A 57,265-nucleotide genomic window follows, 5' to 3' on the forward strand; every position below is an offset into this window, starting at 1 on the left:
TGCCGTCACCGACGGAGAGAACCTGGCCGACTTCGGTGACCGAAGCTTCCGAGCCGAAATTCGAGATCTGAGCCTTCAGGATGGCGGAGATTTCAGCGGGGCGGATGTCCATCAGCCGACCTCTTTCATGGCAAGACGAATTGAATTGAGCTTGGTTTTCAGCGAGGCGTCGACCATGCGGGAGCCCATCTTGACGATGAGCCCGCCGATCAGCGCCGGATCGACCTTGACCGAAAGGTCAACATCCTTGCCGGCAACGCCGACGAGCGCCGCGCGGATTTCTTCGAGCCGCTTGGGCGAAGGCTCCTCGGCGACGGTGACCTCCGCCGAGACGATGCCCTTGGCTTCCGCGACGAGGCGCTTATAGCCCCGGATCATGCCCGGCAGCGCGAACAGGCGGCGCTTGCTGGCAACGAGACCGATGAAATTGGCGGCGATGCCGGTGATGCCAGCCTTGGCGAGAATCGCGTTGATGGCGCCGACCTGCTCTTCGGCCGTGAAAGCCGGGCTCTCGATCAGGCGGGCAAGATCGGCGCTTTCGCCGACCATGCCGTTGAAGGCGTCGAGCGAGGCGGCAACCGCGTCGAGCGCGCCGTTTTCCTGAGCCAGCTCGAATAGCGCGGTGGCATAGCGGTGCGCTACGCCCGACACCGATGTCCCCTTCGATCCGCCTTCAGCCACGCGTCCTGTCTCTCGTTTCAAGGGACCGCACCGGCGACCTTCAAGGAAGGTGGAGTGCATCGTCCCGACACTGCGAGTATCTCAACGGCCTAAGCCGAGAAGACGACTTCGCGACCGAATTGTGGCGGTGCACTAGCATGCGCCTTGGGGAGGCGCAACCCGAACCGCCGGACAGCTTTGGGGATTTCGTGCGGTGATTTCGCGGACGGGCCGCTCAGCCTTTTCTGCGGCCGAAGCCCTGCACCGGGGCTGACGGCAGGCGATGCGCATGTCCCGGGCTGCCCGATTCCGCAGGCTGCTTTGCAAGATACCGCGCGATCATCGCCTTGGCATCAGCCTCCCCGTCCGCTGCCAGCGGCCGCTGGGAGATGCGCGGGATCGGAGGTTCGCCGGGCGGCCGGCTTCTGACCACGCCGAGAAGCTTGAAGACGAAGGCGATGGCGAATACCAGCCCGACCGCGCCGAGCCCGATGATGGCAGGCACCAGGCCCGATTCCGTAGCATGCTGCCACCAGCTTCCGGGGTGACCGGGGCCGGACGGCTCGACGAAGTCGAGAAGGCTAAAGGCGAGCTGGACGCAATAGGCCACCGGCGTCAATGCACTGAGCAGGCCCAGGATTCTTAGGAATTTCATCGCCTATCAGCCCGTTCTGGCGGCGTAACCTAAAGCGGGCTCGTCACCGAAGCCTGAAGAGCGTCCCGAAAAGAGTTGGCATTGGCCCCGAGGCCGCCCGCAGTCTCAAAGGAAGCTTTGCGGATCGACGTCGACCGCGACCCTGACCGAGCCCTTCGGCTTGGGGCCGCGCTTCAGCCAGGCGCGCAGATAGTCCTGCAGGTTGGTCTCGCGCGCCGTCTTGACGATCAGCCGCATGCGGTGGCGCCCGCGCAGCACCGCGAGCGGCGCCTCCGCCGGCCCCAGCACGACGATGTCGCCGCCAGCCTCCGCGCAGCGCGCCAGCGCCCGTGCATGGGTCTCGGCCTCAGCCTGCGAACTCGCCGAGACGATCAGCGCCGCCAACCTGCCGAAGGGAGGCAGACCGGCGGCCTCCCGCGAGGCTTCCTCTGCGGCATAAAACCGCTCCGGGTCCCCCGAGACCAGGGCCTTCAGCACGGGATGATCCGGATCGTGGGTCTGGAGCAGCGCGCGGCCGGGTCTCTCGCCCCGCCCGGCGCGGCCCGTGACCTGCCGCAACGCCTGGAAGGTGCGCTCGGCCGCACGCGGATCCCCCGAGATCAGCCCGAGATCGGCATCGACCACGCCGACCAATGTCATGCCGGGAAAGTTATGGCCCTTGGCGACCAGCTGCGTCCCGATGACGATGTCGAACTCGCCCTCAGCCACCGCCATCAGCTCCTGCTTCAGCCGCTCGGTCCCGCCCGGAAAATCGCTGGAGAGCACGATCGACCGCGCCTGTGGAAAAAGCGTCGCGACCTCTTCGGCCAGCCGCTCGACGCCCGGTCCGCAGGCGACCAGGCTCTCGGGCTTGTGGCAGGCCGGGCATTCCTGCGGACGGCGCTCGACATGGCCGCAATGATGGCAGACCAGCGCGCGCCGGAAGCGATGATCGACCAGCCAAGCCGTGCAGTTCGGGCATTGGAAACGATGCCCGCAATCCCTGCACAAGGTCAGCGGCGCATAGCCGCGCCGGTTCAAAAACAGCAGCGACTGCTCCTTCGCCTCGATATTGGTCTCGATCGCCTTGACCAGCGCGCCGGAAAGCCAGCGCCCACGCTCCGGCTTGTCGCGGCGCAGGTCGACCAGCCCGAGCTTCGGAAGCTCCCGCCCGCCGAAACGCTCCGGCAGCTTGAGATGGGCGTAACGCCCGCGCTCGGCATTGACGCGGGTCTCCAGAGAGGGCGTCGCCGAAGCCAGCACCACCGGCGCATTCTCGATGCGTCCGCGCACCACCGCCATGTCGCGGGCATGGTAGGACACGCCGTCCTCCTGCTTGTAGGCGGCCTCGTGTTCCTCATCGACGACGATCAGCCCGAGCGCGCGATAGGGCAGGAACAGCGCCGAGCGCGCGCCGGCCACCACCTTTGCCTCGCCGCTGGCGATCGCCGCCTGCAGCCGCTCGCGCCTGCGCCCGGTCACCGCCGAGTGCCATAGCCCCGGCCTGACGCCGAAACGCGCCTCGAACCGGTCGATGAACTGCGCCGTCAGCGCAATCTCCGGCATCAGGATCAGGCTCTGGCGACCAAGTCGAATCGCCTCCGCCACCGCCTCGAAATAAACCTCGGTCTTGCCCGAACCCGTGACGCCTTCCAGCAGCGAAACGCCATAGGCCTTGGCCTGCACGGCCGCCACCAGCGCCTGCGCCACCTCCGCCTGCCCCTCCGAAAGCGCGGGCCTGGCATGGTCGGGGTCCGGCACCGCTGTGATCGCTTCGCGCGGCAAGGGCTCGACCGTGAAGGTCCCGGCGTCGACCAGCGCGTCGATCACCGCCGAACTGACCGAGGCCGCCTCCGCCAGCGCCGACTTCGCCAGCAACAGCCCGCCTTCTGCCGCCGCGATGGCGCGCGCCCGGGCCGGCGTCATGCGGGCTGGTGGCGCCCCGACCAGCCTGACGCCGAGCCTGGGCCGTTCCGGCTTGTCGTCATGCTGCCGGCGCAAGGCGAGCGCCAGCACCGAGCCTTTTGCGGCCAGCGTGTACCAGGCCACCCAGTCGACGAGTTTCATCAGCGCCGGATCGAGCGGCGGCATGTCGACCTTGGCCGAAACCTTTTTGAGGTTGCCGCCGCGTCCGCCGCCGGTTTCCCAGACGACGCCGACCGTCTCGCGTGGCCCCAGCGGCACCTGGACGATGTCGCCGACCGCCAGCACGAGGCCGTCAGGGACGGCATAACTATAGGCCTGGTCGAGCCCGAGCGGGATCAGCACCTCGACCGTGCCGCCCTGCTGCATGTCCGCGTCGTCGTCCATCGCGCCCGTGTCTAGCATCGATTCGCGACCTGTTAAGGCGGGAGCGTCATGGTCGTCATATAGCGCCCTCGGTCATGCTCGCCCTTGTGGCGAGCATCCACGTCTTGAACACCGACCTCGATCAACCCAGACGTGGATGGTCGGGACAAGCCCGACCATGACGGAACGCATGCGAATGACTGACCTCGACGCCTTCCGCAGCGACTGGCTGCAGCACCTCTCCGGGGAGCGCCGCCTCTCGCCGAAGACGCTGGAGGCCTATGCCCGCGACCTCGGCCAGTTCACGGCCTTCCTGACCGAGCATCTCGACGGCTCGCCCTCGCTGTCCGATATCGCGGCATTGAAACCGGTCGATCTGCGCGCCTTCCTTGGCCGCAGGCGTCGCGACGGCGTCGGCAACCGCACGCTGATGCGCCAGCTCGCGGCTCTGCGCTCCTTCGCGCGCTTCGGCGAGCGCAGCGGCACGCTGACAGCCGCCGCCTTCACCGCCACGCGGGGCCCGCGCCTGCCGAAATCCTTGCCCCGCCCGCTCGAGCCGAGCGCCGCCCGCGCCGTCACCCGGGCCGATAGCCGGGCCGGCGAGGAGCGCGACCCGTGGATCCTCGCCCGCGACGCCGCCGTGCTCGGCCTGCTTTACGGCAGCGGCCTGCGCATCTCGGAAGCCCTCTCCTTGTCGCGTGCTCAGGCCCCGAAGAGTGCCGGCGAGACGCTGACCGTCCTCGGAAAGGGCAGCAAGACCCGCATGGTCCCGGTCCTGCCGGTCGTCGTCACGGCGATCGGCGAGTACCTGACGCTTTGCCCGTGGCGCCTGCCGCCGGAAGGGCCGCTCTTCGTCGGCGCGAAGGGCGGGCCGCTTTCGCCGCGCATCATCCAGCTCGCGGTCGAGGGCCTGCGCGGCGCGCTCGGCCTTCCCTCATCGGCGACGCCGCATGCGCTGCGCCACTCCTTCGCAACGCATCTCTTGGGGCGCGGCGGCGACCTCCGCGCGATCCAGGAACTGCTCGGCCACGCCTCGCTTTCGACAACGCAGATCTACACCCGCGTCGACTCCGCCCGGCTGATGGCGGCCTATGACGCAGCTCATCCGCGCGCCCGGGGCGTCTGATCGATCCCTCTTGATGCCGCAACGGAAGCGCCGCAGGAAGATGGCGGTTTCGCAAGAGGTGATTCGATGTCCGAAGGTCTCGAAATTCCGGAGGGCGGCAGCAAGAAGATCGCGCGGCTGATCGCAATCCTGGCTCTGATGCTCGCTCTGTCCGAAATCGGCGGCAAGCAGGCTGAGAACGAATCCGTCTCCAGGAATATCGAATCCTCGAACCTCTGGGCCTTTTTCCAGGCCAAGACGATTCGCGGCACGGTCGTGCGCACCGCGGTGGAAGGCCTCGAACTCGACCTTGCCGATGCGACCGACCCCGCGATCCGCGACCGGATGCAGAAACGCATCGACGCCTGGAAAGCGACCGCGACCCGCTACGACACCGAGCCGGAAACCAATGAGGGCCGCAAGGAGCTGGCGGCCCGGGCCAAGGCGGCCGAGCACGAGCGCGACGACTACAAAGCCCGCAACGAGAATTACGAGATCGCCTCGGGCCTGCTTCAGATCGGCATCGTCGTCGCCTCAGCCTCGATCATCACCGGCGTGGACGCGCTCGCTGTCGTCGGCGGCGGATTGGGAGCCTTCGCGCTCGCCTTTATGGGGCTGGCGCTCTTCGCCCCGCATCTGCTGTTCTGAAGGCGTCTGCCCTCAATAATGGATCGCGCCACGGATGCCGCCGCCGGCCGCGACGGCGTCGCCATTGATCGCGACGCTGCGCGGCGAGGCCAGGAAGGCGACGATATCCGCGATTTCGGTGGCATCGACCAACCGGCCGATCGTGATGTTTCCGGCCATGCCGGCTTCGACCTCCGACACGCTCTTGCCACCGGCCGCTGCCTTGGCGGCGACAAGACCGGCTGTCTTCTCTGTCCGCGTCAGGCCGGGATGCACGACGGTGACGTTGATGCCCTGCGAACCCAGCTCGTCGGCGAGGTTCTTGGTCAGCGCGGACACCGCGACATTGCGCATCGAGCCGATCGTCGAGCCTGTCGAGCGCGCGGCCAGACCGCTGATGTTGATGATCCGGCCCCAGCCCTGCGCCGCCATATGCGGCGCAACCTCGCGCGCCATCCGCAGATAGCCCATCACCTTGACGTTGACGTCGTCGAAGAACAGTGCGTCGGTGATCTCGGCCAGCTTCGGAGGCGGCGCCTGCCCGCCGGGCTTGCCGGCCGCGTTGACCAGAATGTCGAGCCCGCCCAGCGCCCTCACCGCCTCGGCGACCAGTTGCCGAACCGACTCATCCTTCGCGGTGTCGACCGTCAGACCAATGACCTTGCGGCCGGTCTCGGTAGCGAGCCCAGCGGCAGCCGCATCGAGTTCAGCCTGATTCCGGGCCGCGATGACGAGATCGGCGCCCTCCCGCGCCAATTGCCGGGCGATCGCCAGCCCGATGCCCTTGCTGCCGCCGGTCACCAGCGCACGCTTGCCTTCGAGATGCAGATCCATGGCCGTTCCTTTTGTTCGTCAGCGACTGCGCCGCAGCTTCGGATCGAGCGCATCGCGCAGGCCGTCGCCGAGCAGGTTGAAGCCGAGCACGGCGAGCGCGATCGCGGCACCCGGAAAAATCGCAAGCCAGGGCTGCGTCGCCATGAAGGTCTGCGCTTCGTTCAGCATCCGCCCCCAGGAGGGGTTCGGCGGCTGCGTCCCCAGGCCGAGATAGGACAGCCCGGCTTCCGCCAGCACCGCCAGCGCGAACTGGATCGTCGCCTGCACCACGAGAATGCCGGCGATATTCGGCAAAATATGGGCGCGCGTGATCTGCAAATTGCTGAGCCCGTTGGCGCGGGCCGCCTGGATATAGTCCTGCTGCCAGATTTGAAGCGCCGCGCCACGCGCCAGCCGGGCGAAATAGGGCAGGTTCAGCACACCGATGGCAACGACGGCGTTGAGCATGCCGGGGCCCGCGATGGCGGTCATCATGATCGCGGTCAGAACGGCCGGGAAGGCATGGGTAAAATCGGCCGTGCGCATAATGAGATGGTCGAGCAGTCCGTCGCGCCTGAACGAGGCCATCAACCCCAGCACCGTGCCCAGCACCATGCCGATGCCGACCGCGCCCAAGCCCACCGCCAATGAATTGCGCGCGCCGACCATGATCATCGAGAACACGTCCCGCCCGAACGGATCGGTGCCGAACCAATGCGCAATGGAAGGCCCTTGCAGACGCTGGAGGATCGCCATCTGCGTCGGCGGATAGGGCGTCCAGCCATAGGAGACCAGCGCCGCCAGAACGATCGACGCGCTCAAGACCGCGCCGATGATCAGCGAGGGCGAGAGCCAGCCTCGCTGCCGGCCGGGCGCGGTTTGGTCGATGGCACTCATGCCGGCCTCAGACGCGGGTCGATCACCCCGTAAAGCAGTTCAACCGCGAAATTGATCAGGATCGCCAGCCCCGCGAACAGCATCACGAGGTCTTTCACCACGATCAGATCATGCTGCGCGATGGCCTGGAAGACCAGCCGCCCCAGCCCCGGCAGGGCAAAGACGTTCTCGACGATGATCGCACCCGCAATCAGAACCGAAAACTGGAGCCCCAGAATCGTCACCACCGGGATCAGCGCGTTGCGCAACGCGTGCCGGCGCATCGTCGTGCCCTCGCTCAAGCCCTTGGCGCGGGCGGTACGCACGAAATCCTCCTGCAGCGTGTCGAGCATCGCCGAGCGCGTCACGCGCGCAATGATCGCGGCCTGCGGCAGGGCGAGCGCCAGCGCCGGCATGATCAGCGATTTCAACGCGGTGCCGATGCCAGCTTGCCAACCGGGAAAACCATTCGCCGGCAGCCAGCCGAGCCCGACCGCGAAGACGAGAACCAGCAGCAGCCCGAACCAGAAATTCGGGATCGCTAGACCGGCTTGGGCGAAGGCCATGACGCCTGCATCGGCCGCCTCTCCGTGGCGCGAGGCCGCGACGACGCCGAGCGGCATGCCGATACCGATGGCAAGCCCGATCGCCAAAACGGCGAGCGGTAGAGTCACCGCCATGCGCTCGCCGATGAGCTGCGCCACCGGCACGCGATAGGTATAGCTTTCGCCGAGATTGCCGCTCGCCATCCCCTCGAGCCAGATCAGGAAGCGCGACAGTGCCGGCTTGTCGAGCCCCATCTCGGCATGCAGCGCCGCCAGCGCCTCCGGCGAGGCGTTCAAACCCAACGTCACCGCCGCCGGATCGCCGGGAAGCACCTCGAGCACGAGGAAGATGACGAGCGCCGCCGCCAGCAGCGTCGCGACGAGCACGAAGAGGCGCCGCAGGATGTAGCCGATCACGTGAAGCGGCTCACCGCCAGCGCAGCTCCGCCAGCGGCGTCACCGGCAGCGGCCAATCCGTCCACATGCCCTCCAGATTGGCCTTGGCGACCGTGATCTTGGGAAGGATGAACAGGAAGCCGTTGACCGCGTCACGCGCCAGCATCTGCTGCGCCTGCTTGTAAAGCGCGTTGCGGGCGCCCTCGTCCAGCGTGCCGGAAATCTTGGCGATCAGCGCCTTGAACTCGGGATTGCGGTACTGGAAATAATAGTCGTCCCGCGCGTAGATATCGATATCGAGCGGCTCGGTATGGGCGATGATGCTGAGATCGTAATCCTTGTTGCGGAAGACCCGCTCCAGCCATTGCGGGAATTCCAGCGGCTCGATCGAGACGGTGATGCCGACCTGGCCCAGCAGCGCCGCGACGATCTCGCCGGCGCGCCGCGCATAGGAGGGCGGCGGCAGCTTGAGCGTACAGGAGAAACCGTTCGGGAAGCCAGCCTCCGCCAGGAGCGCCTTGGCCTTGGCGGGATCGTAAGGATAGGTGCCGGTCAGGTCGATATAGGCCGGGTGCAGCGGCGAGAAATGGCTGCCGATCAGGGTGACGTCGAAGCCGTAGACGCCGAGCGCGATGCTCTTGCGGTCGAGCGCATGGGCGATCGCCTGACGCACCTTGAGCTTGTCGAAGGGCGCCTTGGCATTGTTGGTGCCGAGCACTGTCTCCCCTTCGGTCTTGCCGATGGTGACGGTGAGTTTGAGGTCGGATTTGAGCTGCGCCACCGCCTCCGGCGCCGAGAGATTGGTGTTGGCGTCGACATCGCCGGCCTGCAAAGCCGCAACTTGCGCCTGCGGATCTGACAGGAAGCGAAAAATCGCCTTGGCTAGCGCCGGCTTCTCGCCCCAATAACGGTCATTGCGGGCGAGTTCGAGCCGGTCGCCGCGGTTCCAGCGCACGAATTTGAACGGGCCGGTGCCGACCGGGTTGGTCTTGTTGTTCGTGGCGGTCGCCGGCGCGACGATCACCGCATCGCCCCAGCTTAAGCCGTAGAGGAAGTTCGCGGTGGGCTGCTTCAGCTTGATCACCACCGTGGCCGGATCGGGCGTGGCGATCTCGGCGATCGGCGCAAAAAGCTGCTTTTGCGCATTGGTCGAATCCGCCGCGACCGCGCGCTCGAACGAGAACTTCACCTGTTCGGAGGTGAAGGGCGTGCCGTCGTGGAAGGTCACACCCGTGCGCAACTTGAAGGTGTGGGTGATGGTGTCGGGCGCGATGTCCCAGCTCTGTGCGAGACAGGGCTGGATCTTGCCGGTCCGGTCCATCCTGACCAGGCCTTCGAAGATGTTCTGCAGCGTGACTTCGCGGATCGCCTGCGCGGCGCCGGAGGTCGGGTCCAGCGTCGGGGGCTCCAGCGTCATCGAGATGGTAACAGTGTCCTTGGCCTGGGCCAGCGCCGCGACCGGCAGCTGCGTCGCGAGCGCCGCAAGACCGGCCCCCGCCAGAAGATCGCGCCGCGTCGTCATCGTTTCTGCTCCGTCCCGTTGCAGGTGCGAGATGAACCGGGATTTCGGCCCGGCGCAAGCCCGTCCTTCGCAGCCCTGGAAACCCGCAAGCCGTCATACTGAGGAGCCGTCGGACGCGGCGTCTGGCGAAGCGCTCCGCAGGACGAGGGCTCCCTCGAACATTCCAAGCGAACTTCTCAGTCTGGCGCACTAGTATACCAGGGAATTGACCCCTGCCCGGCACAGGCCTAAAAACCGGCAGCCCGACGGGAGATGCCCATGCTGCTCAACGACGATCGCCTTTTTCCTGCCGATCCTGTGACGCGCGGCATCGCGCGCCGGCTTTTCGCGACGGTCCGCGACCTGCCGATCATTTCGCCGCATGGCCATACCGATCCGCGCTGGTACGCCGAGAACGAGGCCTTCCCCGATCCGGCGACGCTGTTTGTGAAGCCGGACCACTACATCTTCCGCATGCTCTATTCGCAGGGCATCCGGCTGGAACAGCTCGGCATCGGCAGGAAGGATGGCGGCCCGGTCGAGACCGACCCGCGCGCGATCTGGAAGCTGTTCGCCAGCCACTGGCACCTGTTCCGGGGCACGCCGACGCGGCTCTGGTTCGAGCATGCTGCCTCGACCATTTTCGGCGTCAACGAGCGTCTCTCAGCCGAATCCGCCGACCGCATCTACGACAAGATCGCCTCGAAACTGGAAGAGCCGGAGCTCAGGCCCCGCGCGCTGTTCGAGCGCTTCAACATCGAGGCGATCAGCACGACCGAAGGCGCGCTTGACGATCTGCGCTACCACGACATGGTTCGCGACTCCGGCTGGACCGGCAAGGTCGTCACCGCCTATCGGCCGGACGGCGTCGTCGATCCGGAGTTCGAGGGCTTCTCCGATAACCTCGACAAGCTCGGCGAGCTGACCGGCGAGGATATCGGTTCCTGGACCGGCTATCTCGAGGCGCACCGCAAGCGCCGGGCCTATTTCAAGCAGCGCGGCGCAACCTCCTCCGACCACGGCCACGCCACCGCCCGCACCGCCAACCTCTCCGACGCCGAGGCCGAAAAGCTTTACGCCCGGATCCTGAAGGGCAAGGTCTCGCCCAAGGATGCCGACCTGTTCCGCGGCCAGATGCTGACCGAGATGGCCAAGATGAGCCTGGATGACGGGCTCGTGCTCCAGATCCACCCCGGCTCCTACCGCAACCACAATCCCGTGCTGTTCGAGCAGTTCGGCCGCGACATGGGCGCGGATATTCCAACCGAGACGAGCTATGTCGAGGCGCTGAAGCCCCTGCTCGACGCGGTCGGCAACGAACCGAACCTCACCGTCATCGCCTTCACGCTGGACGAGACCAGCTATTCGCGCGAGCTCGCCCCGCTCGCCGGGCATTACCCGGCGCTGAAGCTTGGGCCAGGCTGGTGGTTCCTCGACGCGCCGGAAGCCATGCTGCGCTACCGCGAACTGACGACCGAGACGGCCGGCTTCTACAACACCGTCGGCTTCAACGACGACACCCGCGCCTATCTCTCGATCCCCGCCCGACATGACGTCGCCCGGCGCATCGACTGCACCTATCTCGCGAAACTCGTCGCCGAGCACCGGCTGGAGGAGGACGAAGCGGCCGAAGTGGCGCACGACCTCGCCTATCGCCTCGCCAAGGAGGCCTACAAGCTGTGACGCGCCTTTCCAACGCCACGCTCGGGCAGCTCGCGGCGGGCGTCCGCCGGCCGGCCTATGACCGCTCGGCTCTCACGCCCGGCATCGTCCATCTCGGCCTCGGCGCCTTCGCGCGCGGCCACCTCGCCGAGTATACGGAAGATGCGCTGGAAACGCGTTTCGGCGCCTGGGGCATCGTCGGCGCCAGCCTCCAGCGACCCGACCAGCGCGACAAGCTGAAGCCACAGGACGGGCTTTACACGCTGCAGAAGCTCGCGCCGGCCGGCCCGGAACTGCGCGTCATCGGCTCGGTGCTCGACGTGTTGGTGGCGCCGGAAGACCCGGCCGCGCTGATCGCGAAGCTGGCCTCGGTCGGCACCCGCATCGCCTCGCTGACCGTGACGGAAAAGGGCTATTGCCACGATCCCGCGACAGGCAAGCTCAAGGCCGATCACCCCGATATCCTGCACGACCTCGAACATCCCGACGCTCCTCGTTCCGCCGTGGGCATCCTCGTCGCGGCCCTGCGGGCGCGCCGCACGGAGGGCCGTGGCCCGTTTACCGCGTTGTGCTGTGACAACCTTCCCTCCAATGGCCAGGTCTTGCGCGGGCTCGTGCGCGACTTCGCGGCCTTGCAGGACGACACGCTCGCCGCCTGGATCGAAGCCAACGGCGCCTTTCCGGCGACGATGGTCGACCGCATCGTGCCGGCCACGACCGAGGCCGACATCGCCGAAGTCGCGCGCCTGACCGGGCTGGACGACGCCGCGCCGGTGATCGGCGAGCCCTTCCGGCAATGGGCGATCGAGGATGTCTTTGTCGATGGCCGCCCGGATTGGCACGAGGTCGGCGCGCAGATGGTGTCGGAGGTGGCGCCCTTCGAATTCATGAAGCTGCGCATGCTGAACGGCGCGCACTCCTCGCTGGCCTATCTCGGCTACCTCGCGGGGCATGAGACGGTGGCCGAAGCCAGCGGCGACCCGGTTCTCGCCCGCTTCCTCGAAGGGCTCTGGGCCGAGATCATCCCGACCGTACCGGCCCCGCAAGGTGTCGTGCTCGGCGACTATGCGAAGGCTCTGCTCGTCCGCTTCCAGAACCCGGCAATCCGTCACCGCACCTGGCAGATCGCCATGGACGGCTCGCAGAAGCTGCCGCAGCGCCTGCTCGGCACCATCCGCGAGCGGCTGAAGGCCGGCGCTCCGATCGACCACCTCGCCCTCGGTGTCGCAGCCTGGATGCGCTATGTCGCCGGCACGGACGAAAAAGGCGCTGCCATCGACGTGCGCGATCCGCTGGCGGGCGAGTTCAAGCGCCGTACCGAGGCTGCCGGCCGCAATCCGCAGGTACTGAGCGAGAGCCTGCTCGACATCGAGGCGATCTTCGGGACCGACCTGCCGCGCGAGGCGCGGTTTACCAAGCCGGTGGCGAGCCACCTTGCGAACTTGTTCGACAAGGGCGCCAAGGCGACATCCGCGAGCCTGGCTGAAGTCGCGCCGTTAACAGGTTCGAGGGCGCGCGGGTCCTGACCTTCTCCCCCTGCGGGAGAAGGTGGCAGCGCGAAGCGCTGACGGATGAGGGGTCGCGCAACCCTTCTATTCTGGAAGCAGCTGTTGGAAGAACCCTGATCCACGGCGGTGCGACCCCTCACCCCAACCCTCTCCCGCAGGGGGAGAGGGGGTGCGTTGCCGGTCCCTCCGCCCTCTTGATCCCACACCGCGTCTAGCGCCAGATGCGCCCGATGCTTCGCGCGCTTGTGTTTTGCCTTTGCCTGCTGCCGGTCTCCTCCGCACTTGTGGCGCAGGAGACGCCGCGCGTCTCCATCCCCAATTTCTGGGACCCGCGCATCCGGATCGACCGGCCCGAACCGGGCCCGCCGCGCGTGGTCCGCTTTCTCGCCGATGACGACTATCCGCCGTTCCACTTCGCGGCGCCAGACGGAACCCTGACCGGGTTTTCAGTCGAACTCGCCCGCGCGGTCTGTGAAAAACTGGCCTGGACCTGCACGATCCAGCCCCGCCGCTTCGACACCTTGCTGGATTCGCTGGCCGAGAACCGGGGCGAAATCGTCGCCGGCGCGATGAACTTGACGCCGGCCATCCGCCAGCGCTTTGCGGCGAGCCATCTCTACTTTCGCAATCCCGCGCGCTTCCTGACCACGCGCAGCAATGCCAGGCCCGAGCTTGATGCCGAGTGGTTGCAAGGGCGGCGCGTCTCGGTCGTCGCGGGCTCGGCCCATGAGGCCTTTCTCGAAAAGCTGATGCCCTTCGTCCAGCGCCGCCCGGCCGCGACCCTGAACGCGGCGATAGCGGCCTTGCGCAGCGGTAAGGCGGAATACCTCTTCGCCGACGGCGTCTCGCTGTCGCTGCTCTTGGCCGGCAGCAACGGCGATCTCGCCTTCGCTGGCGGGCCTTATCTGGAAAGCGCCTATTTCGGCGAAGGCGTCGCCTTCATCCTTCGCAAGGACGATCCCGCCCTGCAGCGCGCCGTCGACTACGCGCTCCAGAGCCTCTGGGATGACGGGAGCTATGCCCGGCTCTATCTCCGATTTTTTCCGGTCAGTCCGTACTGAATGGAAATGCTGGATGACGATGGCTTTGCACCACCTCTTGTCATTCCGGGGCGCGCCGCAGGCGTGAACCCGGAACCCATGACGGGGTCATCCAGCCAGTCGCCATAGATCATCCGGTCGTGGGTTCCGGGTTCTTCGCTGTGCGAAGCCCCGGAATGACAATGTGAACCGCGTCACGGCGCATTGCCGGCCAGCGCCTGCTTGGCCACCGCCGCGAGCCACCCGGAGGCCGCCGGCAGGATCGCATCGTTGAAGTTGTAGCCGTTGTTGTGAAGCTCGCCGTTCGGCGCGGTCGGGCCATTGCCCATCCAGATGTAGCAACCCGGCAGCTTTTCGAGGAAATACGCGAAATCCTCGCCTGTCGTGCTGGCCTTGAGATCGCGCCGCACCGGCAATCCCGCCGCCTCGCCCGCCGCAGCCGCCATCTCTTCTTCCACCGGGGTGTTCACCGTGGCGACACCATGTGTCGTCTCGACGTCCGCGGTCATCTCGAAGGTCGCCGCGACATGCTCGGCGATGCCCGTGATCCGGGCGAGCACGCGGTCCCGCACCGCCGGCATGAAGGTGCGGAACGTGCCCTCGATGAAGACGCTGGACGGGATCTGGTTGGAGGCCGTGCCGCCATGCACCTGTCCGATCGAGACCACGGCGGACTCCATCGGGTCGACATTGCGCGCCACGATCGTCTGCAGCGCCACGATGAGGTGCCCCATCGCCACGATCGGATCATGCGCCTGCTCCGGCAACGCGCCGTGGCCGGCCTTGCCGTTGAGCGTGATCTTGAAGCGTCCGGGCTCCGACATCACCGGCCCGCAATGCACCGCGATCGTGCCCGCTTCCAGCCCCGGCCAGTTGTGCAGGGCGAAGATGCGCTGCATCGGGAAGCGCTCCAGCACGCCGTCGGCGAGCATCGCCTGGGCGCCGCCCGCCCCCTCCTCCGCCGGCTGGAACAGCAGCTGCACGGTGCCGCTCCAGCTTGGATCGTCCTTCAGCAGGGCGGCGGCACCGAGCAGCGCGGTGGTGTGCCCGTCATGCCCGCAGGCATGCATCACGCCGGGCGTCGCCGATTTGTAGGGCAGGTCGGTGGCCTCTAGGATCGGAAGCGCGTCCATATCGGCGCGCAGGCCGACCGACCGCTCCGAGCCACCCCGCGTCAAGGTCGCGACAACGCCATGGCCGCCAATGCCGGCCGTGAACGGCACGCCCAGCTCAGCCAGCTTCTCCTGCACGAAGGCGCTTGTCGCCTGCTCGTGGCGCCCAAGCTCCGGATGCGTGTGGAGGTGATGGCGCCAGCCGGTCAGCTTCTCGTGCAGGTCGCGGTCCAAGGCTCGATCCTTTTCGGGTATGATTACGGATAGCCTATACCGGGCCGCCGGTTCGGCAACCGTTGCGGACGCACGCCGGTATGCGAAGGCAGCGCGCAATTTTCGTCATTCTCGGGCGCAGCGAAGCGGAGACCCGGGAATCTCTCTGAGGATGAGGCTCTCTCGTTGTGCCTCTTCCGGCATGAGATGCTCGAGCCCAGCCCGAGCATGACGAGCCTTAAGAACGAGCGCATTGACGCCCACCTTCGCAATCTGCGAAAGCCCCGGTCGGTATTCTGTTGAACAATCCACCATCAGTTGATCCGGAGAGGACACCGCCCGACATGCCCGCTTTCGACCCCACCCTTGTGGAAGCCGCCCAGCGCTCGGCCGTCTGGCCGTTCGAGGAAGCTCGCAAGCTGGTGGCGCGGATCGAGAAATCGGGCAAGAAGCAGGTCATCTTCGAGACCGGCTACGGCCCCTCGGGCCTGCCGCATATAGGCACTTTCGGCGAGGTCGTCCGCACCTCGATGGTGCGCCATGCCTTCCAGGTGCTGACCGGCAACACGATCCCGACCCGGCTGGTCGCTTTCTCGGACGATATGGACGGCCTGCGCAAGGTGCCGGACAATATGCCGAACAAGGAGCTTCTCGCCGCCAATCTGGGCAAGCCACTAACCGAGGTGCCGGACCCGTTCGGCACGCACGACAGCTTTGGGCGGCACAATAATGCGAGGCTTCGCGCCTTCCTCGATGGCTTCGGCTTCGACTACGAATTCAAATCCTCGACCGATGCCTACAAGGCCGGCGAGTTCGACGCGACGCTGCTCAAGATGCTCGCCCGCTACGACGCGGTGATGAAGATTATGCTGCCGACCCTGCGCGAGGAGCGGGCCGCGACCTATTCGCCTTTCCTGCCGATCCACCCGGTCACGCGCATCGTCATGCAGGTCCCCATCGACGAGATCGATGCGGAAAGCGGCACCATCGCCTGGACCGATCCGCAGACGAAGGAGCGCTTCGTCACGCCCGTCACCGGCGGCCACGTCAAGCTGCAATGGAAGCCGGACTGGGCGATGCGCTGGGTCGCGCTCGGGGTCGACTATGAGATGGCCGGCAAGGACCTGATCGATTCCGTCAAGGTCTCCTCCCAGATCACGCGTGCGCTGGACGCTACGCCGCCGGAGGGCTTCAATTACGAACTCTTCCTCGACGAACAGGGCCAGAAAATCTCGAAGTCGAAGGGCAACGGCCTGACGATCGAGGACTGGCTGACCTACGGCCCGCCGGAAAGCCTGGCGCTCTACATGTTCCAGCGCCCGCGCGAGGCCAAGAAGCTGCATTTCGATGTGATCCCGCGCGCGATCGACGAATATCTCCAGTTTCTTGCGGGTTACGACAAGCAGGACTGGAAGAACCGCCTCGGCAACCCGGTCTGGCACATCCATGCCGGCCACCCGCCGCAGCCGGAAATCGTCGCCTCGGGCGAAGGCGAGAACGCCTCGAAGGCACAGATCACCTTCGGCCTGCTGATGAACCTCGTCGCCGTCGCGAATTCCGAGGACAAGGCCGTCCTCTGGGGCTTCCTGCAGCGTTATGCGCCCGGCATTTCGCCCGCCTCCCATCCGCGCCTTGATGCGCTGGTCGGCTATGCGATCGCCTATTTCCGCGATTTCGTGAAGCCGGCGAAGAGCTACCGGGACGCCGACGAAACCGAGCGCGAGGCTTTTGCCAAGCTCGACGCATCGCTTGCCGCGCTGCCCGCGGATGCGACGCCTGAGATGGTGCAGGACGCCGCGCTCGATGTCGCCCGCGCGATTCCCCGCTACCAGAACCTCACCGCCAAGAACGCCACGCCCGAGCGGCCCGGCGTATCCGGCGATTGGTGGAAGGCGATCTATCAGGTGATGTTCGGCGAGGATCAGGGCCCGCGCTTCGGCTCCTTCGCGGCGATCTACGGCCTGCCCAATACCCGCACGCTGATCGAAAAGGCGCTGGCCGGAGATCTGGTGAAAGAACACGCCTTTCTCGCGCAGCGAGGCTGAGCCCGCTCGACACCTACCGGCCGATCGCCCGCGCCGTAGATGGGCGCGGGCGAACCATTGCGACGGAGAAACGTTGTCAGGACCGGAAGATACGGAAACCGGAACAACAGCACCGGCTCGAACGCGATTGCGGCTCCCCTCGCCGTCCGTTAGATCGATGGCCTGAACATTCCCTTACGGCAGGACATCCTGTGACGAGCCAGTACGAGCGTGACGCTCGCTTCATGCAGAGCGTTCTCGCCGCCTCGAATGATTGCATCAAGGTGCTCGATCTCGACGGCAATCTCACCTTCATGAGCGAAGGCGGAATGCGCGTGATGGAGATCAGCGACTTCAACGCGTTGAAGGGCTGCCCTTGGCCAAGTTTCTGGCAGCGTGAAGGCCACCGGGACGCGGCCTTCGCGATCTCCGAAGCCAAGGCCGGGAGAAGCTACCGCTTCGAGGGTGACGCCGACACCGCGATCGGCAACCCGCGCTACTGGGACGTGCAGGTTTCGCCGATCCTCGGCGCCGACGGCAAGCCGGAAGCGATCCTCTCGGTCTCGCGCGACATCACGGAGCTGCAGCAGGAGCGCGAGAAATATCAGCTCCTGGCGGCGGAACTGAACCACCGCATCAAGAACATGCTCGCGATGGTCCAGGCGATGGTCAACCAGACCCTGCGACTGCATGGCGACGATATCGCGGGCACCAAGGACCATTTGTCCAATCGCATGCGCGCGCTCAGCCAAGCCCAGGACATGCTGATGGTGACCGCCAAAGGCGAGACGACGCTGGGCAAACTAACCTCGACGATCCTGGAGCCTTACGAGCCGGGGAAACGCGTCCACACCGCCGGGCCCGAGGTTCGCCTGGCCTCGCGGGCGGCCATGGCGCTGGCGCTGGCCATCCACGAACTGGCGACCAACGCCCTGAAATACGGCGCCCTGTCGGGCGATGACGGGTCGGTCGATATGCGCTGGAGCACGGACGGGGACCGGTTTCGCCTGAGCTGGACCGAAACCGGCGGGCCGCCCGTTGCGATGCCGACACGGCGCGGCTTTGGATCGCAGGTGATCGAGAAGGCTCTCTCCGGTTATCTCGGTGGCAAATCCAGGATCGACTATCGGCCGGAAGGCGTGGTCGTGACGGTCGATGCTCCGGTCTCGGCCTTGCTCGCGGCGTATTGAGCCGCGTTCCCATCAGCGAGGAAAAACGATGGACGCCAGTATCGAGGCCGTCGAGCGCGCCATCCGGACACGGCGCGCGGTACGCGCCTTTCTGCCGCAGCCGGTCGATACGGCTTTGTTGCACCGCCTGCTCGACCTCGCGGCGCAAGCGCCAAGCGGCACCAATATGCAGCCCTGGCGGGTGCGCGTCATCGGGCCTGAGACGCGGGCACGCCTGGAGAGCGCCCTGCTGGCCGCGGTCGAGAACGGCGAGCGGCCGGGCGCCGAGGAATATCGCTACTACCCCGAGCGCTTGCGCGAGCCTTATCTGTCGCGGCGCCGCAAGGTCGGATGGGATCTTTACGGCCTGCTTGGCATCGCCAAAGGCGATATCGAGGGCATGAAGCGGCAGACGGCCGCCAATCTGCGCTTCTTCGATGCGCCGGTGGCGCTGATGCTCACCATCGACCGCGATCTGGAAATCGGTTCCTGGCTCGATCTCGGCATGTTCATCCAGAACCTGCTGACCGCCGCGCAAGGTCACGGTCTCGATTCTTGTCCGCAGGCGATTTTCGCCCAGTTCCACACCATCGTGCGCCGCGAACTCGCCATTCCCGACCCGGAAATCATCGTCTGCGGCATCGCGCTCGGCAAGCGAGACCCCGACGCCCCGGCGAACCGCCTGGTGCCCGAGCGCGTACCGGCCGAGGCCTTCACCACCTGGCTCGACTGATCGGCGCCGGCAGGGCCGTACCGACGAAAAGCAGGCCTTGCCGCGCTTGACCCAGTCCGAACAGCCATGCCATCCGCTTTCTCGTCGGGACCGAACCCAAAGCTCGTCAGGAACAGACCATGAGCGAAAGCGTCGTCACCGAAACCGTTGCCGCCGGCGTGTTGCAGATCACGATGAACCGGCCGGAGCGCAAGAACGCGCTCGACCGGGCGAGCTATGAAGGGCTGATCGCCGCTTTCGCCGCAGCGGAAGCCGATGCCTCGGTTCGCGTCATTCTCGTGACGGGTGCCGGCGGCTGCTTCACCAGCGGCAACGACATCAAGGATTTCGTCGCCGCCGCCATGGCCGGCGAAGGTCCGCGCATCGCCATCGACTTCCTGCACGCGATCGCAACCGCGAAGAAGCCGGTCGTCGCGGCCGTGGAAGGCTTCGCCGTCGGCATCGGCACGACCATGCTGCTGCATTGCGACCTTGCCTTCGCCGGGCAAGGCGCGACCTTCCGCCTGCCCTTCGTCACGCTCGGCCTCTCCCCGGAAGGTGGATCGAGCCACCTCCTGCCGCTTGTTGCCGGCGCCAAGAAGGCGGCGGAGTTGCTGATGCTGGGCGAGGCCTTCGATGCCGCGACGGCCGCGGAGGCCGGTCTCCTCAACGCGGTCGTCCCGCAAGGCACCGCGCTCGAGCACGCGCTCGCCAAGACCAAGGCCCTGGCCGCGCTGCCGCCTGAATCGCTCGCGCTGACCAAGATGCTGCTGAAGCGCGGCGCGACCGCCACCGTCACCGAGACCATCGAGACCGAGGCCCGTCATTTCGGCGAGCGCATGCGTTCGCCCGAAGCGATGGCGGCCTTCTCGGCTTTCCTGAAAAAATAGCGCTCGGTCAAAGTCCGCACTGGAGCGGAACGACGGCCTGCCCCACGCCCGCCACCACCGCGCCGGTGGTGAGCTCCGGGCCGGGCTGCTGGCTCGGTGCTACCGGAGCTGCGCCGTTGCGCGCCAACAGCGCCGAGATCGCATCGGCGCCCACCAGCGCATAGCGCTTCTGCGGCGTGATGCCGGCAACGAGCGTCCCGGTCGGCTCCGTGGCCACGGCGCCGACGAGCCGGCCCTGGCGGTCGAACACCGGCGCCCCAGCCTGGCCCGGTTGCAGCGGCGCCAGCACCGCCGGTCGACCCGCCATCTCCGCGCTTTCGCCGGACAGCGCCTGGGCCTGTGGCTGGCCGGGGCCGCCAGCGAATGCCACAAGAACCAGCGGTGCTCCGGCTTGCGCGGGGCCACCGAGCAAAACCGGCCTCGCCGAGCCGGCCCCGTCGAGATCGAACACGGCAAGATCGCTGGCGTCGTCCTTTGCGCGCAGCTTCGCATTGCGCCCGCCGATGGTCAGGCTTCGGCAGCCCTCAGCCGGACCGGCCGCGCCGAGGGCAAGCTTGTCGCCGACCAGAAGCGCGACGCCAGACCGGCCAGGCGCGCGCGCCGCCGGCTGGGTCACGGGAGCCGGCGCACCGTTGCCGGCCGGTATCGGCGGCGCGCTTGCAACAACCGGGGCAGAGGTCGGCATCGGGCCGGCAGGGAACGGCTCGAAGCTGCCGGCGATCGCGATGACGAGCTTGTCGACCGTCGCGGCTTGGGCCTTGTCGTAGCCGATCGAGAAGCCGCGCAAACCCTGTGGCCCTGCCGAGAGCCGGCGGTAGAACTTGCCCGTAGGCGTCTCGCCCGTCACCACGAAGAAGTCCGGCCTGAGCAGCTTGTAGGTGATCTTGCGCGGGCTGTTGAGGCTGACGGTGATCGCCTTTTCGAACAACGCGGGCAGATCGTCGCCGGGCGGCGAGGCGGAGGTGTCCAGCGTCACGGTCGCGTCCGCGCTCTGCCAGCGGCTGCCGCCCGCCGGGGTCACATCGCGCTTGGGCAACAGCTTTGTCGGCACGCCGATGCGCGCGCCGGTCTTCTCGTCGGCGATCAGCCGGAAACCGGCAGCGTCCCGTGCGGCCTGCGCGGCCTTCGCCAGCGCTGCCCGTTCCGCTGGCGGCAGCACGCCGTCGGCGGGTCCGCGTCCGCTTTTGAAGCTGTTGATCGCCCTGAACGTCAGCGCGCCGAAAGAGCCGCTGGGCGCGCCGCTGAACCCTCCCGCCCAGATCAGGTCCGATTGGACTGCCTTGCGCTCCGCTTCGGGCAGCGCCTCGAAGCTCGCCTGCGCCGCCGCCATCTGCGGATTGGGGGCGGAGGGCGCCGCCGGTGCAGGGACCTGCGCAAACCCGAGCGAGGGCGGCAGCAGGGCCAGCGTCAGCGCGACGGCACGGACCAGAGCGATGCGTGTGAGACGAACAGGAAAGCGCGGCATGGTCTCGTCCTCGGCGGTGGGCGAAGCTGCCGCATTGAGCGTCAGAACGCGCCGCACCGCAACCTGACGATAGCGCCGACGCCACGGCACTCCCGACCCCACAACACTCCCAATTCCACAAGACTTGCACACAAACCCGGCAGTGATAGCCTGCCGCCGTTTTCGCCCGTTACCTGGCGGACGTCGCGGTCGGGCCTGTTGGCTGATCCGGCCGCCGAGAGGATTGACCATGCCCGCCTTGGCTCGCCTGCTGCTCGCGCTCAGCCTGATTTTCGCGGCCGCTCCCGCCTTCGTCGAGCCCGCCTTGGCCCAGAAGGCCTATGTCCGCAACGATCTCGCGGCGGACGGCACGAGGCTGGAGGAGCGGCTGAAGCGGGAGGTGGCGGCCGGCACGCGCCCGGCGGCCGATCTTGTCCGCACCGGCGAAACGGCACTGGCACGCGGCGACGCCCGCTCGGCCCTGCCGCTGGCCAACGCGGCGATCGTCTCCGATCCCAACAACGCCGCCGGCTGGCGCCTGATGGCGCGCGCCGCGACCGGCATCGAGCCGCGCGATTATCGCGAGCGCTATGAACTGCGCGAGCGGGCCATCGCCGCCGCCTATCTCGCCTATCAGCGCTCGACGAATCGCAACGAAGAAGCCGCCTCGCTCGGCGTGCTGGCCCAGACCTTCGAGAAATACGAGCTTTGGCGTCCGGCCCTGACGACCTATCGGCTGAGCCTCGATCTCGTCGCCAACGCCTCCCTGCAGGGCACTTATGAGGCCCTGCGCGAGAAGCGCGGCTTCCGGCTGGTCTCCAACAAGGTCGATTCGGATGCGGCCAGCCCTCGCGCGTGCTTCGAGTTCTCGGAGGTGCTGGCGCGCGGCCGCGTCGATTTCGCGCCCTATGTCGCGATCTCCGGTGGAAAGGGCGACTTCGCCGTCAGTGCCGAGGACCGCCAGATCTGCGTCGATGGGCTGAAGCACGGCGAGCGCTATGCGATCGTCATCCGCCAGGGCGTTCCCTCCGCCATTCCCGACGAGACGCTGCTGAAATCGGCGGATTACGAAATCTATGTCCGCGACCGCACCCCCTCGGTGCGCTTCACCGGCAAGAACTACGTGCTGCCGCGCACCGGCCAGCAGGGCATTCCGGTCGTCTCCGTCAATGCCCGCCGACTCGATCTTGAAGTGATGCGGATCGGCGATCGCAACCTGATCAACTCGGTCCATTCCGAGGATTTCCTGAGCCAGCTCGGCTCGTGGTCGGCAAAGCAGATCGCCGCCGACAAGGGCCAGAGCGTCTGGACCGGCACGATGGAGGTGAAGTCCGAGCTCAACAAGGACGTGGTCACCGCCTTCCCTGTGGTCGAGGCAGTCGGCGCCTTGAAGCCTGGCGTCTATGTGATGTTCGCCAAGCCTTCGGGCGGTGCGGCGGCACCGGCCACCGGCGACGACAGCGATTCCTCCGATGACGGCTCGACCCGCGCGACGCAGTGGTTCGTCGTCTCCGATCTCGGCCTGACCTCGTTTTCGGGGCCGGACGGCGTGCACGTGCTCGCCCGCTCGCTGGCCGACGCCAAGCCCATCGCCAATGCCGAACTGCGCCTGATCGCGAAGAACAACGAGGTGCTCGGCACCGCGAAGACCGACGCCAACGGTTATGCCCGCTTCGATGCGGGTCTGGCGAAGGGCGAGGGCGGCAATGCGCCGGGCCTCGTCACCGCGGGCCTGGCCGACGATTACGGCTTCCTCGATCTGAAGCAGACCGCCTTCGATCTGTCGGATCGCGGTGTGAAGGGCCGCGTCGCGCCTATCGGGCTCGACGCCTATCTCTATACCGAGCGCGGTGTCTATCGCTCCGGCGAGACCGCCTATCTCACCACTCTGCTCCGTGACGCCAAGGGTGCGGCCGTGACGGGTCTGCCGCTGACGCTGGTGGTCAAGCGCCCTGATGGCGTCGAATATCGCCGACGGCAGGTCGAGGACCAGGGCGCGGGCGGACGCGCCTACTCGATTCCGCTTCTGTCGGGTGCAGCGACCGGCACCTGGCGCGTGCTGGCCTATTCCGACCCCAAGGGCCAACCCATCGGCGAGACCTCCTTCCTTGTCGAGGATTACGTGCCCGAGCGGCTGGAGCTGACACTGACGCCGAAGGCGCCGCTGCTCCAGGCCGGCGAGCCGGCGGAGCTGAACGTCGCCGCCCGCTATCTGTATGGCGCGCCAGGCTCCGCGCTCGACGTCACCGGTTCGATGACGCTGCGTGCCGCGAGCCAGAGCGCCATTCCGGGGTTCAAGGACTATCAGGTCGGCCTCACCGACGAGAGCTTCGACCCCGTCCAGACCGAGTTCGAGGAGAGCGCCACCACAGACGCCGCCGGCAAGGCGACGATCGCCAACCCGGTTCAGCAGGCCGACACCAACCGCCCGCTCGAGGTCGAGATGACCGTGCGCGTCGGCGAGCCCGGCGGGCGGGCCATCGCGCGCTCCGTCACCGTGCCGATCGTGCCCAAGAGCGCGGCCATCGGCGTGCGCAAGGCGTTCAAGGACGGAGATCTCGGCAACGGCCAGACCGCGAGTTTCGACGTCATCATGGCGAGCGGCGACGGGAAGCGCATCGCACGGCCGGGCGTCAAATGGGTGCTGTCGAAGGTGCGCCGCAACTATCAGTGGTTCTTCCAGGACGGCCGCTGGAACTATGAGGGCGTCAGCACCACGCGACGCGTCTCGGACGGCGAAATCGCGGTGTCCGCGACGGAGCCGGCCAAGATCGCCGCGCCCGTCGAATGGGGTAACTACCGCCTCGACGTGACCTCGGACGGCACTGACGAGGCCGCGACCGCGATCTCCTTCAGCATCGGCTACGAGAGCGACAAGACGGCCGACACCCCGGACGTGCTCGATGTCGCGCTGGACAAGGCAGCTTACGCCGATGGCGAGAGCCTGCAGGTCCGCCTCTCGCCGCGTTTCACCGGCAAGGCGACGCTCGCGGTCATCACCGACAAGGTCGCCGATCTGCGCACCATCGACATCGCTGAAGGAGGCACCACCGCTTCCATTCCGGTGAAGGCGGAATGGGGCGCCAGCGCCTATCTCGTCGTGCTCGCGCATCGGCCGATGGACACCGCCGCCAAGCGGCTGCCCGGCCGCGCCATCGGCCTGTCCTGGTTCCAGATCGGCAAGGAACAGCGCACGCTGAGCGTCGATCTCGGCGCGCCCAAGCTGGTCCGCCCGCTGACCACGCTCTCCCTGCCGGTGAAGCTCACCGGGCTGAAATCTGGCGAGGAGGCCTATGTCACGGTGGCCGCCGTCGATGTCGGCATCCTCAACCTGACCCGCTATGAAAGTCCCGATCCAAGCACGTTCTTCTTTGGCCAGCGCCAGCTCGGACATGATCTGCGTGATCTCTACGGCTATCTGATCGACGGCATGCAGGGCGTGCGCGGTACGATCCGCAGCGGCGGCGACGCCGCCCCGCAGCTCGACGGTGAAAAGCCGACGCAGGAGCCGCTTGCCCGCTATTCCGGCGTGGTCAAAGTGGGGCCTGACGGCACGGCCAAGGTCGATTTCGAGCTGCCGGCCTTCAACGGTACGGTGCGCGTCATGGGCGTCGCCTGGTCGGCCGGGCGCACCGGTCAGGCCAGCGCGGACGTGATCGTCCGCGATCAGGTGGTGGCGCAGGCAACACTGCCACGCTTCCTCGCCATCGGCGACCAGTCGCGCTTCTTCCTTCAGGTCGACAACGTCGAGGGGCCGGCCGGCGCCTACACCGTCGATCTCGACGTGAAGGGGCCGGTGCTGGTCGCGGCCGACGCGACGCGCCGCACGGTGCAGATGGCCGCCGGCGCGAAGACGCAGATGACGATCCCGGTCACCGCAGCCGGCCTCGGCCGCGCCGAATTCGACGTGCGCGTGTCAGGGCCGAACGGAATCGGCACGCTCCAGAACCTCGCAGTTCAGGTGAAGCCCTCGGCCGCGACGCTGGCGCGCCGCATCGTCCGCTCGATCCTCGGCAATGGCGGCGCCGTCACCGTTTCGGCCGATCTGTTGGCCGATCTCGTACCGGGCTCGGGGCAGGTCTCGGTTTCGGTGTCGCCCTTCGGCTCGCTCGACGTGCCGGCCCTGCTCAAGGCTCTCGACCGCTACCCTTATGGCTGCACCGAGCAGACTGTCTCGCGCGCGCTGCCGCTGCTGGCGGTGAACCAGCTGGCCTCGATGGAAAGCCTCGCGCTCGACGACAAGGCCGATGAGCGCGTGCAGAACGCGATCGAGCGTGTGCTGGCCCGCCAAGGCGGCAACGGCTCGTTCGGGCTGTGGAGCGTCGGCGGAGACGACCTCTGGCTCGATGCCTTCGTCGCCGACTTCCTGACGCGGGCCCGCGAAAAGCAGTTCGCTGTGCCGCCTATCGCGTTCAACATGGCGCTGGACCGGTTGCGCAACCAGGTCGTCAACACCGGCGACATCAACAAGGAGGAGGCGGCCGGCATTGCCTATGCGCTCTATGTGCTGGCTCGCAACGGCCGGCCGGTGATGGGCGATCTGCGCTACCTCGCCGACAACAAGCTCGGCGATTTCGGGACGCCCCTCGCCCGCGCCCAGATCGGCGCTGCGCTCTCGGCACTGGGCGACCGCACGCGCGGCCGCGCCGCCTTCGGCAGCGCGCTCGGCCTGTTGCAGCAGGCGAGCGATGACGGTCTCTCGCGCCCCGATTACGGCTCCCGCCTGCGCGACGGCGCCGGCGTGCTGGCGCTGATCGCGGAGTCCAATGGCGAGCGGGCCGACATCTCCCGCGCCGTCTCGCTGCTCGACGCCACCCGCAACAGCGCCCGCTACAATTACACCTCGACTCAGGAGCAGATGTGGATGGTGCTGGCGGCGCAAGCCATGGCCAAGGAAGCCGACGGCATGACGCTGACCGTCGACGGCGCAGCCCGCAAGGGCGCGCTCTACCGTACGCTGAGTGCCGAAGCGCTGGAGGCCAAGCCACTGACCATCGCCAATCCCGGCAGCGCCAACGCCCAAGCCGTCATCACCGTCGCCGGCATCCCCACCACGCCGGAGCCGGCGCTGAACCAGGGCTTCGGGCTTGAACGCGTGATCTACACGATGAAGGGGGAGCGGGCCGATCCCGCCCGCCTGCGCCAGAACGAGCGCTATGTCGTGGCGCTGACGGTGACGGAGCCTGCCCCACGCTTCGGTCGGCTGCTGCTGGTCGACCCCGTGCCGGCCGGGCTGGAAATCGAGAACGCCAACCTGACCGAAGGCGCCTCGACCGCAGGGCTCGACTGGCTGAAGCAGGAGGTCTCCCCGGTTCACACCGAAGCCCGCGACGATCGCTATGTCGCTGCCTTCGAGCGCACCGGCGCCAAGACTGAAAAGCCGGCCTACACCGTCGCCTATATCGCGCGGGCCGTCTCGCCCGGACGTTACGTCTCGCCCGCCGCCGTGATCGAGGACATGTACCGGCCAGACCGTTTCGGCCGGACAGGCTTTGGCACGGTGGAGATCAGCTCGGCGCGGTGAGGTTCACATGGGTCAGGGTTTGTTCCCCGTCATGCTCGGCCTTGTGCCGAGCATCCACGTCTTGAACACCGCCCTCGCTCAGGGAAGACGTGGATGGTCGGGACAAGCCCGACCATGACGACGAGGTTGTCGACTCTTATCCGAAATGGCTTTGCCGGCCCTCTTTCAGTTTTGAGCGGCGAAGGGAAGCGGCGGCCACGCTTTCGCAAACTGAAGGTCGCCGCCGGTGCCTGCGCGCTTGTCGTCGTCATCACAGCGACCGCCCTCACCCTCTACATCCGCGCCCTCCCCCCGCTCGATCTCGCCCCGGCGGCCGATCGCTCGACCGTGGTGCTCGACCGCGAAGGCAAGCTCCTGCGCCCCTTTCTCACCGCAGACGGCCGCTGGAAGCTCCCCGTCACCTCCGACGAGGTCGATCCGCGCTATCTCGCCATGCTCAAGGCCTATGAGGACAAGCGTTTCGACAGTCATCATGGCATCGACCCGCTCGGCCTGCTCCGCGCTGCCGGCCAGATGTTGCGCCACGGCCGGGTCATCTCCGGCGGCTCGACGCTGACCATGCAGGTCGCGCGCCTGCTGGAGCCGCAGGACAACCGAACCCTGCTCGCCAAGCTCAGGCAGGCGGTGCGGGCCGTCGAGCTGGAGCGGCGCTTCGACAAGGCGCAGATCCTCGATCTCTACCTCAACCTCGCGCCTTTCGGCGGCAATCTCGAAGGCGTGCGCGCCGCGAGCTTCGCCTGGTTCGGCAAGGAGCCGAAGCGGCTTTCGACGGCGGAGGCCGCGCTGCTCGTAGCCCTGCCGCAATCGCCCGAGACGCGCCGGCCAGACCGCTTCGTGCAAGCCGCAAGAAAGGCCCGCGCCCGCGTGCTGGCCCGTGTCGAGAGGGCCGGCCTCGCCACGCCAGGCGAAGTCGCTGCCGCGCGGGACGAGGATATCCCGACCGAGCGTAAGCCCTTCCCCAATCTCAGCCCTTATGTCGCCGAGCAGGTGGTGGCGGAGGCGCCGTCCCAACGCGTTCATCGCCTTGCGCTCGACGCCCGCTTGCAGAAGAGCCTGGAGGGACTAGCCCGCGAGCGCAGCCTGGGTCTCAATCCCCAAGTCTCGATCGCGATGATCGCCGTCGACAACGAGACCGGCGAGGTCCGCGCCTCGGTCGGAGGCGTCGATTATTTCGCTGCCGAGCGGGCCGGCTCGCTCGACCTTACCCGCGCTTTGCGCTCGCCCGGCTCGGCGCTCAAACCTTTCATTTATGCGCTCGCCTTCGACAACGGCATCGCCCATCCCGAGACGATGCTGGAGGACAGGCCGGCCCGCTTCGGTTCTTACGTGCCGGAGAATTTCGACAGGGGCTTCCAGGGCATGGTCAGCGCCCGCAAGGCGTTGCAGCTTTCGTTGAACGTGCCGACGGTCGAGCTGCTGTCTGCTCTCGGCCCGCAGCGCTTCCTGACGCGACTGCGCGATGCCGGCCTCTCGCTCGCCATGCCCAAGGAAGGCGGCGCGCCCGGCCTCGCGGTCGGGCTCGGCGGATTGGGCATTACCTTGCAGGATCTGACGCGCGGCTATGTCGGGCTGGCGCGCAGGGGGAAGATGACAGAGCTCAAGTTTAGGCTCGGCGATCCTCAGGATGAGGGCTCATCGAAACGCTTCGTTACCCCCGTCGCCGCCTGGTACGTCGCCGACACGCTGCTCGGCGCGCCGCCGCCGCTCAACGCCGTGCCCGGCCGCATCGCCTACAAGACCGGCACCTCCTACGGTTATCGCGACGCCTGGGCGGTCGGGTTCGACCGCACGCACACCATCGGAGTCTGGGTCGGGCGTGCCGATAACGGCGCTGTGCCGGGGCTGGTCGGGCGGGTGGTCGCAGCCCCGATCCTGTTCGATGCCTTTGCCCGGCTCGGCATCGACCCGCGGCCCTTCCCGCAGCCGGCCGACGCCATCGTCGCCAGCACGAACCATCTGCCGCCGCCGCTCCGCCATCTGCGGCAGGACGTGCCGAAAACCGTCGCCGCGATCGCGACGCCGACGCTGCGCCTCGCCTTTCCGCCGGACGGGGCGCGCATCGACCTCTCGGCCGCGAGTCTCGAAGGGCAAAGCCAGCTCAGCCTGAAGGCGGCCGGCGGCTCACCGCCTTATACCTGGCTGGTCGACGGCGCCCCCATCACCGCGCCCTTGCTCCGCCGCGAAGCGCAATGGGCCCCGCCCGGCAAGGGCTTCATGCGGATCTCGGTGGTGGACGGCAGCGGCGCGAGTGAGAGCGTCTCGGTGCGGCTGCAGTAGCCAGCGGCCCGACTCACCCAAACCGCCATTCGGGCGCAGGATAGGCCTGGCGTCCAGAAGCGGGGATCAGTTTTGCGGGAAATGTTGACCCGTCATGCTCGCCCTTGTGGCGAGCATCCACGTCGTGAACACAGCGCTCGACCAGCAAAGACGTGGATGGTCGGCACAAGGCCGATCATGACACGTATGGGTCGCGGGCTTATTCCGCCGGCGCGGGGTGAGCCGCTTGCGCCCCGTGCCCGGCCTCATGCGCGCCCTGCCGCGAACCATGCGTCTTGCGCGCCAGATAGCTGTAGGCCACGGGCACGACATAGAGCGTGAGCAGCGTGCCGAAGGTCATGCCGCCGACGATGACCCAGCCGATCTGCGAGCGGCTTTCCGCACCCGCACCGTGCGCGATGGCCAGCGGAACGGCGCCCAGCACCATCGCGCCTGTGGTCATCAGGATCGGCCGCAAGCGCAGTTCCGCGGCTTCGATGAGGGCGTCGACGATCTCCTTGCCCTCTTCGCGCAGCTGGTTGGTGAATTCGAGGATCAGAATGCCGTGCTTGGTGATGAGGCCGACGAGCGTAATCAGCCCGATCTGGCTGTAAACGTTCATCGTGCCGCCGCTGTAATACAGCGCGGCGAGCGCCCCCGTCAGCGAGAGCGGCACCGAGACCATGATCACCACAGGATCGACGAAGCTCTCGAACTGCGCCGCCAGCACCAGATAAATGAAGCCCAGCGCCAGCAGGAAGACCACGAAGATGCTCGCGCCCGACTGCTTGAACTCACGGCTCTGGCCGGAATAATCCACCTGCACCGTCGGCGGCAGCACGCGCGCGGTCGCGTCCTCCAGAACTTTAAGCGCATCGCCGAGCGAATAGCCCGGCGCCGGGATCGCGGTCAGCGTCGCCGAGCGCAGCTGATTGAAGCGGATCAGCTCCTTCGGCGCGACGCCCTCGTCGATCTTGACGAGGCTCGAGAGCTGCACGACGGCGCCGTTGCGCCCGACCAGATAGATCGACTGCAGCGCCTGAGGCGTGTTGCGCTCGCTGCCGGCGACTTGCAGCACCACGTCGTATTGCTTGCTGTTCATGTTGAAGCGCGTGACCTGGCGCCCGCCCAGCAGCGTCTCCATCGTGCGGCCGATCACATCGACGCCGACGCCGAGATCGGCAGCCCGCTGCCGGTCGATCGTCACCTTGATCTGCGGCTTGTCGAGGATGAGGTTGGTCTCGATATTGGTCAGCACCGGCGAGTTTGCGACCTCCGCCAGGAGCAGGTCGACATAAGCCTTGATCTGCTCATAGGGCTCCGAAGAGCGCAGCACGAACTCGACCGGCTTGCTGTTGGCCCCGCCCTGACCGAGCGAGGGCGGGTTGGTCGCGAACAGGCGGATGCCGGGGATCTGCGACAACTCGCGCGTGATCTGGGCGGCAAGGTCCTGCTGCTTGCGCTCGCGCTCTTCCCACGGCTTCAGCCGCGCAAAGGCGATGGCGCGCGTCACGTCGGGGAAGCCGACGATGACGAGCGAGCTCTCGACCTCCTGGATCTTGCTGAAGAACTGCTCGACCTGCCGGGCGTAATCGGCGGTGAAGGCAAGCGTCGCCCCTTCCGGCGCCACGCCAATGACGTTGATGGTGCCGCGATCCTCGACCGGAGAAAGCTCCGAGCGCAGATGCGTGAAGTAGTAATAGCCGGCGCCGGCCACGCCCACCGCCAGCAGCACGACCAGCGGGCGCATGGACAACGCGCCCCTGAGCGAGGCGCGGTAACCGCGCGAAAGCCCGTTGAAGCCGCGCTCCAGCACGTTGAACAGCCAGCCGTGATTTTCATGGTGGCGCAAAAGCTTGGCGCACATCATCGGCGTCAGCGTCAGCGCGACGAAGCCCGAGACCAGCACGGCGCCGGCCAGCGTCAGCGCGAATTCGATGAAGAGCTTGCCGGTGCGCCCGGTCGAGAACGCCATCGGCGCATAGACCGCCACCAGCGTCAGCGTCATCGCGATCACCGCAAAGGCGATCTCGTTGATGCCGCGAACCGCGGCCTGCGTCGGCTTCACGCCGTCCTCGATATGCCGGTGGACGTTCTCCAGAACGACGATGGCGTCGTCGACGACGAGACCGATGGCCAGCACCATCGAGAGCAGGGTCAGCGTGTTGACGGTGAAGCCGAGCGCATACATCAGCGCGAAGGCGCCGATCAGCGACACGGGAATCGTCACCAGCGGGATCAGCGTCGCGCGGAACGAGCGCAGGAAGACGAAGATGATCAGCACGACCAGGCCGACCGCCTCGAGGATCGTCTGGTAGACCGCCTTGATGGAGCGGTCGATGAAGATCGAGGTGTCGTAGGAGGGTTCCAGCGACATGCCGTCCGGCAGATCCTCGACGATGCCGGGCAGCGCGTCGCGGATGCCGGAGGAGACGTCGAGGGGGTTCGCCGTCGCCTGCTTGACGATGCCGACCGTCACCGAGGGCTTGCCGTTGAACCAGGCCGCGTTGCGCTCCTCGCGCGCGCCGAGCTCGACCTTGGCGAGGTCCTTGATCTTGACCGAGAAGCCATTGGCGTCCTTGACCACGATCTCGCTGAACTGCTCCGGCGTGGTCAGGCTGGTCTGGGAGAGCACGGTGAATTCGCGGTCGCTGCTCTCGATCCGGCCCGAGGGAATCTCGACGTTCTGYGCCTTGACCGCCGCCTCGATCTCCTGGACCGTGACGTTGTAGGCCGACATGCGCGAGCGATCTAGCCATATCCGCATCGCGAACTGACGCTGCCCGATGATGCGGACTTCCGCCACGCCGGTGATGTTCTGCACCCGCTCGGCGATGAAGCGGTCGGCGAAATCCGTCAGCTCCAGCGGGCTGTGCCGCGTGCTGGTCAGCGAGAGATAGAGGATCGGCTGCGCGTCGGCCTCGACCTTGGCGATGATCGGCTCGTCGATCTCGTCGGGCATGCGCCCGCGCACCCGGCCGACACGGTCGCGCACATCGGAGGCCGCGACGTCGGGGTCGACATCCGGGCGGAAGCGCACGGAAATCTGGCTGCGCTCCTGCCGGCTGGTCGAGGAGATAATCTCGATGCCTTCGATGCCGGCAATCGAATTCTCGAGGATCTGTGTGACCTGCGTCTCGATGATCTCGGCCGAGGCGCCGCGATAGGTTGTCTGCACCGAGACGATCGGCTCGTCGATATTCGGATATTCGCGCACCGTCAGCCGTCCATAGCTGACGATGCCGACCAGCATCACCAGCAGGCTCAGCACCGTCGAGAGAACGGGCCGGCGGACGAAAAGCTCGAAACCGCCCATCAGAGCTGGCTCGTGCGGACGATGGAATCCTTGACCGCGATGGTGGCGCCGTCGCGCAGGCGCATCTGGCCGGCGGTCACGATCTGCATGCCGGGCTTCAGCCCGCCGATGACCTCGACCTTGCCGGGCAGGCGCTTGCCGAGTTCGACGGGCACGCGGCGCGCTTTGCCGTTCTCGGCGACGTAGATCATCTTGCCGATACCGTCCGGCACCACCGCCATTTCGGGCACGACGATGGCGTTCTCGCGGCTGTCGATGACGATCGAGAGCCGCGCGAACAGGCCGGGCTTCAGGCTGAGATCGGCATTGGGCACGGTGGCGCGCAGGCGGATGGCGCGGCCGTTGACATCGACGACCGGGTCGATGGCGAAGATCTGCCCGGTGAAGGCGCGGTCCGGCGCGGCATCGATCCGCACCTGCACAGGCTGGCCGGTCTTAACGCGGGCAAGATAGATTTCCGGCACGCGGAAGTCGATCTTGATCGGGTCGATATTGGTCAGGGTGATCAGCGTCTTGCCGACCGGCACATAATCGCCGACGCCGACTGAGCGCAGGCCGACGACGCCGCTGAACGGCGCCACGAGCGTCGATTGCGCCAGCTTCGCCTTGCCGAGCTGGAGCCGCGCCTCGCTGGAGGCGAGCCGCGCGGTGGATTCGTCGAGCGCGACCTGCGTGCCCGAGCCGCGCGCAACCAGCCCCTTGAGCCGCTCGTTGGTGTCGCGCGCCAGGCCGAGATCGGCCATGGCCTGCTTCAATTCGGCGTCGAGAATGGCGGTATCCAGCTTGACCAGTTCCTGCCCCGCCTTGACGCGCTCGCCCTCCTTGAAGCCGAGCGCGACGACGCGGCCGGCGATTTCCGGTGCGATCACGATGGACTCGTCGGCCGCCAGCGTGCCCAGCGCCTCGACCTCTTCCTTCACGGTTATCAGCTCGACGGCGGCGACCTCGACCGGGATGGCGCGGGGCGCAGCCGGAGCACTGGCCCGGGCCGGCTCGCCCCCGGCCAGATAGTGCCGATAGCCGTAATATCCGCCACCTGCGAGGCCAGCGACCAGGAGGAGGAGAACAAACCGCTTCATCGGGACATCGGCTCCATGACGTTGGATTAGTCTTATCTGGAACGATCCACCCGACCAGATGCGCAAGCGCCACATACGCCCGGAAATGGACGGTTTTGAATCAATCCGGCGCTGGCCTTAGCGTTTCCGGCACCGATGCAAGATGCCTGCCGGCCATCCCTGTCATCGGCTGCATGTGGCTCGCACAGCGCAGGCCCCAACGAACGAGACCCTGTCAGGCTTGCCGAAACCGCTCTGTATCCTGCCGTCGGCGGAGCCGGCATCCAAGGCCTATTCGCGGAACTCACGAAAACGTTGGCTCCGTGCCTGCGCCGCACGCGGGACGGGAAGCAGGTCTTGCGCCCGTCATGCGGCCGTCATCTGCCGCGCCTAGCAGTCACCGCATGCAAGGGCCGTGGCCGGGTTAAATCCGGTGGCGGGCCATGCCTCGCCCTGTCCGGGATCGCCTCATGCTGCGTATCGAAGGCCTGACCAAGCGCTTCGGCGACAAGAACGCCGTCGACAACGTCTCGCTCTCGATTCCCAAGGGCGAGATGGTCGGCGTCATAGGTCGCTCCGGAGCCGGCAAATCGACGCTGCTGCGGATGCTGAACCGCCTCGCCGAGCCGAGCGCCGGGCGCATCATCAGCGAGGACCGCAACGTGACGGCGCTCAAGGGCGCCGATCTGCGGCGATGGCGCCGCGACACCGCGATGATCTTCCAGCAGTTCAACCTCGTCGGACGCCTCGACGTGCTGACCAACGTCCTGCTCGGCCGTCTCAACCACCGTTCGCCGGCGCTGACGCTGGTGAAGAGCTTCTCCGAGGACGACAAGGTCCGCGCCATCGCCGCACTCGAGCGGCTCGACATGGGCCATCTGCTGGCGCAGCGCGCCGAAACCCTCTCCGGCGGGCAGCAGCAGCGCGTCGCCATCGCCCGAGCGCTGGTGCAGGAGCCGCGCATCATCCTCGCCGATGAGCCGATCGCCTCGCTCGACCCGCGCAACACCCAGGTTGTGATGGACGCGCTGTTCCGCATCAATCGCGAGGACGGCATCACCGTGATGTGCAACCTGCACGACCTCGACATCGCCGCGAAGTATTGCGACCGGCTGATCGGCATGGCCGGCGGCAAGGTCGTGTTCGACGACGTGCCCCAGGCGCTGACCCGCGAGGTCGCCGCCGAGCTTTACGGCATCGAGGCCAAGGACGCCGGCGCAGAGGCGCTGGATGCGCTCGACGCCATCGTCTCCTCCGAAGCCATGCGCGCCAAGCGCGAAAAGATCGCCTGACCGGCCGCGCCCGCGCCGCCCAGACGAGCCTGCCCGACTACGAACCTGCCCGATCGATCAAGCCGTTCCCAACAGGAGCATCCACCATGCTGACCCGTCGTCACACCCTCAAGCTCGCCGCCGCCGGCCTCGCCGCTGCGGCCGCCCCTGCCTTCGCGCAAGACTGGAAGGCGAAATATCCCGAGCTGATCTTCGCGATCATCCCGGCCGAGAACGCCTCTGGCGTCGTCGAGCGCTACACCCCCTTCGTGGATTATCTCGCCAAGGAGCTCGGCACCAAGGTCACGCTGCGCATTGCCAACGACTACGCCGCGATCATCGAAGGCCAACGCGCCGGCAACATCCATATCGGCATGTACGGCCCCTCCTCCTTCGCCCGTGCCCTGATGACCGGGGCCAAGGTCGACGCCTTCGCGATCGAGACTAACATCGACGGCACCAAGGGCTACTATTCTGTCTTCTACGTGAAGAAGGACTCGCCCTATCAGAAGATCGAGGACCTGAAGGGCAAGAACCTCGGCCTCGTCGACCCGAACTCGACCTCGGGCAACAACGTGCCGCGTTTCGCGCTGAACAGCATGAAGATCGATCCGGAGACCTTCTTCTCCAAGGTCGTCTACACCGGCAGCCACGAGAACGCGATCATTGCCCTGCAGCAGGGCACGATCGACATGGCCGCCAACTGGTGGAACGACGAGCAGGAATCGAACCTGCTGCGCATGTCGCGCAAGAACATGGTCAAGGCGGACGACTTCCGCATCATCTACAAGTCGCAGCAGATCGTGAACTCGCCGATGGCCTACCTCACCGACCTGCCGAACGACCTCAAGACCAAGATCCGCGCCGCGGTGCTCAACCTCGCCACCAAGGACAAGGCCGCCTTCGACAAGATCTATGAAGGCAAGCAGGGCCCGCTCGTCGCCGTCGACAACGCCGCCTACGATCCGATCGTCGACCTGAACAAGTTCGTCGACGAACTCCGTAAGAAGAAGTCCTCGTAAGCCTTGTATTCTTTCCGATTAGGGCGCGAGGAACCCTCTCCCGGAGGGAGAGGGCAGGGTGAGGGTCGGCCAGCAGACATGTTTGCTGAGCCCCAACCGCTGCTGCGGTGAGATCTTGCCTCGCTGGTCTGAGGGCCTACACCTCACCCCTGCCCCTCTCCTTACAGGAGAGGGGTTCCCCGCGCCTGATCGGGCCACGGACGCAGAATTCATGACCCTCGCGATCGACCGCAACGACCCGGCCGTGCGCGCCCACGCCGAGACCTATCGGCAGGCGGCCGGCGCCAAGCGCCGCCAAGCCTTGATCGGTGCGGCCATCTTTCTCGTCTGCGTCGTGCTGGCGGCGCGCGGATCGGAGGTCGATCCGGGCAAGTTCTTCGACAACATCCATCGCTTCCCGAACTACATCTGGCAGACCGTGCCGAGCCTGCATTGGGCGACGCTCGGTGCCGATCTCGGCGAATGGTACTGGGGCCTGCATCGCTGGCTGCGCCTGCTCTGGCAGACCGTGCTGATCGCCTATGTCGGGACGGTGCTCGGCGTCGTCGGCGGCTTCGCTCTGTGTTTCGCTGCAGCCGGCAATCTCGGCAGCGCGCCCTGGCTGCGCTTCGGCCTACGCCGCTTCCTCGAATTCTGCCGCACCGTTCCCGATATCGTCTTCGCACTGATCTTCGTCATCGCCTTCGGGCTCGGGCCGCTGCCCGGCGTGCTCGCCATCGCGATCCACACCATGGGCGCACTCGGCAAGCTCTTCTCCGAGGTGGTCGAGAACATCGATCTGAAGCCGGTCGACGGCATCGCCGCGACCGGCGGCAGCTGGTGGCAGATCGTCCGCTTCGCGGTCGTGCCGCAGATCCTTTCCAACTTCGCCAGCTATGCGCTGCTGCGCTTCGAGATCAACGTGCGCGGCGCCTCCATCATGGGCTTCGTCGGCGCCGGCGGCATCGGCCAGGACCTGATCGAGGCAATCCGCAAGTTCTACTACAGTGACGTCAGCGCTATCCTGCTGCTGATCATCCTCGCCGTGATGCTGATCGATCTCGGCACCGAGCGCCTGCGCCACGCGCTTCTGAGCCGGGAAGGCCGCTGATGAGCTCCGCCATCACCGCCGCCGAGCGCGCCGACATCCTCGCCCGGCACCGTGACGCGATCCGGGGCTCCCTCACGACCCGTATCGCCACCATCGGCACGGTGGTCGGGCTGCTCGCGCTGTTCGTCTATGGGCTGACCACGCTGGAGACAACGCTCTGGCGCGTTCTCACCGGGCTGAACAATCTCGGCACCTTCATCGTGCTGATGCTACCGCCCGATCCCGGCTCCTGGACGCGCGCGCTGATCTTCGTCAGGGCGCTGTTCGAAACCGTTGCCATCGCGTTCCTTGGAACAGTCCTCGCCGCGATTCTCGCTCTGCCGCTCGGGTTCATTGCGGCGCGCAATGTCGTCGCCAATCGCATCGTGCATTTCCTCGCGCGGCGCTCGCTCGACACGATCCGCGGCGTCGATGCGCTGATCTGGGCGCTGATCTGGGTCAATGTCGTGGGCTTAGGCCCCTTCGCCGGCATGCTGGCGATCATGACCAGCGACCTCGGCGCCTTCGGCAAGCTCTATTCGGAGGCAATCGAGGCGGCGGACCGCAAGCCGGTCGAGGGCGTCGCTTCCGTCGGCGGCGGCAAGGCCCATGAGATCCGCTTCGGTCTGCTGCCGCAGGTGCTGCCGGTGATCGCGAGCCAGGTGCTCTACTTCATCGAGTCCAACACCCGCTCCTCCACCATCATCGGCATCGTCGGCGCCGGCGGCATCGGGCTGTATCTCGCCGAGACGATCCGAACCCTGGAATGGCAGCAGGTTTCCTTCCTGATCCTGCTAATCCTTGCGGCAGTCTCGGCGATCGACTTCCTGTCGAGCAAGCTGCGCTTCGCGATCATCGGCAAGCGGGCGGTGTAGCGGGAGAGGCGACCTAGGAAGACCCGAGCGTCTTGCACACCGTCATGCTCGCCCTCGTGGCGAGCATCCACGTCTTGAACACGACGCTCGATCAGAGAAGCCGTGGATGGTCGGGACAAGCCCGACCATGACGGGACGAGCGCCCCGCTCAATCCCCGAACGGCTCGATCACCATCTCCATGCGCTCGGCCGCGAAGACGCTGGTGACCAGATGGATCGGCGTCAGGTCCGGCAGGGCGTCGATCGCCGTCGAGATCATCACGGCCGCCTCGGGAGCGATCTCCAGCAGATCCGCCTCGGCCTCGTCGACGATGCGCGCCGTCAGCCGCGTCGACAGGCGCACATAATCCGCGATGCCATAGGCCTTGAAGGCGGCGGTGATCGAGCCTTCCGCCTTGCGATACACCTGGTCGAAATCGGGAAATCGCTCGACCGAAAGCCAATGCGTTCCGGTGCCCATCGGCGTGCCGTCCGCGAGGCTCAGGCCCCGCAGGCGCCAGAGCGGTGTCCCGGTCTTCAGGCCCAGCGCCTTGCAGGCCGACGCCTCGCCCAAGACCTGCTCCGACGAGAGCATTCGACTTGTCCCGACGAGGCCCAGCTTGCCCATATTGGTGCGCATGCTGACCCGCCGACCGATCGGATAAGGCACGCGCCGCGCGCTGACCTGGGTGCCGCGCCCGCGCGCGACCGTCACCAACCCGAGATCGGCAAGATGCCGGAACGCTTGCCGCACCGTGTGGCGATGCACGCCGTAGCGCTCCGCCAGCGCGACGGAGGCCGGCAGCGTGTCGCCCGGCCGATAATCCTCCCGCTCGATCGCCTGCGCGAGTTCGTCGGCAATCCGCCGCCAGGCCGTTCCACCCTCGCCATCCGCGCCGATCGGAAGCGTTACATCCGTCATCAAAATTTCATCCAAAAAGTATAGACATTCACCGACCGAGATATCATAGTCTAGACATTCAAGATTGACCAGCGAGCCGGCGGATGGACACCCAAACAGCCCGACAGCGATGGATGGCGGTAATCGCCCGCGCCTCCCGCGACGAGATCGCGACGCTCATTGGCACATGGCCCGAGCATGAGGTGCTGAAGGCACCCGAGACCGGGACCGTGATGGTCGAGGGCCGCGCCGGCGGCGCAGGCCGGCGCTTCAATCTCGGCGAAGCCACGATGACGCGCTGCGTGGTGCGGCTCTCGAATGGGCGGATGGGCTTTTCCTATGCGCTCGGCCGCGACCACGCCAAGGCGCGGCTCGCCGCCGTGATCGACGCCCGCCTTCAGGACGAGGTCGAGGGTGGAGCCCTTCAGTCCGGCATCGCCGCGCTGGACGAGGGCCAAAAAGCCCGCCGCGAGCAGGCCTCGCGCAAGGCGGCGGCGACCAAGGTCGATTTCTTCACGCTGGTCCGGGGGGCGTGATGACGAACCAGGCTGTCATCACCGCCGGCTTTTCCGATCCGGTCTTCCAGTCGCAGGCGGCTTTCCGCACGCTGCTGGCCGCGCTGTCTGAGCCCGGCTTGCCCCTTGCCATCACGGATGCCATCGCCGCCCCCGAAGGGCTGCATCCGGCGACCGCCACGGCCCTGCTGACGCTCGCGGATTACGAGACGCCGGTCTGGCTACCCGAAGCGCTGCGCAACGGCCCGGCCGGCGCCTGGCTGCGCTTCCATTGCGGCTCGACCCTGACCGAAGACCCGGCGCAGGCCGCTTTCGCCGTGCTCGACGCCGGCGTCGCCGAGCCGAAACCGTCCGCCTTCGATTCCGGCTCGGACCAGTTTCCGGAACGCTCGACCACGATCATACTGCAATGCACGGCGCTGGAGGGCGGCGATGCCCTCAAACTCTCCGGCCCCGGCATCGAGAGCACGCGTGAGATCGCCCCGCAGGGCCTGCGCGCCGGATTCCATGACGAATGGCGCGACAACGGCGCGCTCTATCCGCTTGGCGTCGATCTCATCCTGACCTGCGGCGAGCACCTGATCGGCCTCCCGCGCACGACGCAGATCGAGGAGGCCGCCTGATGTACGTTGCCGTCAAAGGCGGCGAGGCTGCCATCCTCGCCACGCATGATCTGGTCGCGGAGGCGCGTCGTGGCGACCCGACCGTGCCGGAGATTTCGGTGGCCCAAATTCGCGAGCAACAGGGCCTCGCCTGCGCCCGCGTTATGAACGAAGGCTCGCTCTACGATCGCGACCTCGCGGCGCTGGCGCTGAAGCAGTCACAGGGCGACGTGATCGAGGCGGCGTTCCTGATGCGCGCCTACCGCACCACGCTGCCGCGCTTCGGCTCGTCGGAGCCGCTCGATACCGCCGCGATGGCGATCCGCCGTCGGGTCTCCGCGACCTACAAGGATTTGCCCGGCGGGCAGGTGCTTGGCGCGACCTACGACTACACGCACCGCTTGTTCGATTTCGGGTTGATGGAGAACGCAGCCGTCATGGCCGGGCTTGGCCCGGCCACCTCCGAAGGAGAGGGCGCCCGAGCCCCCATGCCTGGGGATGCTCGGGTCAAGCCCGAGCATGACGGCCTGAAAGCTCCGCTCGACACCCACATGCCGCGCGTGCCCGACATTCTCGGCGCCGAGGGCCTGATGGAAGCGGAAGTACCGCCCGAAGGCGATCCCCGCCCTTTCGACTTGACGCGCGACCCGGTCTCCTTTCCGGCCGGCCGCGACGTGCGCCTGCAATCGATGGCACGCGGCGACGAGGGCTTCCTGCTTGGTCTCGGTTATTCGGTCCAGCGCGGCTACGGCAACAGCCACCCTTTCGTGGGCGAGGTTCGCGTCGGCGAGGTCTCGGTTGAATTCGTGCCGGAGGAGCTAGGCTTCGCTGTCGATCTCGGCGAGGTCACCTTGACCGAGTGCCAGATGGTCAATCAGTTCGACGGCTCGAAGGACGTGCCGCCGCAATTCACCCGCGGCTACGGCCTCGTCTTCGGCCATGCCGAGCGCAAGGCGATGTCGATGTCGCTGGTCGACCGGGCGCTGAAATGCCGCGACTTCGGCGAAGCGGCGGAATACCCGGCCCAGCAGGACGAATTCGTTCTCTACCACTCCGACAATGTCGAGGCCGCCGGCTTCGTCGAGCATCTCAAACTACCTCATTACGTCGATTTCCAGGGCGAACTGGAGCTGATCCGTCGCATCCGCAGGGAGCGCGAGGAGCGATTGGCCCAGGAAAGCGACACCCTGCAGGAGGCAGCGGAATGACCCTTCATCTCCCCAAACTCAGCCCCCATCCTGAGGAGCCGCGTAGCGGCGTCTCGAAGGATGCTCCAGCACCCTCTGAAACATCCTTCGAGACGAAGCCTGCGGCTTCTCCTCAGGATGAGGGCTTTGGAGAAACAAAGCCGGCTTACAACTACGCCTATCTCGACGAGCAGACCAAACGGATGATCCGCCGCGCCTTGCTCAAGGCCGTCGCGATCCCCGGCTATCAGGTGCCGTTCGGCTCGCGCGAGATGCCGCTGGCGCGCGGCTGGGGCACCGGCGGCATCCAGGTCACAGCCGCAATCATCGGCCCGGCCGATACGCTAAAAGTAATCGACCAGGGCGCCGACGACACCACCAACGCGGTCTCGATTCGCCGCTTCTTCGAGCGCACGGCCGCTGCCCGCACCTGCGAGGCGACGCAAGACGCGACGATCATCCAGACCCGCCACCGCATCCCGGAAGCGCCGCTGAAAAGCGGGCAGACCATCGTCTATCAGGTTCCCCAGCCCGAGCCCTTGCGCAAGCTGGAGCCGCGCGAGGCCGAGACCCGCAAGATGCACGCATGGGCCGAATACGGGCTGATGCAGGTGAAGCTTTACGAGAGCATCGCCCGCTTCGGCGAGGTGACGACGACCTACGACTATCCGGTGCTGGTGAACGGCCGCTATGTCACGGCGCCCTCGCCGATCCCGAAATTCGACAACCCGAAGATGCACAACTCGCCGGCGCTCCAGCTCTTCGGCGCCGGCCGGGAGAAGCGCATCTACGCCATCCCGCCCTATACCAGCGTGAAGAGCCTCGATTTCGAGGACCATCCCTTCCGCATCCAGAGCTGGACGCAGCCTTGCGGCCTTTGCGGCGCGAGCGACAGCTATCTCGACGAGGTCATCATCGACGACCAGGGCGGACGCATGTTCGTCTGCTCCGACAGCCACTTCTGCGAGACGCGCCGCGCGGACGGCCATCGCGGGACGATGCTGGGGGACGCGACCGCGAGCGGGCTGGTCGGAAAGGCCTCGTCATGACCCTCCGCATTTTTGATGCCCCGCCCCGTCATGCTCGCCCTTGTGGCGAGCATGACGATGCAGGCCGTCCAGCCGGGAGCAACTTCATGACCCTCCACACCACCTTCCCCGACACCACCCTCGAACCCGCACTCCTCCTATCCGTCGCGAACCTCTCACGCTTCTATGGCGAGCGCATCGGCTGCGCGGACGTCTCCTTCGACCTCTGGCCCGGCGAGGTGCTCGGCATCGTCGGCGAATCCGGCTCCGGCAAGTCGACCCTGCTGCGCTGCCTCGCCGGCATCGACAAGCCCGATACCGGCGAGGTTCTGTTTCGCGGCGGCCCTGAGCCGCTCGATATCTACTCGGTGTCCGAGCAGGAGCGCCGCCGCCTGATGCGCACGGCCTGGGGCATCGTGCACCAGAACCCGCGTGATGGGTTGCGCATGGACGTGACAGCGGGCGGCAATGTCGGCGAGCGGCTGATGGATCGTGGTGACCGGCATTATGGCCGGATCCGCGAACAGGCGCTCGACTGGCTTGCTCGCGTCGAGATCGCCGGCGCCCGCATCGACGACAGGCCGCGCCAATTTTCCGGCGGCATGCAGCAGCGCCTCCAGATCGCCCGCGTGCTGGTCTCACAGCCGCGCCTCGTCTTCATGGACGAGCCGACCGGCGGGCTCGACGTCTCGGTGCAGGCCCGCCTGCTCGACCTGCTGCGCGTGCTGGTGCGCGATCTCGGCCTGGCCGCGATCATCGTGACCCACGACCTCGCCGTGGCGCGCCTGCTCACCGACCGGCTAATGGTGATGAAGGACGGCCATGTCGTCGAGCAGGGCCTGACCGACCAGGTGCTCGACGATCCTCATCATGCCTACACACAGCTTCTCACTTCGGCGGTGCTAAGTGTTTGAGCTGACCCTTTGTCATTCCGGGGCTTCGCGCAGCGAAGAACCCGGAACCCACGACCGGGTGAGCGATCGCGCCTGTCATGATCTTATCTCACCCAGTCGTGGGTTCCGGGTTCGCGCCTCCGGCCCGCCCGGAATGACAGCCTGCCCGTCACACCCGCGTCACCTCGCCGGAACAAGGCACTGACACCATGACCACGATGATCCAGGTCGAGAAAGTCGCAAAGAGCTTCACCCTGCACAATCAGGGCGGAACGCGATTGCCCGTCTTCGACGACGTCAATTTCTCCGTCGCAGCCGGCGAGGCGCTGGTCCTGGCGGGGGCTTCCGGGGCCGGCAAGTCGAGCCTGCTGCGCATCCTCTATGGCAATTACCGACCGACGCAGGGCTCGATCCGCATCACCCACGCCGGGCGGCCGGTCGACATCGTCTCCGCCGTGCCCCGCACCGTGCTCGACGTGCGCCGCCGCACGCTCGGCTTCGTCTCGCAGTTCCTGCGCGTGATCCCGCGCGTTTCGGCGCTCGATATCATCAGCGACCCGCTGCTGGCGCGTGGCGCGACGCCCGAAGCCGCCAGGTCCAAGGCCAAGGCCATGCTCGCCCGGCTCAACCTCCCCGAGCGGCTCTGGACCCTGGCGCCCGCGACCTTCTCCGGCGGCGAGCAGCAGCGCGTCAACATCGCCCGCTCCTTCGTCGATCCCTCGCCGATCATGCTGATCGATGAGCCCACCGCCTCGCTTGACGCCGCCAACCGCGACGTGGTCGTCGAGCTCATCGCCGAGGCGCGCGCCGCAGGCTCGGCGATTGTCGGGATTTTCCACGACGAGGCCGTTCGCGAAAAGGTCGCGACGCGCTATCTCGACATCACCGCTTTCCGGAAGGCCGCCTGACGATGCAGACCGTTCTCACCAACGCCAAGCTGATCCTCGAAAACGAGGTCGTCACCGGCACCATCGCCTTCGACGAAAGCGGCATCACGGCAGTCGATCAAGGCAGATCCTCCCTGCCGGGCGCGATCGACATCGGTGGCGACTATGTCGCGCCGGGCCTTGTCGAGATGCACACCGACAACATGGAAAAGCATTTCATGCCGCGCCCCAAGGTCTTCTGGCCGAACGGGCTGGCGGCGGCGCTGGTGCATGATGCGCAGATGGCGGCGGCAGGCGTCACCACCGTCTACGACGCGGTCTGCGCCGGCACGCCCTTCTCCGCAAAGGACTACCGCAAGGACATCTTTGCCGACGTCATGAAGGCCCTCGCCGAGGGCAAGCGCGAGAACGTCTTCCGCATCGATCACCGCATCCATATGCGCTGTGAGCTGACAAGTCCCGACCTTCTCGCCGATATCGAGCCCTATCAGGACGACGAACTTGTCCAGCTCGTCTCGCTGATGGACCACACGCCGGGCCAGCGCCAATGGCGCAACCTCGAACACCTCAAGACCTATGCCGTTGGCAACGGCAAGACGGTCGAGGAATTCGAGGACGACGTGGTGGTTCGTCAGCGCGAGGGCGCCGCCAACGTCGCCAAGAACTGGGCAAGCGTGGTCGATATCTTCCGCAGCCGTGACATCCCGCTTGCCACCCATGACGACACCACGCCCGACCATGTCGATGAGGGCATCGCCTCCGGTGCCGTGATCTCCGAATTTCCGACCACGCTGGAAGCGGCGGCGGCCGCCAAGAGCCATGGCCTCGCCACCGTGGCCGGTGCGCCGAACGTCGTGCGCGGCGGCTCGCATTCCGGCGGTGTCTCGGTCTCGGAACTGGCTGAGAAAGGCCTGCTCGACGGCCTGTCCTCAGATTACGTCCCGGCCAGCCTGCTGCAAGCCGTGCTCAAGCTCAACGACGACCACGGCATCGCGCTGCCGGAAGCGATGGGCATGGTGACGTGGAAGGTCGCTGACATCCTCGGCCTGAAGGATCGCGGCCACCTGAAACAGGGACTGCGCGCCGACATCGTGCGCTTCAAGAAACTGGGCGCGACGCCGGTCCTCGCCGCCGTCTGGTCGAAGGGCGAGCGCGCGTTTTGAGCGGCCCGCGCTACGCTCTCTATTACGCGCCGGCAGCCGACAGCGCGCTCTGGCGCTTCGGCTCGGGTGTCCTCGGCTATGACGCGCTGATCGCGGAGGACATCCCCTTCGCCGTCCCGCCCGGTTGCGGCCCTGAGGAATGGCCGGATCTGACGGCGGAGCCGCGTCGCTACGGTTTCCACGCCACCTTGAAAGCGCCGTTCGAGCTGGCGCAGGGGCGTGGCGAGGACCAGCTGCGGGCCTTCGCCCACAACTATGCGGCCGCGACGGAAAGCGTGGCGCTCGCCGGGCTTTCGATTCACGCGCTTGGCCGGTTCGTGGCCCTGATTCCGAGCGAGCCGAGCAACGCGTTACAGCGTTTCGCCTTCGCCATGGTGCAGGCTTTCGAGCCGTTCCGCGCGCCGATGTCGGAAGCCGATCGTGCGCGACGCCTCAAGAGCCCGCTGACCCCGGCCCAGCACGCCTATCTCGAAGCCTTCGGCTATCCGTATGTCGGCGACGCCTTCCACTTTCATATGACGCTGACCGGTTCGCTGGCGGCGGAACGCGTCGACCCGATCCGGCTGGCACTCGATCAGGCTTATGCGCAAGCCGTGCCGCGCGGTCCCGTCCTCATCGACCGCATCGCGCTCTACCGGCAGGACGACCGCGCCGGCCGATTCCGACTGCTCGATTCCCATCCCTTGGGATGAGTATCCGTTGTTGCGAGCACCGCGAAGCAATTCAGGAAGACCGGGTGAGGCATTCAGCCCAGTCCTCCTGAATCGCTTCGTCGCTGCGCTTCTCGCAAGGACGAGAAACGCTTCAGCGCTCCAGCGCCGTCAGCCCGCGCAGCAAAGCGACGAGATCGCTCGCCGCCTCGGCCACGCTGCGGTCGTTCAGGATCGTCACGATCCTGGCATGCTCGGCGGTCAGGGGGGCCTCGCGCGCCAGCCTTGCCGCGATGTCGGCCTCGCTCTCCCGCCCGCGCGCCGCCAGCCGCTTCGCCAACACGGCCGGGGGCGCGGTGATGTTGAGCACAACGACGCGCTGCGCCAGCCGTTCGGCCTCCGCGATGGTCCCGCGCGAGATGTTGACGATGACGACTGCGCCGGCCGCAATCGGCGCGAGCTCTGCCGCCGGAATGCCATAGCTCAGGCCATGCGCCCGCCAGGCCAGCGCCATCTCGCCGGCAGCCTCAGCTTCCGCGAAGGCCGCCTCGTCGCAGGAATCGTGATCCTCGGCCCCGGCCATCGCCGGCCGGGTGATCAGCCGCCGCGCGAAGCGGAAGCGCTCGTCGCCGGACAGCTCGGTACGCGCCGCATCCATCAGCGTGTCCTTGCCGGCGCCGGACGGCCCCACCACCAGCACCAGCGCTCCCGAGACCGGGGCGGACGAAACATCATCGGAGAGGAGTGAGGTCATGGCCGGCAAGAAACTGGGTCTGGAACCTGTGATCGACCCGACCGCGCAGGTCAGGCAGGCGACGCTCGGGCGCTATACCGAAATCGGCGCGCGCACCTTTTTCGCGGAATCGACGCTCGGTGACTACTCCTATGTCGTGAATGACGCGAATGTCATTTACACGACGATCGGCAAGTTCTGCTCGATTGCGGCGATGACCCGGATCAACCCCGGCAACCACCCGATGCACCGGGCGAGCCAGTCGCACTTCACCTATCGCGCGTCCGCCTATTTCGAGGATGCTCAGGACGACGACGCCTTCTTCGACTGGCGACGCTCGCATGCCGTCACCATCGGCCACGATGTCTGGATCGGCCATGGCGCGATCGTCCTCGCCGGCCGCCACATCGGCAACGGCGCTGTCGTCGCGGGCGGCGCCGTCGTCACCAAGGATGTCGCGCCCTACACCATCGTCGCCGGCAACCCCGCCCGCGTCATCCGCAGGCGCTTCCCCGAGGAGATCGCAGAGCGGCTGCGAGCTCTCGCCTGGTGGGACTGGGACCATGCCCGGCTTCGCGAGGGACTGGACGATTTCCGGAACCTGCCGGTCGAGGGCTTTCTCGACCGCTATGAATGACCCACGGCACAGCAGCCGGCCAAGTCCGATCTGATACGGTTTCAGCGGGGCCAGCATACATTTGTTAACGATGTTCTGCGATTGTGCCGGACGGTCCGCAAGACCGCTGGGCACATTCGAGGCATCGTCCATGGCATCGTCAGATCAACTCGCCGCGCGGCTGGATTTCATCGGGCTTGATGCCAAGGCGCAGTCCCGCATCCGGGATGTACGCGAGCCCCTGCAGGCGGCGATCCCGGCAGCGCTCGATGCCTTCTACGCCCAGTTGCGGACCTGGCCCGAGACCAAGGCCTTCTTCACCAGCGAGCAGCAGATCGAGGGTGCCAAGAAGCGCCAGAGCGGCCACTGGGACATGATCTCCCAGGGCCAGTTCGACCAGGGCTATGTCGATGCCGTGACGCAGGTCGGCAAGGTGCATGCCCGCATCGGGCTGGAGCCGCGCTGGTACATCGGCGGTTATGCGCTGATTCTGGAAAAGCTGATCGGCGGGGTCGTCGAGGCTCGCTGGCCGAAGGGCCGCTTCGGCGGAAAGGTCGAAGGCGCGGCCGATCGCGCCGCCGAGATCGCCGCCATCGTCAAGGCGGCGATGCTCGACATGGATTACGCTATTTCGGTCTATCTCGAAGCCTCGGAATCCGCTCGCCTCGAGGCCGAGGCCAAGGCCCGCGCCATCGAGGAGACCAAGACGGCCGAGCGCGAACGCGCCATCGCCTATGTCCGCGCGGGCCTCGGCGCCTTGGCCCAGGGAGACCTCACCCATCGCATGTCGGCCGACATTCCCGCCGAATACGCCGCGATCCGCGACAATTTCAACGAAGCCCTCGAGCGCCTTCAGGACATGGTCGGCACGATCAAGTCGACCTCGATCTCGATCGCGAACTCCTCCCGCGAGATCAACGCCGGCGCCGAGGACCTGTCCGGCCGCACCGAGCAGCAGGCCTCCGCGCTGGAGGAAAGCGCCGCCACCACCGAGGAGCTCGCCGCCTCCGTCAAGACCTCGGCCGAATCCTCGCGCCGCTCGGTCTCGTTGGCCGACGACGCCACCTCCGTCGCCCGCACCGGCGGCACCATCGTCAAGGACGCGACCGAGGCGATGGCGCGCATCGAGGGGGCTTCCAAGAAGATCTCCGAGATCACCGGGGTCATCGACGGCATCGCCTTTCAGACCAATCTGCTCGCCCTCAACGCGGCCGTCGAGGCGGCGCGGGCAGGCGAAGCCGGGCGCGGCTTTGCCGTCGTCGCGGCCGAAGTTCGCGCGCTGGCCCAGCGCTCGGCCGACGCCGCCAAGGACATTACCAACCTGATCGCCTCCTCCGATGTCGAAGTCGGCGAAGGCGTCAGGCTGGTGCGGCTGGCAGGCGAGACGCTGGAGAAGATCGTCGATGCCTCGGCCCGCGTCTCGTCGACGGTCGGAGAGATCGCCCAGGCTTCGCTGGAGCAGGCCAGCGGCATTGAGGAAATGAGCCAGACCGTCAGCCATATGGACGAGATGACGCAGGCAAACGCAGCCCTTGCCGAACAAAGCGCGGCGTCAGCCCGCACGCTGATGGACCAGATCGAGCAGCTCAACCGGCTGGTGGCGAGCTTCCGCACCGAGCACCAGGCGCAGAAGCCGGCCGCGAGCCCGCGCCGCGCCGCCGCATAAGGCCAGCTTCAGCTCAAGCGCAGCCGCCAGACGCTGCTGCGCTTGATGTCGGCGTCCTCCAGCGTGCGCGTCACCGGCACCTGGTAGCTCGCGAGTTCTTCCAGCCGGTCCTTCGGCAGATAGCTGCGGCCTGGGTCTCCGATGAGCACGGTGGCCCCGCGCCGGCTCAATGCATCGAGCCAGCCGATCACCGCCTCCGCCATCGCGCGCTCGTAACAAACGTCCCCGGCGCAGATGACATCCCAGCCCTCGTCCCGGCCGACGAGATCGGCGAGACGGGCGGTGACGGCGACGCCGTTGGCCTGGGCGTTGAGATCGATCGCCGCCGCAGCGAAGCCGTCGATGTCACAAGCCTCGACCAAGGCCGCGCCCGCCTTTGCAGCCGCGATGGCGACGAGGCCCGAGCCCGAAGCGAAATCGAGCACATGCCGCCCTGCCACCAGCGCCGGATTGTCGAGCAGATAGCGCGCGAGCGCCTGCCCGCCAGCCCAGGCGAAGGCCCAGAAAGGCGGCGGCAGGCCGATCAGGGCAAGCTCGTCCTCCGTCTTCTGCCAGAGTTCGGTCGCCTCTTCCGCAACATGCAGCCGGATCTCCGGCGCATGCGGCACGGGCAGCAGGCGCGTGTGCTCGCGGATGAAGGCGGCCCGGTCGAGCACGACGTTGCCGCTCACGCGACGACCTCCGTCGTCGGCGCCTCGAGCAGGCCGCGATAGAGCGCCTTCACCGCATTCATCACGTCGCGCTCGGTATGGCCGTCGAGCAGGCGGTTGCGGGCATTCTCGCCCATGCGCTCGGTCAGCCCCGGCGAGCGGCCGAAGACCGCCAGCGCCTTGGCCAGCGCAGCCGCATCGTCCGCCGGAACCACCAACCCGTCCTGTCCCTCGCGCACGAAGCTGCGGCAGCCGGGCACGTCGGTCGTCAGGATCGGCCGGCCGCAGGCGGCGGCCTCCAGGATCGTGCGCGGCAAGCCCTCGCCGCCACGCGATGGCAGGATGCAGAGATGATGTGCCGCCCAGACACCCTCGATATCGCGCGTCGGCCCGGCCCAGTCGATACCCGGCCGCGCCGCCCATTCTCTCAAGGTCGCCTCCGGGATCGCCTTGGGGTTGGACGGGTCGGGCGCGCCGTGAATCGTCAGCGTGACGTTGGTGCCACCGGCGCGCGCAAGGCGCACCGCTTCGACCGCGAGATCGACCCCCTTCGACCACAGCATCCGCGCGACCAGCGCCACCTTGAGCGGCGGCGCCAACGGCATCGGCACCGGCATCAGGATCAGCGGATCGACGCCCGCGCCGCCGACGATCGCGACCTTGCCCCGGTCCAGCGGATCGAGCCCCAAAGTCACCGGATCGTCGGGGTTTTCGAACAGGAAGCGCACCTGCCGACCGTCGATCGCGCCACGCAGCCAGGAGATGGCGGCGAAGCGGGCAACGCCACCAATTGCATCCTTGCGGGCGCCGAGGAGGCCGAGACCGGTCAGCGCATAAATCCGTCGTTCGACCCCCGCGAGCTTGCCCGCAAGGCCGGCAAGCGCGATCGGCTTCAGTGCGATGCAGTGCAGAATGTCAGGCCGTTCGGCGGCGATCAGCACCTTCAGCGCCACGATCTGCTTCCACAGCGCGCGCGGATCGAGGCTGCGCCGTTCGGCCTCCAGCGCGATCAACCGCGCACCGGTCGCCTCGATGATCTTGCGGTGGTTGCGCTCCCGGGCGACGACCACGACGTCCAGCCCCATCTCGCCCGCCGCCCGCGCCATCGGCAGGAAATGCGAGGCGAAGAACCAGTCTTCCGTAGCGACGAAGAGGAGCTTGCGCGGCATGCGGCCATCAGGCCGATGCGGCCGGGAAGGTCAAGTAGGCAGACCCCAAGGCCATGCCTCTGCTCAAACGATCGAAGCCGACATGAAAAGGGGCGCTCGCGGCGCCCCAAATCCACTGCGGTCGCTGCAGGAAAGGCCTCAGCGGCGCTTGCCGGCGCTCCGCATCTGCATGTACTGCACCGCCTCCAGCAGCACCTTGCGCGGACGCTCGGCGTCGCGCTTGGCTTGCTCGGCCTTGCGGGCGACTTCCTTGGCGATCTCTTCGAGGCGCTTCTCTTCCTCGAGGCGCAAAACCTCAAGCGCAGCGAGGCGCTCCTGCTCGGCGCGAATCTTGGCCTTTTCCGCGTCACGCTCGGCGCGGGCCTGGGCGATGGCCTCCCGCTCCTCGCGTCGCTGCACCATGACCGGGTCGTCGGCCTTCGGCCGCGCCTGGAAGCGCTCAAGCAAAGCCTGCTTGGATTTGGCGGAATTGGACTGACGGTCGGTGAAGCTGCGGTCGTTCGGGTTCTTCAAGGGTGATCTTCTCTCGGTTGTGACGGACGATGAAAAAGGTCCGCGCGGGCGAAATAATCCAGATCGCGCAAAATTGGTACCGAATTTGGCGCGCGCCTGTTCCGCTTCCAGCGCACAACGGGGGCCGCTTTGGGCGCGGGACCTTGCCAATCCGATCACGCAAAGGCCGCTGCCGTCGACCTTTAGGTGGGTATTCGACGCCAAACTGTCAACGGTGGAGCCAAGGATCACGACGCTCGATACAGCCCAAATGGCGACGACGCTTTACATCGGCGGCGTTTTCCTCAAACAGGCTGACCCTGACGCCAGCAACCGATCCGCACCGCCGTGAAGACGCCCGCCCTTTCCGCCTTCCGCCGCATCGTCGTCAAGGTCGGCTCCAGCCTTTTGGTCGACCGGGCTCGCAGCCGGTTGCGCCACGCCTGGCTTGCCGCGCTGGCGGAGGATCTGGCGGAGCTGCATCAGAACGGCGCCGATATCCTCGTCGTCTCATCGGGCGCGATCGCGCTCGGCCGCACGGTGCTGGGCCTGCCGTCCGGGCCCTTGCGGCTCGAGGAAAGCCAGGCTGCCGCCGCCGTCGGGCAGATCGCACTGGCCCGCAACTGGGCCGAGGCGCTGGGCGCCCATGGCCTGACCGCCGGCCAGATCCTGCTGACGCTGGACGATACCGAGCAGCGCCGCCGCTATCTCAATGCCCGCGCGACGCTGGGTCGCCTGCTCGATTTGCGCGCGATCCCCGTCATCAACGAGAACGACACGGTCGCCACCAGCGAAATCCGCTATGGCGACAATGACCGCCTCGCCGCCCGCGTCGCGACGATGGCCGGAGCCGACCTGCTGGTGCTGTTTTCCGACATCGACGGGCTCTACACGGCGCCCCCCGCCAAGGACCCGGACGCCCGCCATATCCCCGTCGTCGAGCGCATCACGCCGGAGATCGACGCGATGGCTGGCGGCGCGGCCTCCGAATTGTCCCGCGGCGGCATGCGCACCAAGATCGAGGCCGGCAAGATCGCGGTTGCCGGCGGCACGCATATGCTGATCGCCGACGGGCGGGGCAAGAATCCGCTTGCGACCATCGCGTCCGGCGGCCGCTGCACCTGGTTCCTGACCGCATCGACGCCCGCCACCGCGCGCAAGACCTGGATCGCCGGCACGCTGGAGCCGCGCGGCACGCTGCATGTCGATGCCGGTGCGGCCCGCGCGCTGCGCGGCGGCGCGAGCCTGCTGCCGGTCGGCGTCGCCCGCATCGAGGGCGCCTTTTCCCGTGGGGATGCGGTCTCGATCCGCGATCCCGCCGGCGCCCTGCTCGGGCGCGGCCTCGTCGCCTACGATGCCGAAGAGGCCGCCCTGGTGCTGGGCAAAGCCTCGCGCGACATCGAAGCCGTTCTCGGTTATCCCGGTCGCGCCGAGATGATCCACCGGGACGACATGGCGCTCGGGCTGGGTTAGACTGGCGTCGCATGTCCGGAACTGAGCACAGCACACCATGACGAGCGACAGCGCCCTGCGCCTCATCGCGACGAGCGAGACCGCCGATATCGGCGTGGTCATGCAGGATGTTGGCCGGCGCGCCCGCGCCGCCGCCCGTCGGGTCGCGCTGAGCCCGGCCGAGCAGCGCAACGCCGCGCTTCTGGCCATGGCCGAGGCGCTTCGCGCTCGCGCGCCGCGCATCCTGGAAGCCAATGCGCAGGACCTCGCGGATGCACGCAAGGCGGGCTTGAGCCCCTCCCTCATAGACCGCCTCGCGCTCGACGAGACGCGCATCGCGGCGATCGCTGACGCTGTGGCGGAAGTCGCGGAGCTCGCCGACCCGCTCGGCCGCGTGCTGGCTGAGTGGACACGGCCCAACGGCCTGCGCTTCGAGCGCATCGCCACGCCGCTCGGCGTCATCGCTGTGATCTTCGAAAGCCGCCCGAACGTCACCGCCGATGCGGGCGCGCTTTGCCTCAAGAGCGGCAACGCGGCGATCCTGCGCGCCGGCTCCGATTCCTTCCGCTCCGCCAATGAGATCGCCGCCGCGATGCGCGAAGGGCTGGAAGCTGCGGGGTTGCCGGCCGACGCGATCCAGCTCGTTCCAACGCGCGACCGCGCCGCTGTCGGTGAAATTCTATCGGGGCTCGACGGCAACATCGACGTCGTCGTCCCGCGCGGGGGGAAAAGCCTCGTCGCGCGTGTCCAGAGCGAGGCGCGGGTGCCGGTCTTCGCCCATCTCGACGGCAATTGTCATGTTTATGTTGAGGCGCAAGCCGATCTGACCATGGCTCGCGATATCCTGCTCAATGCCAAACTGCGTCGCACCGGCGTCTGTGGCGCGGCCGAGACCCTGCTGGTCGACGCCAGCGCCGCCGGCACTCATCTGGCTCCCCTTGTCACGGCCCTGCTCGATGCGGGCTGCGCCGTGCGCGGCGATGAAGCGACACGCGCCGTGGACCCGCGCGTCACCCAAGCGACGGACGCGGACTGGGCCACGGAATATCTCGACCGCATCATTGCGGTGAAAGTGGTAGCCGGCCTCGATGCCGCGATCGACCATATCGAGCGCTACGGCTCGCACCACACCGATGCCATCGTGACCGCCGACGACAGAGCCGCTGCCCGTTTCCTCGCCGAGGTCGATTCAGCCATCGTGATCCACAATGCCTCGACACAGTTCGCCGATGGCGGCGAGTTCGGCTTCGGCGCCGAGATCGGCATCGCGACGGGGCGGATGCATGCGCGGGGCCCGGTCGGCGTCGAGCAGCTCTGCTCGTTCAAATACCGCGTCCATGGCGCCGGCCAGACCCGGCCCTGAAGCGAAACGCGGCAGCATGGCGAACGAGCACCTGCGTCTGCCGCCCCATGCGCCGGGCCTGTCCATTGGGTTGTTCGGCGGCAGCTTCAACCCCGCTCATGACGGCCATCGCCTCGCGAGCCTCACGGCGTTGCGCCGCCTTCAGCTCGATCGGGTCTGGTGGCTGGTAACACCCGGCAACCCGCTGAAGGACAATGCTGAACTGCCGCCATTGGGCGAGCGCGTGCGCCAGGCGCGTGCCGTCGCCGGCCATGCCCGCATCCAGGTCACCGGGATCGAGGCCACACTCAGGACGCGCTATACGGCCGACACCCTGCGTGCGTTGAAGCGGCGCTGCCCCGGCGTGCGCTTCGTCTGGATCATGGGCTCCGACAATCTGGCGAGCTTTCACCGCTGGAACGAATGGCGCAGCATCGCCCGGCTGATGCCGATCGCCATCATCGACCGGCCTGGATCCACGCATTCCGCCATGGCGTCGCCCGCCGCGAACTGGCTCTCGCGCTGGCGCCTTCCGGAAAGCCGCGCGGCAGGCCTCGCGGCCAGTCATCCGCCGGCCTGGGTGTTCCTGCACGGCAAGCGCTCGCCGCTCTCGTCGACTTTGCTGCGGCGACAAGCGGGCCGCGATTGAACTGCAGGCCCATCCGGCCTAATCTACGCGTTCACTCGTTCGCATATCTCGCGCCGCAGAGGCGCCCACCCGAGAGGATACGTCCCTGACCCGTCCAACCCTTGGCGACGCCGAGCCGAAGCCGATTCCTCCGGCCGCCGTTACGGAAAACCCCTCTGCCGATAGCATCGCCCTCACCCAGCGTGTCCTCGAGGATATGAAGGCGGAGGACATCACCGTGATCGACCTCGTCGGCAAGACCTCGCTGGCCGATGCGATGATCATCGCCTCGGGCAACGTCAACCGCCATGTCGCCGCCATCTCCGAAGCGCTGGTCGAGGCGATCAAGGCCTCCGGCCTGCCGTCTCCCAAGGTCGAAGGCATGCCGGCCTGCGACTGGGTGCTGATCGACACCGGCGACATCATCGTCCACGTCTTCCGGCCCGAAGTCCGGCAATTCTACAATCTCGAGAAGATGTGGGGCACCGACCGCCCCAACGAACGCCTCGACAGCTGACGAAGGCCGTCCCGTGCGGCTCGCGGTCGTCGCCGTCGGCCGGCTCAAGGATGGGCCGGAGCGCGAGCTCTGCGAGCGCTATCGTGAGCGCGCCGTCGCGCTCGGCCGCACGATGGGCCTGAGCGGGCCCGACATCGTGGAACTGCCCGAAGGGCGGGGCCGCCGCCCCGACGAGCGCAAGCGCGAGGAGGCCGAGGCGATCCTCGGCAAACTCCAGCCCGGCCTCGTTGTCGCGCTCGACGAACGCGGCAAAAGCCTCGGAAGCGAGGTTTTTGCCCAAAGGCTGGCTTCGGCGCGCGATGCCGGTACGGCCCATGCGAGCTTTTTGATCGGCGGCGCCGACGGCCTGAGCGATACCCTGCGCCAGCGCGCGGACCTCACTCTGGCCTTCGGCGCGCTGACATTGCCGCACCAGATCGTGCGCGCGCTGGTGCTGGAGCAGATCTACCGGGCGATGACGATCGTTTCCGGCCACCCCTATCATCGCGCATGAGCCTCGCTCGTCGCCTGATTCGCGTTGCGATCCCTCTCGCGCTGGCGATGAGCCCTATCGCGTCGGCCGCCCTTGCGCAGAGCCCCACGCCCGATCCGGAAATCCTCCAGCGCGAGGCGATGCAGAAGCTTGTCGAGAAGCAGGCCCGCGAAGCCGAGCTGAAGGCGATCGAGCAGCGCCTGTCCGGCAATACGCAAGCCCGAGAGGCGCTGGAGAAGGAAGTCGCCGCGATCCGCGCCGACCGCGCCGCCCTCAACAAGGCGCTGCTCGACGCCACGGCCCGCACCCAAACCGTCGAAGCTAAGCTCGGCGAGATCGAGAAGCGGCTGGCCCTGCTGCAGGCTAGCGAAGCCGCGATTCGCCGCTCGCTGGAAGGCCGGCGCGGCCTGATCGCAGAGGTGCTCGCCGCCTTGCAGCGCATCGGGCGGCGGCCTCCGCCGGCCGTGCTCGTCCGCCCGGAAGACATTCTGGAGGCGGTACGCGCCTCGATGCTGCTCGGCGCGGTCGTTCCCGACCTGCGCCAGGAGGTCGAAATCCTCGCGACCGATCTCGGCGAACTCGTGCGCCTGCATAATGGGATTGCGACCGAAAGAACCAATATTGGCACCGAAATGGAGCAGCTGGCGAGCGAGCGCCAGCGTTTGGCTTCCCTGATCGAGGCCCGCCGGGAGCGCGAGGCTGCCGCGTCCAAGGATGTCGAGGCCCAGCGCGCGCTGGGCGACCAGCTGGCCGGGCAGGCCCGCTCGATGCGCGATTTCGTCGACAGGATCGAGAAGGAAATCTCGGTCACCAACAAGGCCGCCGACGCGGCACGCCAGGCGATCGAGCAGGAAACCCGCGAGCAGCGCGACCGCATGACGGCGCTGGCTTTCAAGGACCCGGCGCGGCTGGCGCCGAAGATCGCCTTCGCGGAAGCCAGGGGCCTGCTCTCGCTGCCCGTCGCCGGTTCACGATTGCGTGGTTTCGGCGATTCGGACGGCGCGGGCGGCACGACGCGCGGGATTTCGCTGGAAACCCGAGCCGGCGCCCTAGTTTCGGCGCCTTCTGACGGTTGGGTGGTCTATGCTGGTCCGTTCCGATCCTTCGGACAACTCTTGATCCTGAATGCGGGCGGGGGATACTACGTCTTGCTGGCCGGAATGCAGCGCATCGATGTCGCCCTGAATCAGTTCGTGCTAGCAGGCGAGCCGGTTGCAGTGATGGGCGAAACATCGGAAGCTGCGGCGACGACCGTGGGAGTGGGGACCGGGCAGCCGGTCCTGTATATCGAATTTAGAAAAGACGGCGTCTCGGTCGATCCGGGCCCGTGGTGGTCGAAATCGCAAGGCGAAAAGGTCCGCGGATGATGCGCAAGGTTTCTCTCGTTCTCGCCGGCGCCATCATGGGGGCAGGCCTGACCGGATTGGCGACACAGACCCATCTGCTGAGCTCGACCAGCGCGGTCGCGGCTTCGGCGGATGTCTATCGAAGCCTCAATCTGTTCGGGGACATCTTCGAGAAGATCCGCACCGATTATGTCGACAAGCCCGATGAGCAGAAGCTGATCGAGGCCGCGATCAACGGCATGGTCTCCTCGCTCGACCCGCACTCCTCCTATCTCGACTCAAAGTCCTTCCGCGAGATGGACACCGATATGCGCGGCCAGTTCGGCGGCCTGGGCATCGAGGTGACGATGGATGACGGCGTCCTCAAGGTCGCCAAGCCGATCAAGGACACGCCGGCGTCCAAGGCCGGCATCCTCGCCAACGACATCATCAAGCAGATCGACGGCCAGGACGTGAAGGGTCTCTCGCTGACCCAGGCCGTCGAGAAGATGCGCGGCCTGATTAACACGCAGGTCACCCTCAAGGTCGACCGGGCCGGCAAGCCCGAGCCGCTCGACTTCACCTTGACCCGCTCGACCATCGTCGTGCCCGCGGTAGAGGAGCGCGCCGAGGGCGACATTGCCTATATCCGCATCGGCACGTTCTCCGAGCAGACCTTCGACGGCCTGCGCAAGGCCATCGACAAGCTCACAGCCGAGATCGGCCCCGACAAGCTCAAGGGCTACGTCATCGATCTGCGCAACAATCGCGGCGGGCGCCTCGACCA

Annotated in this window: 49 protein-coding genes (2 of these 49 running past the window's edge); 32 read left to right on the plus strand and 17 right to left on the minus strand. The window is 67.0% G+C overall.

Annotated elements, in window-relative coordinates; translation table 11 throughout:
- From atpA to AC1DR6_RS18560, 4 genes are all read right to left on the minus strand, one after another.
- Positions 1-112 carry the 5' end (the start) of a F0F1 ATP synthase subunit alpha gene (atpA, locus tag AC1DR6_RS18545; protein ID WP_476830735.1) on the minus strand. 1,418 nt of this gene lie to the left of the window's left edge, so the window shows 112 of its 1,530 coding nt (coding positions 1-112); it begins with the start codon at positions 110-112; the stop codon falls past the left edge of the window.
- On the minus strand, positions 112-681 hold the full coding sequence (locus AC1DR6_RS18550) for a F0F1 ATP synthase subunit delta (protein WP_476830736.1): 570 nt from the start codon (positions 679-681) through the stop codon (positions 112-114). Before AC1DR6_RS18550 ends, atpA begins: the two co-directional genes overlap by 1 nt.
- A gap of 214 nt (positions 682-895) precedes the next feature.
- Entirely contained in the window at positions 896-1,315 is a 420-nt protein-coding gene (locus AC1DR6_RS18555; protein ID WP_476830737.1) for a hypothetical protein, read from the minus strand.
- A gap of 105 nt (positions 1,316-1,420) precedes the next feature.
- Positions 1,421-3,604 carry a primosomal protein N' gene (locus AC1DR6_RS18560; RefSeq protein ID WP_476830738.1) on the minus strand — a complete coding sequence of 728 codons (2,184 nt, stop codon included), beginning with the start codon at positions 3,602-3,604 and terminating at the stop codon, positions 1,421-1,423.
- Between the two features lie 175 nt (positions 3,605-3,779).
- Between AC1DR6_RS18560 and AC1DR6_RS18565 the strand changes: the two genes are divergently transcribed.
- Positions 3,780-4,709 carry a tyrosine recombinase XerC gene (locus AC1DR6_RS18565; RefSeq protein WP_476830739.1) on the plus strand — a complete coding sequence of 310 codons (930 nt, stop codon included), beginning with the start codon at positions 3,780-3,782 and terminating at the stop codon, positions 4,707-4,709.
- A gap of 66 nt (positions 4,710-4,775) precedes the next feature.
- Positions 4,776-5,336 (plus strand): DUF4337 domain-containing protein, encoded by a 561-nt coding sequence (locus AC1DR6_RS18570; RefSeq protein WP_476830740.1) that lies wholly within the window; start codon positions 4,776-4,778, stop codon positions 5,334-5,336.
- Positions 5,337-5,348: 12 nt separating this feature from the next.
- On the opposite strand, the gene AC1DR6_RS18575 is transcribed toward AC1DR6_RS18570, so the two are convergent.
- The 4 genes from AC1DR6_RS18575 to AC1DR6_RS18590 are packed head-to-tail and all read right to left on the minus strand — an operon-like array spanning position 5,349 to position 9,467.
- On the minus strand, positions 5,349-6,149 hold the full coding sequence (locus AC1DR6_RS18575; RefSeq protein WP_476830741.1) for an SDR family NAD(P)-dependent oxidoreductase: 801 nt from the start codon (positions 6,147-6,149) through the stop codon (positions 5,349-5,351).
- Between the two features lie 18 nt (positions 6,150-6,167).
- Positions 6,168-7,025 carry an ABC transporter permease gene (locus AC1DR6_RS18580; RefSeq protein WP_476830742.1) on the minus strand — a complete coding sequence of 286 codons (858 nt, stop codon included), beginning with the start codon at positions 7,023-7,025 and terminating at the stop codon, positions 6,168-6,170.
- Positions 7,022-7,966, minus strand: a complete 945-nt coding sequence (locus tag AC1DR6_RS18585; protein WP_476830743.1) for an ABC transporter permease — start codon at positions 7,964-7,966, stop codon at positions 7,022-7,024. Before AC1DR6_RS18585 ends, AC1DR6_RS18580 begins: the two co-directional genes overlap by 4 nt.
- Before the next feature lie 10 nt (positions 7,967-7,976).
- Positions 7,977-9,467 carry an ABC transporter substrate-binding protein gene (locus tag AC1DR6_RS18590; protein WP_476830744.1) on the minus strand — a complete coding sequence of 497 codons (1,491 nt, stop codon included), beginning with the start codon at positions 9,465-9,467 and terminating at the stop codon, positions 7,977-7,979.
- Positions 9,468-9,725: 258 nt separating this feature from the next.
- Between AC1DR6_RS18590 and uxaC the strand changes: the two genes are divergently transcribed.
- The 3 genes from uxaC to AC1DR6_RS18605 all read left to right on the plus strand — a co-directional run bounded on the left by uxaC (position 9,726) and on the right by AC1DR6_RS18605 (position 13,677).
- Positions 9,726-11,129, plus strand: coding sequence for a glucuronate isomerase (gene uxaC / locus AC1DR6_RS18595; RefSeq protein ID WP_476830745.1), 1,404 nt, complete (start codon positions 9,726-9,728; stop codon positions 11,127-11,129).
- Positions 11,126-12,634: a mannitol dehydrogenase family protein gene (locus tag AC1DR6_RS18600; RefSeq protein ID WP_476830746.1), complete on the plus strand. Its 1,509-nt coding sequence runs from the start codon at positions 11,126-11,128 to the stop codon at positions 12,632-12,634. Before uxaC ends, AC1DR6_RS18600 begins: the two co-directional genes overlap by 4 nt.
- A 212-nt stretch (positions 12,635-12,846) precedes the next feature.
- Positions 12,847-13,677 (plus strand): transporter substrate-binding domain-containing protein, encoded by an 831-nt coding sequence (locus tag AC1DR6_RS18605; RefSeq protein ID WP_476830747.1) that lies wholly within the window; start codon positions 12,847-12,849, stop codon positions 13,675-13,677.
- Positions 13,678-13,850: 173 nt separating this feature from the next.
- Here AC1DR6_RS18605 and AC1DR6_RS18610 read toward each other — a convergent pair whose 3' ends face one another.
- Positions 13,851-15,002 (minus strand): amidohydrolase, encoded by a 1,152-nt coding sequence (locus AC1DR6_RS18610; RefSeq protein ID WP_476830748.1) that lies wholly within the window; start codon positions 15,000-15,002, stop codon positions 13,851-13,853.
- A 323-nt stretch (positions 15,003-15,325) separates the two neighbouring features.
- Here AC1DR6_RS18610 and AC1DR6_RS18615 point away from each other — a divergent pair, with 323 nt between their 5' ends.
- The 4 genes from AC1DR6_RS18615 to AC1DR6_RS18630 all read left to right on the plus strand — a co-directional run bounded on the left by AC1DR6_RS18615 (position 15,326) and on the right by AC1DR6_RS18630 (position 19,776).
- Entirely contained in the window at positions 15,326-17,026 is a 1,701-nt protein-coding gene (locus AC1DR6_RS18615; RefSeq protein WP_476830749.1) for a lysine--tRNA ligase, read from the plus strand.
- A 191-nt stretch (positions 17,027-17,217) separates the two neighbouring features.
- Entirely contained in the window at positions 17,218-18,195 is a 978-nt protein-coding gene (locus tag AC1DR6_RS18620; RefSeq protein ID WP_476830750.1) for a sensor histidine kinase, read from the plus strand.
- A gap of 28 nt (positions 18,196-18,223) precedes the next feature.
- Positions 18,224-18,907 carry a nitroreductase gene (locus AC1DR6_RS18625; protein WP_476830751.1) on the plus strand — a complete coding sequence of 228 codons (684 nt, stop codon included), beginning with the start codon at positions 18,224-18,226 and terminating at the stop codon, positions 18,905-18,907.
- 119 nt (positions 18,908-19,026) lie between these two features.
- A complete protein-coding gene (locus AC1DR6_RS18630; RefSeq protein ID WP_476830752.1) occupies positions 19,027-19,776 on the plus strand; it encodes an enoyl-CoA hydratase-related protein in 750 nt (249 codons plus the stop codon).
- A gap of 7 nt (positions 19,777-19,783) precedes the next feature.
- On the opposite strand, the gene AC1DR6_RS18635 is transcribed toward AC1DR6_RS18630, so the two are convergent.
- Positions 19,784-21,241, minus strand: coding sequence for a S1 family peptidase (locus tag AC1DR6_RS18635; protein WP_476830753.1), 1,458 nt, complete (start codon positions 21,239-21,241; stop codon positions 19,784-19,786).
- Positions 21,242-21,470: 229 nt separating this feature from the next.
- Here AC1DR6_RS18635 and AC1DR6_RS18640 point away from each other — a divergent pair, with 229 nt between their 5' ends.
- Both AC1DR6_RS18640 and pbpC read left to right on the plus strand, forming a co-directional pair.
- Positions 21,471-26,744, plus strand: a complete 5,274-nt coding sequence (locus AC1DR6_RS18640) for an alpha-2-macroglobulin family protein (protein WP_476830754.1) — start codon at positions 21,471-21,473, stop codon at positions 26,742-26,744.
- A 114-nt stretch (positions 26,745-26,858) separates the two neighbouring features.
- Positions 26,859-29,021 carry a penicillin-binding protein 1C gene (gene pbpC, locus AC1DR6_RS18645; RefSeq protein ID WP_476830755.1) on the plus strand — a complete coding sequence of 721 codons (2,163 nt, stop codon included), beginning with the start codon at positions 26,859-26,861 and terminating at the stop codon, positions 29,019-29,021.
- A gap of 199 nt (positions 29,022-29,220) precedes the next feature.
- Here pbpC and AC1DR6_RS18650 read toward each other — a convergent pair whose 3' ends face one another.
- Together AC1DR6_RS18650 and AC1DR6_RS18655 are read right to left on the minus strand one after the other, a co-directional pair.
- A complete protein-coding gene (locus AC1DR6_RS18650) occupies positions 29,221-32,316 on the minus strand; it encodes an efflux RND transporter permease subunit (protein ID WP_476830756.1) in 3,096 nt (1,031 codons plus the stop codon).
- Positions 32,316-33,395 carry an efflux RND transporter periplasmic adaptor subunit gene (locus tag AC1DR6_RS18655; protein ID WP_476830757.1) on the minus strand — a complete coding sequence of 360 codons (1,080 nt, stop codon included), beginning with the start codon at positions 33,393-33,395 and terminating at the stop codon, positions 32,316-32,318. Before AC1DR6_RS18655 ends, AC1DR6_RS18650 begins: the two co-directional genes overlap by 1 nt.
- 449 nt (positions 33,396-33,844) lie before the next feature.
- On the opposite strand from AC1DR6_RS18655, the gene phnC reads away from it, so the two are divergent.
- The 4 genes from phnC (at position 33,845) to phnE (AC1DR6_RS18675) (ending at position 37,611) form a co-directional block, all read left to right on the plus strand.
- Positions 33,845-34,666 (plus strand): phosphonate ABC transporter ATP-binding protein, encoded by an 822-nt coding sequence (gene phnC, locus AC1DR6_RS18660; protein ID WP_476830758.1) that lies wholly within the window; start codon positions 33,845-33,847, stop codon positions 34,664-34,666.
- A gap of 86 nt (positions 34,667-34,752) precedes the next feature.
- The gene (gene phnD / locus AC1DR6_RS18665) at positions 34,753-35,667 is read left to right on the plus strand and encodes a phosphonate ABC transporter substrate-binding protein (protein WP_476830759.1); all 915 of its coding nucleotides are present in this window, start codon (positions 34,753-34,755) and stop codon (positions 35,665-35,667) included.
- A 211-nt stretch (positions 35,668-35,878) separates the two neighbouring features.
- Positions 35,879-36,757 (plus strand): phosphonate ABC transporter, permease protein PhnE, encoded by an 879-nt coding sequence (gene phnE, locus AC1DR6_RS18670; protein ID WP_476830760.1) that lies wholly within the window; start codon positions 35,879-35,881, stop codon positions 36,755-36,757.
- Positions 36,757-37,611 (plus strand): phosphonate ABC transporter, permease protein PhnE, encoded by an 855-nt coding sequence (phnE, locus tag AC1DR6_RS18675; protein ID WP_476830761.1) that lies wholly within the window; start codon positions 36,757-36,759, stop codon positions 37,609-37,611. The genes phnE (AC1DR6_RS18670) and phnE (AC1DR6_RS18675) overlap by 1 nt, the downstream gene beginning before the upstream one ends.
- Before the next feature lie 148 nt (positions 37,612-37,759).
- On the opposite strand, the gene phnF is transcribed toward phnE (AC1DR6_RS18675), so the two are convergent.
- Entirely contained in the window at positions 37,760-38,512 is a 753-nt protein-coding gene (gene phnF / locus AC1DR6_RS18680; RefSeq protein ID WP_476830762.1) for a phosphonate metabolism transcriptional regulator PhnF, read from the minus strand.
- Between the two features lie 83 nt (positions 38,513-38,595).
- On the opposite strand from phnF, the gene phnG reads away from it, so the two are divergent.
- From phnG to AC1DR6_RS18720, 8 genes are all read left to right on the plus strand, one after another.
- On the plus strand, positions 38,596-39,027 hold the full coding sequence (gene phnG, locus AC1DR6_RS18685) for a phosphonate C-P lyase system protein PhnG (RefSeq protein ID WP_476830763.1): 432 nt from the start codon (positions 38,596-38,598) through the stop codon (positions 39,025-39,027).
- Complete coding sequence (gene phnH, locus AC1DR6_RS18690) at positions 39,027-39,629, plus strand: phosphonate C-P lyase system protein PhnH (RefSeq protein WP_476830764.1); 603 nt, start codon at positions 39,027-39,029, stop codon at positions 39,627-39,629. Before phnG ends, phnH begins: the two co-directional genes overlap by 1 nt.
- Positions 39,629-40,816 carry a carbon-phosphorus lyase complex subunit gene (locus AC1DR6_RS18695; RefSeq protein ID WP_476830765.1) on the plus strand — a complete coding sequence of 396 codons (1,188 nt, stop codon included), beginning with the start codon at positions 39,629-39,631 and terminating at the stop codon, positions 40,814-40,816. The genes phnH and AC1DR6_RS18695 overlap by 1 nt, the downstream gene beginning before the upstream one ends.
- A complete protein-coding gene (locus AC1DR6_RS18700) occupies positions 40,813-41,844 on the plus strand; it encodes an alpha-D-ribose 1-methylphosphonate 5-phosphate C-P-lyase PhnJ (protein ID WP_476830766.1) in 1,032 nt (343 codons plus the stop codon). The genes AC1DR6_RS18695 and AC1DR6_RS18700 overlap by 4 nt, the downstream gene beginning before the upstream one ends.
- Positions 41,845-41,930: 86 nt before the next feature.
- On the plus strand, positions 41,931-42,737 hold the full coding sequence (gene phnK / locus AC1DR6_RS18705) for a phosphonate C-P lyase system protein PhnK (protein WP_476830767.1): 807 nt from the start codon (positions 41,931-41,933) through the stop codon (positions 42,735-42,737).
- Positions 42,738-42,925: 188 nt separating this feature from the next.
- The gene (phnL, locus tag AC1DR6_RS18710; protein ID WP_476830768.1) at positions 42,926-43,624 is read left to right on the plus strand and encodes a phosphonate C-P lyase system protein PhnL; all 699 of its coding nucleotides are present in this window, start codon (positions 42,926-42,928) and stop codon (positions 43,622-43,624) included.
- A 2-nt stretch (positions 43,625-43,626) separates the two neighbouring features.
- A complete protein-coding gene (locus AC1DR6_RS18715) occupies positions 43,627-44,766 on the plus strand; it encodes an alpha-D-ribose 1-methylphosphonate 5-triphosphate diphosphatase (protein ID WP_476830769.1) in 1,140 nt (379 codons plus the stop codon).
- On the plus strand, positions 44,763-45,458 hold the full coding sequence (locus AC1DR6_RS18720; RefSeq protein ID WP_476830770.1) for a DUF1045 domain-containing protein: 696 nt from the start codon (positions 44,763-44,765) through the stop codon (positions 45,456-45,458). Before AC1DR6_RS18715 ends, AC1DR6_RS18720 begins: the two co-directional genes overlap by 4 nt.
- A 112-nt stretch (positions 45,459-45,570) precedes the next feature.
- Here AC1DR6_RS18720 and phnN read toward each other — a convergent pair whose 3' ends face one another.
- Entirely contained in the window at positions 45,571-46,170 is a 600-nt protein-coding gene (gene phnN / locus AC1DR6_RS18725; RefSeq protein WP_476830771.1) for a phosphonate metabolism protein/1,5-bisphosphokinase (PRPP-forming) PhnN, read from the minus strand.
- Between phnN and AC1DR6_RS18730 the strand changes: the two genes are divergently transcribed.
- Together AC1DR6_RS18730 and AC1DR6_RS18735 are read left to right on the plus strand one after the other, a co-directional pair.
- Complete coding sequence (locus tag AC1DR6_RS18730; RefSeq protein WP_476830772.1) at positions 46,169-46,786, plus strand: LbetaH domain-containing protein; 618 nt, start codon at positions 46,169-46,171, stop codon at positions 46,784-46,786. The genes phnN and AC1DR6_RS18730 overlap by 2 nt on opposite strands.
- Positions 46,787-46,916: 130 nt before the next feature.
- Positions 46,917-48,431 (plus strand): methyl-accepting chemotaxis protein, encoded by a 1,515-nt coding sequence (locus tag AC1DR6_RS18735; RefSeq protein ID WP_476830773.1) that lies wholly within the window; start codon positions 46,917-46,919, stop codon positions 48,429-48,431.
- Positions 48,432-48,439: 8 nt separating this feature from the next.
- Here AC1DR6_RS18735 and AC1DR6_RS18740 read toward each other — a convergent pair whose 3' ends face one another.
- The 3 genes from AC1DR6_RS18740 to AC1DR6_RS18750 all read right to left on the minus strand — a co-directional run bounded on the left by AC1DR6_RS18740 (position 48,440) and on the right by AC1DR6_RS18750 (position 50,763).
- The gene (locus AC1DR6_RS18740) at positions 48,440-49,102 is read right to left on the minus strand and encodes a class I SAM-dependent methyltransferase (protein WP_476830774.1); all 663 of its coding nucleotides are present in this window, start codon (positions 49,100-49,102) and stop codon (positions 48,440-48,442) included.
- The gene (locus AC1DR6_RS18745) at positions 49,099-50,250 is read right to left on the minus strand and encodes a glycosyltransferase family 4 protein (RefSeq protein WP_476830775.1); all 1,152 of its coding nucleotides are present in this window, start codon (positions 50,248-50,250) and stop codon (positions 49,099-49,101) included. Before AC1DR6_RS18745 ends, AC1DR6_RS18740 begins: the two co-directional genes overlap by 4 nt.
- Before the next feature lie 138 nt (positions 50,251-50,388).
- Positions 50,389-50,763 (minus strand): DUF6481 family protein, encoded by a 375-nt coding sequence (locus AC1DR6_RS18750; protein ID WP_476830776.1) that lies wholly within the window; start codon positions 50,761-50,763, stop codon positions 50,389-50,391.
- Between the two features lie 327 nt (positions 50,764-51,090).
- On the opposite strand from AC1DR6_RS18750, the gene proB reads away from it, so the two are divergent.
- The 7 genes from proB to AC1DR6_RS18785 form a co-directional block, all read left to right on the plus strand.
- A complete protein-coding gene (proB, locus tag AC1DR6_RS18755; protein WP_476830777.1) occupies positions 51,091-52,215 on the plus strand; it encodes a glutamate 5-kinase in 1,125 nt (374 codons plus the stop codon).
- A 100-nt stretch (positions 52,216-52,315) separates the two neighbouring features.
- Positions 52,316-53,557: a glutamate-5-semialdehyde dehydrogenase gene (locus AC1DR6_RS18760; RefSeq protein ID WP_476830808.1), complete on the plus strand. Its 1,242-nt coding sequence runs from the start codon at positions 52,316-52,318 to the stop codon at positions 53,555-53,557.
- Between the two features lie 16 nt (positions 53,558-53,573).
- A complete protein-coding gene (locus tag AC1DR6_RS18765; RefSeq protein WP_476830778.1) occupies positions 53,574-54,185 on the plus strand; it encodes a nicotinate-nucleotide adenylyltransferase in 612 nt (203 codons plus the stop codon).
- 166 nt (positions 54,186-54,351) lie between these two features.
- A complete protein-coding gene (gene rsfS, locus AC1DR6_RS18770) occupies positions 54,352-54,681 on the plus strand; it encodes a ribosome silencing factor (RefSeq protein ID WP_476830809.1) in 330 nt (109 codons plus the stop codon).
- A gap of 13 nt (positions 54,682-54,694) precedes the next feature.
- A complete protein-coding gene (gene rlmH, locus AC1DR6_RS18775; protein ID WP_476830779.1) occupies positions 54,695-55,174 on the plus strand; it encodes a 23S rRNA (pseudouridine(1915)-N(3))-methyltransferase RlmH in 480 nt (159 codons plus the stop codon).
- Between the two features lie 47 nt (positions 55,175-55,221).
- A complete protein-coding gene (locus AC1DR6_RS18780) occupies positions 55,222-56,520 on the plus strand; it encodes a murein hydrolase activator EnvC family protein (RefSeq protein WP_476830780.1) in 1,299 nt (432 codons plus the stop codon).
- Positions 56,520-57,265, plus strand: partial view of a S41 family peptidase gene (locus tag AC1DR6_RS18785; RefSeq protein ID WP_476830810.1) — the 5' portion only. The gene runs 664 nt beyond the window's last position; only the first 746 of its 1,410 coding nucleotides appear in the window; the start codon lies at positions 56,520-56,522; the stop codon falls past the right edge of the window. The genes AC1DR6_RS18780 and AC1DR6_RS18785 overlap by 1 nt, the downstream gene beginning before the upstream one ends.

Source organism: Allobosea sp. P5_A5 (assembly GCF_056400625.1).

Bases quoted from the DNA above. Each gene is read 5' to 3' on its own strand.
- AC1DR6_RS18555 (WP_476830737.1), bottom strand. From the start codon at position 1,315: ATGAAATTCCTAAGAATCCTGGGCCTGCTCAGTGCATTGACGCCGGTG.
- AC1DR6_RS18560 (WP_476830738.1), bottom strand. From the start codon at position 3,604: ATGGACGACGACGCGGACATGCAGCAGGGCGGCACGGTCGAGGTGCTG.
- AC1DR6_RS18565 (WP_476830739.1), top strand. From the start codon at position 3,780: ATGACTGACCTCGACGCCTTCCGCAGCGACTGGCTGCAGCACCTCTCC.
- AC1DR6_RS18570 (WP_476830740.1), top strand. From the start codon at position 4,776: ATGTCCGAAGGTCTCGAAATTCCGGAGGGCGGCAGCAAGAAGATCGCG.
- AC1DR6_RS18575 (WP_476830741.1), bottom strand. From the start codon at position 6,149: ATGGATCTGCATCTCGAAGGCAAGCGTGCGCTGGTGACCGGCGGCAGC.
- AC1DR6_RS18580 (WP_476830742.1), bottom strand. From the start codon at position 7,025: ATGAGTGCCATCGACCAAACCGCGCCCGGCCGGCAGCGAGGCTGGCTC.
- AC1DR6_RS18590 (WP_476830744.1), bottom strand. From the start codon at position 9,467: ATGACGACGCGGCGCGATCTTCTGGCGGGGGCCGGTCTTGCGGCGCTC.
- uxaC (WP_476830745.1), top strand. From the start codon at position 9,726: ATGCTGCTCAACGACGATCGCCTTTTTCCTGCCGATCCTGTGACGCGC.
- AC1DR6_RS18605 (WP_476830747.1), top strand. From the start codon at position 12,847: ATGCTTCGCGCGCTTGTGTTTTGCCTTTGCCTGCTGCCGGTCTCCTCC.
- AC1DR6_RS18615 (WP_476830749.1), top strand. From the start codon at position 15,326: ATGCCCGCTTTCGACCCCACCCTTGTGGAAGCCGCCCAGCGCTCGGCC.
- AC1DR6_RS18625 (WP_476830751.1), top strand. From the start codon at position 18,224: ATGGACGCCAGTATCGAGGCCGTCGAGCGCGCCATCCGGACACGGCGC.
- AC1DR6_RS18630 (WP_476830752.1), top strand. From the start codon at position 19,027: ATGAGCGAAAGCGTCGTCACCGAAACCGTTGCCGCCGGCGTGTTGCAG.
- AC1DR6_RS18635 (WP_476830753.1), bottom strand. From the start codon at position 21,241: ATGCCGCGCTTTCCTGTTCGTCTCACACGCATCGCTCTGGTCCGTGCC.
- AC1DR6_RS18640 (WP_476830754.1), top strand. From the start codon at position 21,471: ATGCCCGCCTTGGCTCGCCTGCTGCTCGCGCTCAGCCTGATTTTCGCG.
- pbpC (WP_476830755.1), top strand. From the start codon at position 26,859: ATGACGACGAGGTTGTCGACTCTTATCCGAAATGGCTTTGCCGGCCCT.
- AC1DR6_RS18655 (WP_476830757.1), bottom strand. From the start codon at position 33,395: ATGAAGCGGTTTGTTCTCCTCCTCCTGGTCGCTGGCCTCGCAGGTGGC.
- phnC (WP_476830758.1), top strand. From the start codon at position 33,845: ATGCTGCGTATCGAAGGCCTGACCAAGCGCTTCGGCGACAAGAACGCC.
- phnD (WP_476830759.1), top strand. From the start codon at position 34,753: ATGCTGACCCGTCGTCACACCCTCAAGCTCGCCGCCGCCGGCCTCGCC.
- phnE (WP_476830760.1), top strand. From the start codon at position 35,879: ATGACCCTCGCGATCGACCGCAACGACCCGGCCGTGCGCGCCCACGCC.
- phnE (WP_476830761.1), top strand. From the start codon at position 36,757: ATGAGCTCCGCCATCACCGCCGCCGAGCGCGCCGACATCCTCGCCCGG.
- phnF (WP_476830762.1), bottom strand. From the start codon at position 38,512: ATGACGGATGTAACGCTTCCGATCGGCGCGGATGGCGAGGGTGGAACG.
- phnG (WP_476830763.1), top strand. From the start codon at position 38,596: ATGGACACCCAAACAGCCCGACAGCGATGGATGGCGGTAATCGCCCGC.
- phnH (WP_476830764.1), top strand. From the start codon at position 39,027: ATGACGAACCAGGCTGTCATCACCGCCGGCTTTTCCGATCCGGTCTTC.
- AC1DR6_RS18695 (WP_476830765.1), top strand. From the start codon at position 39,629: ATGTACGTTGCCGTCAAAGGCGGCGAGGCTGCCATCCTCGCCACGCAT.
- AC1DR6_RS18700 (WP_476830766.1), top strand. From the start codon at position 40,813: ATGACCCTTCATCTCCCCAAACTCAGCCCCCATCCTGAGGAGCCGCGT.
- phnK (WP_476830767.1), top strand. From the start codon at position 41,931: ATGACCCTCCACACCACCTTCCCCGACACCACCCTCGAACCCGCACTC.
- phnL (WP_476830768.1), top strand. From the start codon at position 42,926: ATGACCACGATGATCCAGGTCGAGAAAGTCGCAAAGAGCTTCACCCTG.
- AC1DR6_RS18715 (WP_476830769.1), top strand. From the start codon at position 43,627: ATGCAGACCGTTCTCACCAACGCCAAGCTGATCCTCGAAAACGAGGTC.
- AC1DR6_RS18730 (WP_476830772.1), top strand. From the start codon at position 46,169: ATGGCCGGCAAGAAACTGGGTCTGGAACCTGTGATCGACCCGACCGCG.
- phnN (WP_476830771.1), bottom strand. From the start codon at position 46,170: ATGACCTCACTCCTCTCCGATGATGTTTCGTCCGCCCCGGTCTCGGGA.
- AC1DR6_RS18735 (WP_476830773.1), top strand. From the start codon at position 46,917: ATGGCATCGTCAGATCAACTCGCCGCGCGGCTGGATTTCATCGGGCTT.
- AC1DR6_RS18745 (WP_476830775.1), bottom strand. From the start codon at position 50,250: ATGCCGCGCAAGCTCCTCTTCGTCGCTACGGAAGACTGGTTCTTCGCC.
- AC1DR6_RS18760 (WP_476830808.1), top strand. From the start codon at position 52,316: ATGCAGGATGTTGGCCGGCGCGCCCGCGCCGCCGCCCGTCGGGTCGCG.
- AC1DR6_RS18765 (WP_476830778.1), top strand. From the start codon at position 53,574: ATGGCGAACGAGCACCTGCGTCTGCCGCCCCATGCGCCGGGCCTGTCC.
- AC1DR6_RS18780 (WP_476830780.1), top strand. From the start codon at position 55,222: ATGAGCCCTATCGCGTCGGCCGCCCTTGCGCAGAGCCCCACGCCCGAT.